The sequence below is a fragment of the Ruegeria sp. HKCCA4633 genome, from assembly GCF_013034605.1.
Lineage (GTDB): Bacteria > Pseudomonadota > Alphaproteobacteria > Rhodobacterales > Rhodobacteraceae > Ruegeria.
In genome coordinates this window covers 1,251,175-1,308,845 of the sequence record NZ_WQGJ01000001.1, presented here as the reverse complement: position 1 = coordinate 1,308,845, position 57,671 = coordinate 1,251,175, and the positions used below count along the sequence as shown (strand labels likewise).

The 57,671-nt window shown below is 57.3% G+C and carries 49 protein-coding genes, 1 tRNA gene and 2 pseudogenes (1 of these 52 running past the window's edge); 23 read left to right on the top strand and 29 right to left on the bottom strand.

Annotation, left to right across the window (positions count from 1 at the left end):
* Both GOV85_RS06325 and dld read left to right on the top strand, forming a co-directional pair.
* Nucleotides 1–1,138, top strand: the 3' portion of a protein-coding gene (locus GOV85_RS06325; RefSeq protein ID WP_171176028.1) for an alpha-hydroxy acid oxidase. 14 nt of this gene lie to the left of the window's left edge; the window shows 1,138 of its 1,152 coding nt (coding positions 15–1,152); its start codon lies off the left edge, out of view; its stop codon occupies nt 1,136–1,138.
* A gap of 19 nt (nt 1,139–1,157) precedes the next feature.
* The gene (gene dld, locus GOV85_RS06320) at nt 1,158–2,837 is read left to right on the top strand and encodes a D-lactate dehydrogenase (RefSeq protein ID WP_171176027.1); all 1,680 of its coding nucleotides are present in this window, start codon (nt 1,158–1,160) and stop codon (nt 2,835–2,837) included.
* Between the two features lie 7 nt (nt 2,838–2,844).
* Here the strand turns inward: dld and GOV85_RS06315 are convergent, their stop codons facing one another.
* Nucleotides 2,845–4,548, bottom strand: coding sequence for a SulP family inorganic anion transporter (locus GOV85_RS06315; protein ID WP_171176025.1), 1,704 nt, complete (start codon nt 4,546–4,548; stop codon nt 2,845–2,847).
* Nucleotides 4,549–4,875: 327 nt separating this feature from the next.
* A complete protein-coding gene (gph, locus tag GOV85_RS06310; RefSeq protein WP_171176023.1) occupies nt 4,876–5,547 on the bottom strand; it encodes a phosphoglycolate phosphatase in 672 nt (223 codons plus the stop codon).
* Nucleotides 5,548–5,753: 206 nt separating this feature from the next.
* Between gph and hemP the strand changes: the two genes are divergently transcribed.
* Nucleotides 5,754–5,921, top strand: coding sequence for a hemin uptake protein HemP (gene hemP, locus GOV85_RS06305; protein ID WP_171176275.1), 168 nt, complete (start codon nt 5,754–5,756; stop codon nt 5,919–5,921).
* Nucleotides 5,918–6,394, top strand: coding sequence for a hypothetical protein (locus tag GOV85_RS06300; RefSeq protein WP_171176014.1), 477 nt, complete (start codon nt 5,918–5,920; stop codon nt 6,392–6,394). Before hemP ends, GOV85_RS06300 begins: the two co-directional genes overlap by 4 nt.
* Nucleotides 6,395–6,444: 50 nt before the next feature.
* On the opposite strand, the gene GOV85_RS06295 is transcribed toward GOV85_RS06300, so the two are convergent.
* The 8 genes from GOV85_RS06295 to GOV85_RS06260 form a co-directional block, all read right to left on the bottom strand.
* Entirely contained in the window at nt 6,445–9,510 is a 3,066-nt protein-coding gene (locus tag GOV85_RS06295; RefSeq protein ID WP_171176012.1) for an aminotransferase class III-fold pyridoxal phosphate-dependent enzyme, read from the bottom strand.
* A gap of 108 nt (nt 9,511–9,618) precedes the next feature.
* Complete coding sequence (locus GOV85_RS06290; protein WP_171176010.1) at nt 9,619–10,491, bottom strand: NAD(P)-dependent oxidoreductase; 873 nt, start codon at nt 10,489–10,491, stop codon at nt 9,619–9,621.
* 90 nt (nt 10,492–10,581) lie between these two features.
* Nucleotides 10,582–10,971, bottom strand: a complete 390-nt coding sequence (cueR, locus tag GOV85_RS06285) for a Cu(I)-responsive transcriptional regulator (protein ID WP_171176008.1) — start codon at nt 10,969–10,971, stop codon at nt 10,582–10,584.
* Nucleotides 10,968–13,436, bottom strand: coding sequence for a heavy metal translocating P-type ATPase (locus GOV85_RS06280; RefSeq protein ID WP_171176006.1), 2,469 nt, complete (start codon nt 13,434–13,436; stop codon nt 10,968–10,970). Before GOV85_RS06280 ends, cueR begins: the two co-directional genes overlap by 4 nt.
* Before the next feature lie 78 nt (nt 13,437–13,514).
* Nucleotides 13,515–14,279 (bottom strand): SDR family oxidoreductase, encoded by a 765-nt coding sequence (locus GOV85_RS06275; RefSeq protein ID WP_171176004.1) that lies wholly within the window; start codon nt 14,277–14,279, stop codon nt 13,515–13,517.
* Complete coding sequence (locus GOV85_RS06270) at nt 14,276–15,208, bottom strand: SDR family oxidoreductase (protein WP_171176002.1); 933 nt, start codon at nt 15,206–15,208, stop codon at nt 14,276–14,278. The genes GOV85_RS06275 and GOV85_RS06270 overlap by 4 nt, the downstream gene beginning before the upstream one ends.
* On the bottom strand, nt 15,205–16,107 hold the full coding sequence (locus GOV85_RS06265) for a bile acid:sodium symporter family protein (RefSeq protein WP_171176000.1): 903 nt from the start codon (nt 16,105–16,107) through the stop codon (nt 15,205–15,207). Before GOV85_RS06265 ends, GOV85_RS06270 begins: the two co-directional genes overlap by 4 nt.
* Complete coding sequence (locus GOV85_RS06260) at nt 16,104–17,420, bottom strand: NAD(P)/FAD-dependent oxidoreductase (RefSeq protein WP_171175998.1); 1,317 nt, start codon at nt 17,418–17,420, stop codon at nt 16,104–16,106. Before GOV85_RS06260 ends, GOV85_RS06265 begins: the two co-directional genes overlap by 4 nt.
* A 65-nt stretch (nt 17,421–17,485) precedes the next feature.
* On the opposite strand from GOV85_RS06260, the gene GOV85_RS06255 reads away from it, so the two are divergent.
* Nucleotides 17,486–18,148 carry a TetR/AcrR family transcriptional regulator gene (locus tag GOV85_RS06255; protein ID WP_171175996.1) on the top strand — a complete coding sequence of 221 codons (663 nt, stop codon included), beginning with the start codon at nt 17,486–17,488 and terminating at the stop codon, nt 18,146–18,148.
* A gap of 7 nt (nt 18,149–18,155) precedes the next feature.
* On the opposite strand, the gene GOV85_RS06250 is transcribed toward GOV85_RS06255, so the two are convergent.
* From GOV85_RS06250 to GOV85_RS06240, 3 genes are read right to left on the bottom strand one after another with little or no spacing between them, the layout of a single operon-like run.
* The gene (locus tag GOV85_RS06250) at nt 18,156–18,314 is read right to left on the bottom strand and encodes a hypothetical protein (protein ID WP_171175994.1); all 159 of its coding nucleotides are present in this window, start codon (nt 18,312–18,314) and stop codon (nt 18,156–18,158) included.
* Nucleotides 18,315–18,363: 49 nt separating this feature from the next.
* Entirely contained in the window at nt 18,364–18,984 is a 621-nt protein-coding gene (locus GOV85_RS06245; RefSeq protein WP_171175992.1) for a pyridoxamine 5'-phosphate oxidase family protein, read from the bottom strand.
* Nucleotides 18,985–18,995: 11 nt separating this feature from the next.
* On the bottom strand, nt 18,996–19,460 hold the full coding sequence (locus tag GOV85_RS06240; RefSeq protein ID WP_171175990.1) for a nuclear transport factor 2 family protein: 465 nt from the start codon (nt 19,458–19,460) through the stop codon (nt 18,996–18,998).
* 305 nt (nt 19,461–19,765) lie between these two features.
* Here GOV85_RS06240 and GOV85_RS06235 point away from each other — a divergent pair, with 305 nt between their 5' ends.
* The 3 genes from GOV85_RS06235 (at nt 19,766) to GOV85_RS06225 (ending at nt 23,088) form a co-directional block, all read left to right on the top strand.
* On the top strand, nt 19,766–20,329 hold the full coding sequence (locus GOV85_RS06235) for a TetR/AcrR family transcriptional regulator (protein ID WP_171175988.1): 564 nt from the start codon (nt 19,766–19,768) through the stop codon (nt 20,327–20,329).
* A 142-nt stretch (nt 20,330–20,471) separates the two neighbouring features.
* Nucleotides 20,472–21,629, top strand: coding sequence for an acyl-CoA dehydrogenase family protein (locus GOV85_RS06230; RefSeq protein WP_171175986.1), 1,158 nt, complete (start codon nt 20,472–20,474; stop codon nt 21,627–21,629).
* A gap of 187 nt (nt 21,630–21,816) precedes the next feature.
* Entirely contained in the window at nt 21,817–23,088 is a 1,272-nt protein-coding gene (locus tag GOV85_RS06225) for an FAD-binding oxidoreductase (RefSeq protein ID WP_171175984.1), read from the top strand.
* Between the two features lie 2 nt (nt 23,089–23,090).
* On the opposite strand, the gene GOV85_RS06220 is transcribed toward GOV85_RS06225, so the two are convergent.
* On the bottom strand, nt 23,091–23,792 hold the full coding sequence (locus tag GOV85_RS06220; RefSeq protein WP_171175982.1) for an SDR family oxidoreductase: 702 nt from the start codon (nt 23,790–23,792) through the stop codon (nt 23,091–23,093).
* 104 nt (nt 23,793–23,896) lie between these two features.
* On the opposite strand from GOV85_RS06220, the gene GOV85_RS06215 reads away from it, so the two are divergent.
* Entirely contained in the window at nt 23,897–24,748 is an 852-nt protein-coding gene (locus GOV85_RS06215) for a LysR substrate-binding domain-containing protein (protein WP_171175980.1), read from the top strand.
* Here GOV85_RS06215 and GOV85_RS06210 read toward each other — a convergent pair.
* Nucleotides 24,739–25,641: a LysR family transcriptional regulator gene (locus GOV85_RS06210; RefSeq protein ID WP_171175978.1), complete on the bottom strand. Its 903-nt coding sequence runs from the start codon at nt 25,639–25,641 to the stop codon at nt 24,739–24,741. The two genes, GOV85_RS06215 and GOV85_RS06210, sit on opposite strands and share 10 nt — an antisense overlap.
* Before the next feature lie 75 nt (nt 25,642–25,716).
* Here GOV85_RS06210 and GOV85_RS06205 point away from each other — a divergent pair, with 75 nt between their 5' ends.
* The 5 genes from GOV85_RS06205 to GOV85_RS06185 all read left to right on the top strand — a co-directional run bounded on the left by GOV85_RS06205 (nt 25,717) and on the right by GOV85_RS06185 (nt 32,890).
* Nucleotides 25,717–28,929: a reductive dehalogenase gene (locus tag GOV85_RS06205; protein ID WP_171175976.1), complete on the top strand. Its 3,213-nt coding sequence runs from the start codon at nt 25,717–25,719 to the stop codon at nt 28,927–28,929.
* 125 nt (nt 28,930–29,054) lie between these two features.
* Complete coding sequence (locus GOV85_RS06200; protein WP_171175974.1) at nt 29,055–29,921, top strand: xanthine dehydrogenase family protein subunit M; 867 nt, start codon at nt 29,055–29,057, stop codon at nt 29,919–29,921.
* Nucleotides 29,918–30,397: a (2Fe-2S)-binding protein gene (locus GOV85_RS06195; RefSeq protein WP_171175972.1), complete on the top strand. Its 480-nt coding sequence runs from the start codon at nt 29,918–29,920 to the stop codon at nt 30,395–30,397. The genes GOV85_RS06200 and GOV85_RS06195 overlap by 4 nt, the downstream gene beginning before the upstream one ends.
* On the top strand, nt 30,397–32,652 hold the full coding sequence (locus tag GOV85_RS06190) for a xanthine dehydrogenase family protein molybdopterin-binding subunit (RefSeq protein WP_171175970.1): 2,256 nt from the start codon (nt 30,397–30,399) through the stop codon (nt 32,650–32,652). Before GOV85_RS06195 ends, GOV85_RS06190 begins: the two co-directional genes overlap by 1 nt.
* Entirely contained in the window at nt 32,645–32,890 is a 246-nt protein-coding gene (locus GOV85_RS06185; protein ID WP_171175968.1) for a MoaD/ThiS family protein, read from the top strand. The genes GOV85_RS06190 and GOV85_RS06185 overlap by 8 nt, the downstream gene beginning before the upstream one ends.
* Here the strand turns inward: GOV85_RS06185 and GOV85_RS06180 are convergent.
* Nucleotides 32,887–33,591 (bottom strand): DUF374 domain-containing protein, encoded by a 705-nt coding sequence (locus tag GOV85_RS06180; protein WP_171175965.1) that lies wholly within the window; start codon nt 33,589–33,591, stop codon nt 32,887–32,889. The two genes, GOV85_RS06185 and GOV85_RS06180, sit on opposite strands and share 4 nt — an antisense overlap.
* Before the next feature lie 142 nt (nt 33,592–33,733).
* Between GOV85_RS06180 and GOV85_RS06175 the strand changes: the two genes are divergently transcribed.
* Nucleotides 33,734–33,809, top strand: a tRNA-Trp gene (locus tag GOV85_RS06175).
* 511 nt (nt 33,810–34,320) lie between these two features.
* On the opposite strand, the gene GOV85_RS06170 is transcribed toward GOV85_RS06175, so the two are convergent.
* The gene (locus GOV85_RS06170) at nt 34,321–35,247 is read right to left on the bottom strand and encodes an alpha/beta hydrolase (RefSeq protein WP_171175963.1); all 927 of its coding nucleotides are present in this window, start codon (nt 35,245–35,247) and stop codon (nt 34,321–34,323) included.
* A gap of 195 nt (nt 35,248–35,442) precedes the next feature.
* Here GOV85_RS06170 and lptF point away from each other — a divergent pair, with 195 nt between their 5' ends.
* A complete protein-coding gene (gene lptF, locus GOV85_RS06165; protein ID WP_171175962.1) occupies nt 35,443–36,582 on the top strand; it encodes an LPS export ABC transporter permease LptF in 1,140 nt (379 codons plus the stop codon).
* Here lptF and GOV85_RS06160 read toward each other — a convergent pair.
* Nucleotides 36,579–37,412 carry a LysR family transcriptional regulator gene (locus GOV85_RS06160; RefSeq protein ID WP_171175960.1) on the bottom strand — a complete coding sequence of 278 codons (834 nt, stop codon included), beginning with the start codon at nt 37,410–37,412 and terminating at the stop codon, nt 36,579–36,581. The two genes, lptF and GOV85_RS06160, sit on opposite strands and share 4 nt — an antisense overlap.
* A gap of 101 nt (nt 37,413–37,513) precedes the next feature.
* Between GOV85_RS06160 and GOV85_RS06155 the strand changes: the two genes are divergently transcribed.
* Nucleotides 37,514–38,104: an HD domain-containing protein gene (locus tag GOV85_RS06155; RefSeq protein ID WP_050604869.1), complete on the top strand. Its 591-nt coding sequence runs from the start codon at nt 37,514–37,516 to the stop codon at nt 38,102–38,104.
* On the opposite strand, the gene speB is transcribed toward GOV85_RS06155, so the two are convergent.
* From speB to GOV85_RS06110, 10 genes and pseudogenes are all read right to left on the bottom strand, one after another.
* Nucleotides 38,101–38,943: an agmatinase gene (gene speB, locus GOV85_RS06150; RefSeq protein ID WP_171175957.1), complete on the bottom strand. Its 843-nt coding sequence runs from the start codon at nt 38,941–38,943 to the stop codon at nt 38,101–38,103. The genes GOV85_RS06155 and speB overlap by 4 nt on opposite strands.
* Nucleotides 38,940–40,109 carry a carboxynorspermidine decarboxylase gene (gene nspC, locus GOV85_RS06145; RefSeq protein WP_171175955.1) on the bottom strand — a complete coding sequence of 390 codons (1,170 nt, stop codon included), beginning with the start codon at nt 40,107–40,109 and terminating at the stop codon, nt 38,940–38,942. Before nspC ends, speB begins: the two co-directional genes overlap by 4 nt.
* Before the next feature lie 100 nt (nt 40,110–40,209).
* A complete protein-coding gene (locus tag GOV85_RS06140; protein WP_171175953.1) occupies nt 40,210–41,421 on the bottom strand; it encodes a saccharopine dehydrogenase family protein in 1,212 nt (403 codons plus the stop codon).
* 15 nt (nt 41,422–41,436) lie between these two features.
* Nucleotides 41,437–43,326 carry a biosynthetic arginine decarboxylase gene (gene speA / locus GOV85_RS06135; protein WP_171175951.1) on the bottom strand — a complete coding sequence of 630 codons (1,890 nt, stop codon included), beginning with the start codon at nt 43,324–43,326 and terminating at the stop codon, nt 41,437–41,439.
* A 101-nt stretch (nt 43,327–43,427) separates the two neighbouring features.
* Nucleotides 43,428–44,513: a DUF1513 domain-containing protein gene (locus tag GOV85_RS06130; protein ID WP_171175949.1), complete on the bottom strand. Its 1,086-nt coding sequence runs from the start codon at nt 44,511–44,513 to the stop codon at nt 43,428–43,430.
* Between the two features lie 3 nt (nt 44,514–44,516).
* Nucleotides 44,517–45,527, bottom strand: coding sequence for an imelysin family protein (locus tag GOV85_RS06125; protein ID WP_171175947.1), 1,011 nt, complete (start codon nt 45,525–45,527; stop codon nt 44,517–44,519).
* Nucleotides 45,528–45,529: 2 nt separating this feature from the next.
* Nucleotides 45,530–47,023 (bottom strand): di-heme oxidoredictase family protein, encoded by a 1,494-nt coding sequence (locus GOV85_RS06120; protein WP_171176273.1) that lies wholly within the window; start codon nt 47,021–47,023, stop codon nt 45,530–45,532.
* Nucleotides 47,024–47,036: 13 nt separating this feature from the next.
* Nucleotides 47,037–47,522: pseudogene (gene bfr / locus GOV85_RS06115) on the bottom strand (bacterioferritin).
* Nucleotides 47,470–47,763 (bottom strand): annotated as a pseudogene (locus tag GOV85_RS21510) (bacterioferritin-associated ferredoxin). Before GOV85_RS21510 ends, bfr begins: the two co-directional pseudogenes overlap by 53 nt.
* 77 nt (nt 47,764–47,840) lie before the next feature.
* On the bottom strand, nt 47,841–49,112 hold the full coding sequence (locus GOV85_RS06110) for an imelysin family protein (protein ID WP_171175945.1): 1,272 nt from the start codon (nt 49,110–49,112) through the stop codon (nt 47,841–47,843).
* 256 nt (nt 49,113–49,368) lie between these two features.
* On the opposite strand from GOV85_RS06110, the gene GOV85_RS06105 reads away from it, so the two are divergent.
* The 5 genes from GOV85_RS06105 to GOV85_RS06085 all read left to right on the top strand — a co-directional run bounded on the left by GOV85_RS06105 (nt 49,369) and on the right by GOV85_RS06085 (nt 55,278).
* Complete coding sequence (locus tag GOV85_RS06105; RefSeq protein ID WP_171175943.1) at nt 49,369–49,896, top strand: DUF2796 domain-containing protein; 528 nt, start codon at nt 49,369–49,371, stop codon at nt 49,894–49,896.
* Between the two features lie 491 nt (nt 49,897–50,387).
* On the top strand, nt 50,388–51,095 hold the full coding sequence (locus tag GOV85_RS06100) for a hypothetical protein (RefSeq protein ID WP_171175941.1): 708 nt from the start codon (nt 50,388–50,390) through the stop codon (nt 51,093–51,095).
* Between the two features lie 282 nt (nt 51,096–51,377).
* The gene (locus tag GOV85_RS06095; RefSeq protein ID WP_171175938.1) at nt 51,378–53,300 is read left to right on the top strand and encodes a DUF3604 domain-containing protein; all 1,923 of its coding nucleotides are present in this window, start codon (nt 51,378–51,380) and stop codon (nt 53,298–53,300) included.
* A gap of 161 nt (nt 53,301–53,461) precedes the next feature.
* Nucleotides 53,462–54,292, top strand: a complete 831-nt coding sequence (locus tag GOV85_RS06090; RefSeq protein WP_171175936.1) for a peptidyl-prolyl cis-trans isomerase — start codon at nt 53,462–53,464, stop codon at nt 54,290–54,292.
* Complete coding sequence (locus GOV85_RS06085; protein WP_171175933.1) at nt 54,289–55,278, top strand: HupE/UreJ family protein; 990 nt, start codon at nt 54,289–54,291, stop codon at nt 55,276–55,278. The genes GOV85_RS06090 and GOV85_RS06085 overlap by 4 nt, the downstream gene beginning before the upstream one ends.
* 372 nt (nt 55,279–55,650) lie before the next feature.
* Here the strand turns inward: GOV85_RS06085 and GOV85_RS06080 are convergent, their stop codons facing one another.
* Entirely contained in the window at nt 55,651–56,304 is a 654-nt protein-coding gene (locus GOV85_RS06080; RefSeq protein WP_170353340.1) for a GntR family transcriptional regulator, read from the bottom strand.
* A 208-nt stretch (nt 56,305–56,512) separates the two neighbouring features.
* Between GOV85_RS06080 and GOV85_RS06075 the strand changes: the two genes are divergently transcribed.
* The gene (locus GOV85_RS06075) at nt 56,513–57,595 is read left to right on the top strand and encodes a Gfo/Idh/MocA family protein (RefSeq protein WP_170568791.1); all 1,083 of its coding nucleotides are present in this window, start codon (nt 56,513–56,515) and stop codon (nt 57,593–57,595) included.
* The last annotated feature ends 76 nt before the right edge of the window (nt 57,596–57,671 follow it).

Genomic DNA, 57,671 nt, shown 5'->3' with positions numbered 1-57,671 from the left:
ATGTCATAACTTCCACGACTTCCGGCGGCTGGCCAAGCAGCGGCTGCCGGGGCCCATCTTCAACTATATCGACGGTGGCGCAGATGATGAGGTGACGTATCGGGAAAACACCAACGCATTTGATCGCTGCGATCTGCTGCCTTCGGTCCTGCGTGGGGTGTCCGATGTGGACATGTCGGTCACCGTGATGGGGCAAAAGCTGGATATGCCCGTCTATTGCTCACCCACCGCCTTGCAGCGCCTGTTCCACCATCAAGGCGAGCGCGCGGTTGCGGCGGCGGCTGAGAAATACGGGACGATGTTCGGCGTATCCTCGCTGGGGACTGTGTCGCTGGAGGAGCTTCGGCAAAAACACAAGAACCCGCAGGTCTATCAGTTCTATTTCCACAAGGATCGCGGCCTGAACGCCGCCATGATGCAGCGCGCCAAAGAGGCCGGTGTCGAGGTCATGATGCTGACCGTCGACAGCATCACCGGCGGCAACCGTGAGCGTGATCTGCGCACCGGCTTCTCGATCCCATTCCGTCTGACGCTGGGCGGCATGATCCAGTTTGCAATCAAGCCGATGTGGGGGATCAACTATGTCACGCACGAGAAATTCCGCCTGCCGCAGCTGGAAGAACATGTCGATATGGGTGGAGGTGCCAGCTCGATCGGCGGCTACTTTACCGACATGCTCGATCCGTCGATGAACTGGGATGACGTGGCACAGATGGTGCGAGACTGGGACGGTCAGTTCTGTCTCAAAGGCATCATGACCGTTGAGGATGCCAAACGCGCAGATGAAATCGGCTGCACCGGGATCATCTTGTCGAACCACGGGGGCCGCCAATTGGACGGCTCACGCACGCCCTTCGACCAACTGGCCGAGATAGTCGATGCAGTTGGTGACAAGCTGGACGTGATGATGGACAGCGGCATTCAGCGCGGCACGCATGTGCTCAAAGCGTTGTCAATTGGGGCCAAAGCCGTGGGTGTTGGTCGTCACTACCTGTACCCGTTGGCTGCCGCAGGGCAGGCGGGGGTCGAGCGCGCACTTGGCCTGATGCGGGCCGAGATTGAGCGCGACATGAAACTGATGGGCGTCACCAGCGTTGACCAGTTGAGCCGCGAGAATATCCGTTTCCGCAGCGCTTGAACCCAAGATGGGGGCCGAGATGACCAATGAAGAATTGATCAAGCACTTCCGCTCCGTCGTCGGATCGCGCCACGTCCTGACAGGCGAGCGCGCGACCGAGCGGTTTCGGCGTGGGTTCCGCTCGGGCGAGGGGGAGGCGCTGTGTGTCATTCAGCCTGGTACGCTGTCGGAACAGTGGAAGGTTCTGCAAGCTTGTGTTGCATCGGACAAGATCGTCATCATGCAGGCCGCCAACACCGGCCTGACAGAAGGATCGACACCGTCGGGCAGCTATGACCGCGATGTCGTTCTGATCAACACCCGCCGGATGGATACACTGGTCCCGTTGAACAATGGCGAGCAAATCGTCAGCTTTCCCGGTGCCACCCTGTTTGCTTTGGAAAAACTTCTGGCCCCGCTGGGGCGCGAGCCGCATTCGGTGATCGGTTCCTCGTGCATCGGTGCATCGATTGTGGGTGGGGTCTGCAATAACTCGGGCGGGTCTTTGGTCGAGCGTGGGCCCGTTTACACCGAACTGTCCGTGTACGCCCGGATATCCGAGCAGGGCGAGCTGGAACTGGTCAACCATCTGGGCATTGATCTGGGCGACACGCCCGAGGAAATTCTGGCAAGCCTTGACGCCGGCACTTTCGACCGCAACCCGGGGGCCACGAACAAACGGGCGTCAGCAAGTGACTACGCACAGATCGTGCGGGATGTGGACGCAGAAACGCCTGCACGTTTCAACGCAGACAAGGCCAAACTGTTCGAATCCGCTGGTTCTGCCGGAAAACTGGCGGTTTTTGCTGTTCGCCTTGATACCTTCCGGAAAAACGACGCGGAAAAAGTGTTCTATATTGGAACGAACAGCCCCGATGATCTGGCCGCTTTGCGCCGCCATATCCTGTCTAGGTTCAAGTCACTGCCTGTTTCGGCCGAATATATGCAGCGTGAAGTGTTCGACATCACCGCCAAATACGGCAAGGACACAGTTGTGATGATCGACAAACTGGGGACGGATCGCTTGCCGTTCTTCTTCGCGATGAAAGGCGCGGTTGATGCGCGGCTTCGGCGTATACCGCTCCTCGGCAATTTTACTGATCGTTTCATGCAAATGGCCGTAGCGCTTTGGCCGCGTGTTCTGCCCAAGCGGATGGTCGAGTTCCGCGACAAGTACGAACATCACCTGATCCTGAAGATGAAAGATGACGGGATCGCAGAGGCTGCTGCGTGGTTGCCGGATTTTCTGAAAGACCGTGAAGCTGGCTTCTTTGAATGCGATATGCGCGAGGCCAAGATTGCCGGCCTGCATCGTTTCGCAGCCGCCGGAGCCGCCGTGCGTTACATGGCGCTGCATAACTCGGATGTAGAAGATATTATTGCACTGGATGTCGCGCTGCGCCGCAACGATTACGACTGGCTGGAAAAACTTCCACCTGAGATCGAGGATAAGCTGGTGCACAAACTCTACTACGGCCACTTCATGTGCCACGTCATGCATCAGGATTACATCGTCAAAAAGGGCGCGGACCCCAAGGTGTTGAAGGCAGCGATGCTCAAACTGTTTGACGAACGGGGGGCAGAATACCCGGCTGAACACAACGTGGGTCACTTGTACAAGGCCAAGCCGGACCTGGCAGCGCATTACAAGTGCTGCGACCCGACCAATTCGTTCAACCCTGGTATCGGTAAGATGTCGAAGGCGAAATACTACAACTAAGCGGGCTTCACGACGCGGCCGAACGTTTGTCGAAGGCATCCAACAAACGGTTGCCCGTGTCAAAGAACGCGTCTTCGCCGATCAGATCGGTCACGCCATAGCGATCAAGCTCTGCTTTTACATCTGGTTCAACCAGCGTGAACACGAGGCGAATGCCGTTTTCATGCAGAAACTCGACCAAGCTGCGCAGGGCATACCCGGCGGTAAAATCGATCTCATCTATGGCCGATGCGTCGATGCAGAACCATTCAGGTTTCGCGTCCGAGCCTTGCACAATGGCCGTGGCTTCATTCGTAAAACGCTGTGTGTTTGCGTAATACATGCCGTGCGAGAACCGATAGATCACAAGGCCGGGTTCAAATTGATTGGGTGGTGTCAGGGCTTTTGAATGCCAGCCACCGTTTTCGGTTTTGACGATCGCGGCGTTCTTTGGGCGATACCCCCGGCGGGTGTGATCGATCAGAGAAAAGACCACGGCAAAGACAATGCCTTGTTCGACGCCCACAAGCACGACCACGGCGGCCGTTGCGGCGGCCACCCAGAACTCTGAGCGGGCTTGTTTGTAGATCGTGGTAAGACCACGCAGATCAATCAGCTTCAAACCAATCAGGAAGACAATGGCCGACAAGGCGGCACTTGGCAGATAAGCAAGCGGTTTGGTGAGAAACAGGATCACCACAAGGACAATGGCCACAGTAGTCAATTGGGCCACCTGACTGCGCCCACCGGCGCTGGCGACCATTTCGGTTTTGGTGGGGCTACCGTTGACCACAAATGTGCCGGAAAATGCCGCGCCGAAATTTGCAAGGCCCAACCCGATCAGGTCTGTGTTCTCGCTGAACTTCTCATCGTACCGGGCAGCGTAGGCTCGTGAGGTCGCTGCGCTCTGTGCCAGAATAACCACGAAGATGGACAGTGCCGTGGGCAGGAGTTGTTTGAACAAAGTCCAACTCCAATCCACATTCGGTATCGAGAGTGACGGCAAGCCGCTTGGAACTGTCCCCAGAACAGCAATGCCGATTGTTTCGAAGGAAAAGGCCCAGCTGCAATAGATCACTCCTACGATTGCGATCAGGGGGCCGGGTATTCTTCGCGACAGCTTTGTGGAGGCGACAACAACGCCAAGCACGGCGGCAGAGACAAACACAGTTGGCCAGCTGATATGAGCCACGTTCAGGTATACGTCGTTCAGCCGCGCAAGCGTACCGTGTCCGCTGGCTTCGATCCCCAATAAACCGGGTATTTCGCCAGTGGCAACCTGAACGCCAACGCCGGTCAGAAAACCGACCAAAACGGTGCGCGACAGGAAGTCGGCCAGAAATCCAAGCCCGATGATCCGCGCAGCGATCAAAAGCACGGCCGCCATCAGCGCCAACAGGGACGCCAAAGCGAGGTATTCCGACGAACCCGAGACCGCCATGCCCGCCAGCGCCGAGGCTGTTATGGCCGCCGTTGCCGAATCGGCCCCGACCACAAGATGTCGCGACGACCCGAACAGGGCGAACAGCGCCATGGGAATCAGAATCGTATAGAGCCCCGTAATGACCGGCGTACCCGCGATTTTGGTATAGCCCATGACTTCGGGGATCGCGAGGCAGGCAAAGGTAAGCCCGGCAAGCATCTCGGTCGGAAGACGCGACCGGTCAAAAGGCAGCACGCCCTGCAGCACCGGTGACGGTGATGATTTGGGATTTCTGCCCGGGTTTTCCATGGGTTACCTTTTTACCCGATTTGTTCTGCGTGTGATCTTGGTTGCCAACAGAGCGTCGGGGCAAAATTTAAGCAAGGCATGATGGGCAAATCGAAAGGCTCCTGCTGGTTTTTTTAACAGGTTTTCAGGGAAAATAGCGCGACTACGGGAAACCCCCAATTTTGCGCGGCAGCGATCAGGGGTAAACATGACCTACCGTACTTACCACACAAACACACGGCAATTACTTTCCCCGATGAGGGGCTGGTCACACCCCCTCGGCCGGCCCCTCTTAACTTTTTGGGAATGTGAAACAGATCTTGCCGCCCGCAGATTTGGTGGGCGAGTTCAGGACACGTGTTCGTTTTGGGCCAGCGTCGCCACATGAATGGGAAGGTCTGCAGCAGCCTCATAGGCGATGTCATGTGGAATGTTCTGCACGCGGGACTTTCGGTATCCTTCCGTGAACAGCAGAAACGGGATTTTCGCTCTGACGGCGGTTTCCGAGTCTACCTCGCTGTCTCCAACAAATACGCGGGGACCTTTTGCCTCAAGGGCATCGAAGCTTGCAAAAAGATGCTTGGGGTCCGGCTTTCTGGTCGGCAGACTGTCGCCACCAATCACCACATCGAAGAACCGCGACAGGTTCAGCGCTTCTAACACGTGGCGGGCAGGGGCTTCGGGCTTGTTTGTGCAGATGCCCAGAGCGCAACCCATCTGTCGTAACGCATCCAGCGATTCGGGGATGCCGGGGTAAGGAATGGTCGTTTCGCTGGCCGCTGCGTTGTAGTGCTTCAGGGTCAGTTGTGTCAGTTCCGCATGACGGTCCAGCGGCAGTTCGCAATGGTGGATCATGCGTTCGACTAGCTTGGGCAGGCCATTGCCAACGAATCCCTTGATGATGTCGATCGACAGCGGGTCATGCCCAACGTCATTCAATGTTCGATTGGCCGCTGCGGCCAGATCGCCAAGGCTGTCCACCAGCGTTCCATCGAGATCAAAAATAACTGTTGCGGTCATGCCCAGCGCGTCCTTTTCGTCTGACCGCAGACGTAACCCGCCCTCTTCAGGGGTGCAATCGCTTGTGTTAAAACGACACTTGACAATCCTTACTAAAATAATCAGATTAAGCTGCAGGAACAGAAAGCCAGCCCAGTCGGGGTCAGCCAGACTATATGAAACGCAACAGGTATGGCGCTAAGCCGACACGCTCTGGAGATGTCCTGATGAACATACAGAACCCGACCCCCACCCAAGGTTATCCTGTCTCGATGCTTCCCGCGCACAAGGCCGAGGAGCTGACAAAGGGCGGAAATCTTGCCCATATCGAACTTGGCGATCAGCTTTACACTTTGCGGATCACCCGCGCAGGCAAACTGATCCTGACGAAATGAGCATGCAATCCACACGCGGTGGCGCCACGGTTGGCCACCTTGCGGATCTTGGTCCGGTTGAAGCAGGTGCGGTGATGTATCTGCGGATGTGGAGCGAGGGTGAGGGCGGTCGAACCGACGCAGCCAGTGATTTCCAGATCGCCTTGGGCGCAGATTGCGGAGAGGCCGCGATGCAGACGCTGGAAAGTGTGTGTTCCCTTTGTGCCGCCTATGGACGCCGCCCCCTAATCCGCCATGGGCTGAAATGCGCGTGCCTGGGCGCTGATGAGAATTGCTTCGCCCAGATGATCGCCGCAGCATCCGAGGGTGCGCGTGAAGATGCGATGATGTTGGCGTCTCTGATCGTGCGCCCGGATTTTGCGCCTGCGCTCGCATCGTTGTCAGAAGAGTTGGGTCTTGCCCTCAAGCGCATCACGGCTCGGTTCAGGATTCCGACAACCGGACACCATACCCCCTCGGCCGTTCTCCACTGATCCCCGGTTCAGGGCGGCTTAACCCCGGCATTGCGCCGGGGTTATCTTGTTCAGCAGCATCCACATCCTGCGTGGTGATGATCATGATCGCAAACCGGCGCAGGGGTGTAGTCGCCCACCTCAGACAGCACGTCCCGCAAGGCCCACAGGATCATGTCCACATCCTCGGCCTCAATGGTCAGCGGCGGGCGGATTTTCAGGATGTTGTCTTTGGGACCTTCGCTGCCGATCAGAATGCGATGATCGCGCATCCGGTTTTTGACATAGCTGCAAATCTCGGTTCCTTCTGACCCGTCAGTGTTGATCAGCTCAACACCCAGAAACAACCCCATGCCCCGCACGTCGCCAACACAGCCAAAGTCGTTTTCGATCTGACGCAGCCCGGTCATCAGACGGTCTCCCATCAGGCGGGCATTGTCTTGCAGACCTTCGTCGTCAACGATGTCCAGCACCTCCTTGCCGATCCGGCAGGACAGGGTCGAGCCGCCGAAGGTGGAAAAGAATTCAATCCCATTGTTGAAGCTGTCCGCAATTTCCCTGGTCGTCACCAACACGCCCAGAGGGTGCCCGTTGCCGATCGGTTTGCCCATGACAACAATGTCAGGCAGCGCGCCCTGGTGTTCAAAGCCAAAGTAGTACTCGCCCAGACGACCAAGACCTGTCTGCACCTCATCTGCGATGCAGACACCACCGGCGGCACGGATTTTCTCATAAACCGCAGGCAGATAGCCCTTGGGAGGAATGATCTGTCCTCCGACCGAAGGGAAGGTTTCCGCAATAAACCCTGCTACGCCTTGCCCGCGCGCGTTCAAGGCTGTGATTGCCGGGTCTAAAAGATCGGCAAATTTCTGGGCCCGATCCGCATCGTCTCGCTTGAACGAACCGCGGTAGTCATCCGCGACTTCGACCAGCTCAACCCAGTCGGCTTTGCCGATGCCACCAGGCTTGTTGAACTTATAAGCCGAGATCGCCACAGCCGCGTTTGTATTCCCGTGATAGCCGTGATCCGGCGTCACGATCCCTTTCACTCCGGTATGGGCACGGGCCAGTCGCAGAGCCAGCTCATTGGCCTCGGTCCCGGAATTGACGAAGAAGCAGACCTCGAAATGATCTGGCAGTTTGGACAGGATCTTGTCGGCAAAAGCGGTTTGGGCCGGATGCAGATAACGGGTGTTCGAATTCATCCGCCTCAACTGATCCGCTGCCACGGCATGAATACGCGGATGCGCATGGCCGACATGAGGAACGTTGTTATAGGCGTCCAGATAGGGGCGGCCCCATTCGTCGAACAGGTGGTGTTTCCACCCACGCACCAGCATGACCGGATCGTCATAGGTCAGAGACAGGTTACCGCCAAAATGATCGCGTCGCCCTTGCTGGATCGCCTGCTTGTCAGTGGGTTGGTAAAACACCTTGTCATCCGGCAGGTTCAGCAAGGCGGCGGGGTTCGGACAGACCGCGTGCCACAGCTCCATCTCGTCAGGATCGCCAACACCGGGCCAGTCCGCCTCCATACCATCGGTGGTCAGGGCCAGTTGGAAATGCACATGAGGGGCCCATCCGCCATTCTGGCTGGCATCGCCCAGCCGGGCAAACGCCGCCCCCTGTGCTACCGGATCGCCGGGTTTCAGCCTGTCACAGCATTCTGGATCCAGATGACCATAGAGCGTATAGAACGGATCACCTTCGGGCGTTTCGTGATGCAGGATGATCACCCCGCCATAGTCGAGGTGGCTGTCGCGTTTCTCGACGACCTCAACCCGCCCGCTCATGGGCGCGTGCAGCACCGTCCCGGCAGGCGCAAACACATCCACGGCCAAATGCACTGTCCGCCGGTCCGAGGCTTTCCACGGGCCCTTGCGGAACCCCGGTTCGGCATAGATCAGGCGGGGCTCGTTGTAATAGCCCAGCCACAGATCTTGCCCATATTCCTCGCCGACCCGCGCGGCTTCGGCCAAAGGCATGTGGAACGGGTTCTGAGGCCAGACACAGTTCTCAACCGACAGCGAGCCCATGGGCGCATCGCTCAGATCCTGACCGAACATATCGGCAAACTGGCCACGATGATCCTTCAGATAGGCTTGGATGCGCTCAGCTCCGTCGACAACAGGCAGGCCGCACGCCGCCCGCAAGCGCGCCTTCATCAACCCACCATTGACCGAGGCATTCTCAAGGAACCGCCATGCGGGTGCCTGCGAGATGGTTACATAAGGGTCATCCGGGTTCTCGGCTGCCATCAGGGTCGAGTTGACGACCGACACGGCAAGCCGCATCCGCAGCAGCGGCCAGATCAAGTCTACTTCGTCGACGCTCAGCCGGTTGGCCGCGTGATAACCTTTCACCAACGCAGACAGCGCCCGTTCTGGTTTGGGATGGTCCAACACTATGTAAGCCCCGGCAATCGCCAGATCGCAGACTCGCGGCGCCGCGCACATGTCACCCAGATCGATCAGGCCCGAGATCCGCCGCCGTTCACTCAATTCCCCTTCGACCAGAATGTTATAGTCATTGGCATCATTGTGGATGGCTTGTTTTGGCAGATCCGCAAGGGTGCCGGAGATCGCAGCAAACCCGCCGCAGATTTCCTTTAGCAAGGCTTGTCGCGAAGGACCAGAAATCGCGTCCAGCTTACCCGCAATCCAATCCGCCTGCATCAAGTCCCATTTGAAATCGGCCCGATGCAGCCCCTCATGCTGGAACCCTTCCAGGGCCCGATCGGTTGCTCCCAGCACGCGCCCAAGTTTCAGGATCAATTCTTCGGATTTTGGTGCCGCCTTTGCGTAGCATCGCCCGGGCAGGCATTCCAGCAACCATGCCAGCCTAGGCTGAGCCTCAGAGTCTGTAATCTCGGGTAACACATCGCCGTTCAAATCGGGGAACACTTTGGGAAAAGGCAAACCCGGTGCTTCCGATGCAATATGGGCCAGTGCCTGTATCTGCAGGTCCACCAAACCGGCTTCGCAACCTGCTCGCATGACCTTCAGAACATAGTCCTGCCCATTGGTGGCCTGCACCAGAAAGTTTAGGTCGTATTCGCCATCCAACCGCTTCAAACGCGCGTCCAGCCCCCAGTGCTGCCGCAATGCATCCGCCCAGAACTTCACCAATTCGCTCATGTCGCTCTCCGCCCCGGTGCACCCGGGATCCTCTTCATCTGGCTAAAAATACCTTCGGGGGTGAATTGGCCCAACGGGCCAAGAGGGGGCAGACAGCCCCCTGAACCCTCAGTCCAACGCGCGCAAGCGCTTGAACAGAGACGACGTATCCCACCGCCCACCGCCGAGTTTCTGAACGTCCTTGTAAAACTGGTCGACCAATGCGGTCACGGGCAGTGATGCACCATTGACGTTGGCTTCATCCATACAAATACCCAAATCCTTGCGCATCCAATCCACGGCAAACCCGTGTTCGAAATGATCGTCCAACATCGTCTCGTGACGGTTCACCATTTGCCAGCTTCCAGCCGCGCCCTGGCTGATTACCTCTACCACGGATCGCCCGTCCAACCCTGCTTTCTCGGCAAAATGCAGCGCCTCGCTGAGAGCCTGAACCAAACCGGCAATCGCGATCTGGTTACACATCTTGGTCAATTGGCCCGCGCCGCTGTCGCCAATTCGGCGGCAAATCTTGGAATAGACCTCCATCAGCGGTTCGGCCGCATCGTAAGCGGCCTGATCACCACCGCACATGATGGACAGAACACCGTTTTCAGCCCCGGCCTGACCGCCCGAGATCGGGGCGTCGACAAAGGCGACCCCCTGCGCGGCACCGGCCTTGCAAAGCTCACGCGTGACATCTGCCGAGACCGTTGTGTGATCGACGAAGATGGCTCCGTCGGACATGCCGTGAAACGCACCGTCCTCGCCTGAGCAGACCATGCGCAGATCGTTATCATTGCCCACGCAGGCCATGACAAATTCCGCGCCCAGGACGGCGTCTTTCGGAGTAGCCGCCATGGCCCCGCCATACTGGGCCACCCAGGCTTCGGCCTTGGCTGTGGTGCGGTTGTAGACGGTAACGTCATGACCTGCGGCTTTCAGATGTCCGGCCATGGGATAGCCCATGACACCAAGGCCAAGGAACGCGACTTTTGCCATTTTGTGATCCTCTCCACTGTTCGACCATGGTCTCAGGCCGAAATCTTTGGCGAAGACAAAGCAAAGCTGCGCCCAAAGGGCAACCCCGTGTCAGCCTTTCCCTCCCAGATCTTTCAGGATCGGGCAATCAGGGCGGTCATCTCCGGCGCACGCATCGATGAGATGGCTCAGCGTATCGCGCATCGCGTTCAGGTCCCCGATCTTGGCTTTGATCTGAGCCAGATGATCCCGTGCGACCCGCTTCACATCGGCGCTTGCGCGGGTTTCATCCTCATACAACGCCAACAGGGTACGGCAATCTTCGATGGTGAACCCAAGCGCACGGGCGCGGCCCAGAAAGTTCAGCTTGTGCACGTCCTGATCGCGAAAACGGCGATACCCGTTGTCGTCGCGCAGAGGCTTGATCAGGTCGATCTCCTCATAATAGCGGATCGTCTTGGCGGGCAGACCTGTACGGGCAGACACGTCTCCGATATTCATGGGTGCACCTCGTTGGCGGCCAAGGTCGGGGTTTCCGGCACGCTGGCGCGAACGCGACGCAGACGCAAAGCATTTGAGACCACAAAAACACTCGACAAAGCCATCGCGCCTGCTGCCAAAGCAGGCGACAACAGATGACCGCCAAACGGATACAGTGCGCCAGCCGCCACCGGGATCAGCAGGACATTGTAACCAAACGCCCATCCGAGGTTCTGGCGAATGTTTCGCATTGTGCGACGGCTGATCTCGGTCGCGTTTGCAACGCCACGCAAATCACCCGACATCAGCACAACGTCCGCCGTTTCGATCGCCACATCCGTACCTGTCCCAATGGCGATGCCGATATCCGCAGATGCAAGCGCCGGAGCATCGTTGATCCCATCGCCAACAAAAGCCAGCGTTCCGAAACTACCCCGCAAAGCCGTGATCGCATCTACTTTACCGTCCGGCAACACCTCGGCAGTGACGTGATCGATCCCCAACCGATCAGCCAACGCCTGTGCCGTCCGCGTGCTGTCTCCGGTGACCATGGCCACAGTCAGCCCCATCTGGTGCAACCTCTGCAGCGCTTCTTCGGTGCCGGACTTAATCGGGTCGGACACAGAAATCGTCGCAGCGGCCTGCCCATCTAAGGCAACGAATAGCGGCGTTGCCCCTTCAGAGGCGCGCTCTTCGGCCTCGTCCGCCAAGCGGCCAAGTTCAATCCCCCGGTTTTTCATCAGCCTGTACGACCCGACCAAAACTTCCTGACCTTCAACGAGGCCCTGTACGCCCAGCCCGGTAATTGATTGGACATTCGACGCCTCGGGTAGAGCAGAGGGGCCCGCCCGGGTGATAGCCGATGCAATTGGATGCTCTGACTGTGCTTCGAGGGACGCAGCGAGTCGCACAACCTCATCCCTGTCAAACCCGTTCGCCGTCATCACGCTATCCAACTCGGGACGGCCGAGCGTCAGTGTCCCGGTTTTGTCCAGCGCGATAATGCGTGCTTGTTGAAGCTGCTGCAATGCATCGCCTTTGCGGAACAATACCCCCAGTTCTGCTGCGCGCCCCGTGCCCACCATGATAGAAGTAGGCGTCGCCAGCCCCATCGCACAGGGGCAGGCAATGATCAGCACCGAAACACCTGCCACAAGCGCGAGCGGCAAGGCGGGGCTGGGACCGAAAATCAGCCAGATTAGGACGGTGATTACAGCAACGAGAATGACGGCGGGGACGAAGCGATAGGTGATCTGGTCGACCAGCCCTTGAATGGGCAATTTGGCCCCCTGTGCCTGCTGCACCATGCGGATGACCTGAGCCAGAACCGTGTCGTCCCCAACGCGCGCGGCGCGTACCCGCAAGGCTCCGGTCCCGTTCACCGTGCCGCCAACAACAGCGGCCCCTTGCGATTTTCCGACCGGCACAGGCTCGCCAGTGATCATGCTTTCGTCGACGTAAGATGTGCCCTCAAGCACTTCGGCATCTACTGGCAGGCGCTCGCCCGGACGAACGCGCAAAATGTCTCCGACAACTATTTCAGCAATCGGACGGTCCTCTGTTCGGCCATCCACTTCGACCCTTGCGGTTTTGGGCTGCAAGCCTACCAGCTTCCTGATTGCGGCCCCGGTTCTGCCTTTGGCGCGCGCCTCCATAAGCCGACCCAGAAGGATCAGAACAACGATGACTGCTGCAGCTTCGAAATAGACATTGGCGGTGCCTTGCGGCAGCACATTTGGGGTGAATGTGGCCACCACGGAATAGAGATAGGCCGCCCCGGTCCCCAACGCGACAAGCGCGTTCATATCAGGCGTGCCGTGTAGCAGGGATGGGATGCCCTTGCGGTAAAACACTCGTCCCGGACCGATCAACAGGGCCGAGGTCAGAGCAAACTGGATAAGCTGACTGGTCTGCACACCGACGGTGGCGTGTACCCAATGATGGAACGCGGGGATCATGTGCCCACCCATCTCAAGAACAAACACGGGCAGCGCGAGGACAGCGGCAAGCATCGTGGTGCGGCTCAGATTGCGAATTTCGTCATCTTCGCGGCTTTCAGGTTCCTGGGTGTTTTGAAAGCGCGCCGGGTATCCGATTCCGGTGACTACCTGTGCTAACTGCTCTGGCGTGGTTGTCCCCGCCGCGTATGTCACTTTGGCGGTTTGAGTTGCGAGATTTACCTGAGCGTCTATTACACCCGGGTTGGCTACTAGCGCGCGTTCGATCTTGGCCACGCACGAGGCGCAATTCATCCCGTCGACACTCAGATCTACGCAATTGGTTTCAGCAGGATACCCTGCCGCATCCAGCGCCGTAGTCAGAGCCGTAACCGGCCCGTCAAACGCCACTTGCGCTGATTTGGTTGCAAAGTTGACCGAAGCCGCATCGACACCTGGCACATCGCGCAGGGTCGCTTCGACACGGCCCACACAGGACGCGCAGCCCATGCCGGTGATTTTGAGCTCTTTGAGTGTTTCATGTGCCATGCGACTCGTTCCGCAGCTTACCTTGCCCTTCAAATGGGGGTTCCAGTCACGGGAAGGTCAAGGGGTCATGGCAAAAATCTATTCTGCTGGCCCGCGTATATTGCGCTCCATCATGCGTTGATACAGGCGCGGTGAGAGGCTGTTCAGCCACCAAGACAAACGCGCCACACGTCCAACCGGAATCATCGGCTGCGATTTGTCTAATCCTCGCAGGATTGCTTTGGCGGCGGCCTCAGGGCTCATCTCATCCATACCATCCTTTGCCGATCCGGGTCTTGCCGTTCCATCGGCCTGCTCTTGTGCGTTGCCCGGGTTGGTGGCCACGAAAGACGGTGCCGCGATCTGAACCCGAACACCATGAGGTGCTTCTTCGGAGCGGAGCGATTTGAAAAACCCCTCAAGCGCGTGTTTCGATGCAGCATAGGCCGTCCGGTGATAGAGCGGTGCAAACCCTGCCACGGACGAGATCGCCAGATGTGTCCCTTTGGACGCCCGGATCGGCTGTAAAAATGACCGGGCCATTTCGACGGCTGCGAAATAGTTGATGTCGAATACCATTCGGTGGCTGGCGGCGTCGGACTGATCAAACCCCCGAATTTGCGTGACCCCGGCGTTGTAGATGACCAGATCAGTACTTTCGCTGGATTCGATCACCCTTTGGGTTGCGTCAGCAAGCTGCTCGGGGTCTGTCAGATCGCAAGCGATTGGCAACTGGTTTGGCCTGGTGTCCAAGCCTGAGACGTCAAGGTCCAGCAACACGACCCGCCAACCGCGGGCTTGCAGGGCATGGCTCAGGGCTTGCCCCAAACCACCTGCTCCACCTGATATGACAGCTGTCTTCATAGCCCGGCCTGCTTTTGCCAGAACGCGAACACCTCGGCGCTGGTTTTTTCGGGTGTATAGCCGAATTCTGATTTGAGGGCGGAATTGTCCAAAACAGGTCGATATTGCAGAAACCGTACCTGTTCCGGCCCATAGCGAGACAAGCCAAGCGGGCGTGCCACGGATAAAGCCGCCTTCAGTGCCCAAGCAGGAAGACGCAGAACTGATTTCCCCATGGCATCGGCCAGATCGGTGACACCCATCGCTCCGTCCCCGGCGACGTTATAAACGCCGGGTGGCCCGTCTGTCGCTGCGCGCCGCAGGATACGGGCCAGATCGTGCGTCCAGATAAACACAAAAGGGCTTTCGCTGCCGGTCACAGCCAGCAGGCGCGGCTTGTGAAACAGGGCGGTGATCTGGTTTTCAGTGCCAGCCCCCAGCACCGTCCCCACGCGCAGAACGACCTGTTCAAGATCAGGGGCAGCGCTTCGGGCTTCCGCCAACAATTCCTCGACCTGTCTCTTGTGGTCGGAATAAGGGAATTCTGGATTGCCCCGCAACGGGTCACGCTCGCGCAGCGGAATGCGGTTGTCCGCATGATACCCATACGCAGCCCCGGATGATGTGACCACCAGTCTGCGTACGCCGTTGGCAATCGCTGCATTCACCACCTTGCGCGTTCCTTCGACGTCAACAGCGTATGCTGCGGCGCGTCCCATCTTGGGCGTGGGCGTCACGATTGAGGCCAGATGCACGATGACATCCGGCTTCACCTTGGTGATCACGCGGGCAGGGGCGTCGCTTGTCACGTCCATGGGCAGGAAGGCGACGTATTCCGGCAAAGACTCCGGGCGTCTGAGGTCGGTGGCAAAGACCTCATGCCCCTCAAGCTCCGGCAACAGTGCTTGCCCGACCATACCGGCTGCGCCTGTGATCAGAATACGGGTCATCGCGCGGCCTCGGTTCGGGCCATGACCGACGCAAGCGCAATGCCCGATATCGCGTGCCAGATGCCCCAGAACGCGGCCACAACCGCCATGCCGCCCAGCCCGTGGAAAAAAGCGAAGATCAAGACCAGTCCAAGCCCTGAATTCTGAATGCCGGTCTCTATGGTGATTGCGCGACGATCAAAGGGGGATAGCCGGGTCAGAGTGGCCACGACCCAACCGCCCCCCAGCGCCAGGGCGTTGTGAAGGATCACAAGCCCGGCAACCGCCCCGGCAAAGCTGAGGAAGAATCCCCAGTTGGCGGCCAGGGCAAGCAGGATGAAGGCCGCGAAGATACCCATCGACAGGTATTGCAACGGCGCCCGCAGACGGGCGGTCAGGGCTGGTCGAAGCTGATTCAACGCAATACCCAGAACCAGGGGCAGGATCAGCATCAAGCCGACGAGAATGGCGATTTGCACCGGATCGATCTGGGTCTGCTGCAGGATCGCTCGGGTTGGTGGATACAGCCCGCCCCAAAGCGCGATGTTGAAAGGCGTCATGAAGATTGCGCCAATAGTGGCAAACGCTGTCATCGACACAGACAGAGCTGCATTGCCGCCCGCGCGATGCGTGATGAAGTTCGAGATGTTGCCTCCGGGACAAGCCGCAACAAGGATTAGCCCTAACGCGATGGATGCACGTGGCTCTGTGATCCACACCAGCGCAAAGGTCAGTGCGGGCAGGACCACGAACTGAGACAACAGCCCGACAATCACCGGTTTCGGCGCGCGTCTCAGGCGATCAAAATCCCGCGGCGTCAGGTCGATCGCGATCGAGAACATCACAATCGCCAGAATGGCGTTCAGCAACGTCAGCGACGCCGGGCTGAAATTCAGCGTGACTTCGTCAATACCACTCATGCGGCCGCTTTCCGCAGCCGGTCGATCCAGCCAGTGACGGCCTTTCTATATGTGGCCTTGTCCACGTAATAAGCCATGCGGGGCAGATCGATATAGTTCATGCCTCCGGTGGCGCGCGTGTAGTCTTTTTGTTTTTCGGTTTTCAGATCGGCCGCCGCCGGGCAACCGCATTGAAGACCCTTGATATAGCGCGCCACCATCTCGGCCTGTTCGTGCCTCCCCTGCCAGCCAAGACCCGTGGCCTCGACCATGCCCAGCACAAACAGATCGTCGCGTTCGGGGTGTATGGTGTTCAGGAAAAGATGCGGGGCATCGCCCTGCCAGTTCAGCAGGTCCTTATCGATGAAAGGATAGTGCAGCTTGTATCCGGTTGCGGCGAGGATCATGTCGTAGTCTTCGCTGGTGCCGTCCTTGAAGTGAACGGTGTGACCCTCAAGCCGGTCGATATCGGGGCGAATGCGCAGATCGCCGTGGCCTGCGTGATACAGGACCAGTGAATTTACCACCGGATGGCTTTCGTAAAGCTGATAATCGGGTTTGGGAAAGCCGTATTTCTGCGGATTTCCGACGAACCAGCTGAGGATCAGACTGTCGACCTTTCGCTTTAACCACATGGGCAGGCGGATCTTGCCACCCATCGTGTCAGCAGGTTTGCCAAAGACATATTTCGGGACGAAATAGTATCCGCGCCGCATCGACAGGTCGCAGCGTTTTGCATGATGGATCGCGTCCACTGCAATGTCGCAACCGGAGTTGCCTGCACCCACAACCAATACGCGCTTGCCGTCGAATTGACTGGGATACCGGTATTGAGAGGCATGGATCAATTCGCCGTCGAAGGTTCCGGGGAATTCTGGCATGTTCGGTTCCGACAGGGTGCCGTTTGCTATCATAACCCCTGCGAAGTCGGCCTGATGGTCACCTTCGGCATCCCTCCAAGACACGCGCCAACCGTCTCCCGAGTTGCCCAGCGGCGTGATCTGGGTGACTTCGGCATTGAACCTATAGTTCTCACGCAACCCGAAATGATCTGCAAAAGCACGGAAATAGTCGCGCATCGCCCAGTGAGAAGGGTACTCGGCCACAGCCTCATCCATCGGGAAGTCTTCGAACTCGGTCATGCGCTTGGACGAGATCAGATGCGCTGTCTCATACATGGTTGATCTGGGGGCATCGATGTCCCACAGACCGCCCACATCCGAATGCAGCTCGAACCCTTGAAATGCGATGCCTTGTTCTTTCAGCACCTTGGCCGCGGCCAATCCCATCGGTCCCGCCCCGATCAGGGCGAATGCGTCGCGCGTTTCTTCCATGAACCCTCCCAAAGTTCGTGAGGCTTAACTTGAACGAACGACCAAAATAAGGCAAGGTGAAAATCATGAGTCTAAAAAACATAGAAAAACCAAGGCAAAGAGCACCGTCCAAGCGGTCTTTGGAGACGCGGGCGCGGATCATGGATGCAGCGGAATTGGTCTTTGCCGAACGGGGATTCGAAGGCGCCTCGATCCGCGATATTGCCGCTTTGGCGGGTGTGCAGATCGGCCTGGTGCACCATCACGGCGGTGGAAAAGATGAGCTTTTCTATCGCACCGTCGCCCGCCGCGCGGATGAGTTGGCGCAGTTGCGGGTCGAGACGCTGAACAAAGCCAGGGCCGAGGGGTCGCTGACATTGCACAGCATTCTGGACAGCTTTATCCGCCCTTATGTAGAGCTGGCTGAAACAGGTGGTCCGGGCTGGATGGCCTATGGCCGGCTAGTAGCGCATGTGTCCGTCGATCCAAGGTGGAGCGACATTGCGGCTGAGTGTTTCGATCCGACGGCCCAGCATTTTATCGCAGAGATTGCTGCGCTTTATCCTGATGTTGATCCGGCAGTGTTGGCCAGTGGTCAGGTGTATACGGTTTCAGCCATGTTGGCGCATCTCAACAGCGGCTGGCGCGTTAGGGCGCTGTCGCAAGGTGGTGATCAGCCTGACATAGAGCCCTTGGTCGAGTTTTGCGCCGCAGGTATTGCAGCAATGGTCAAAGCCAGTCGAGGCTGATCGCCTTTCACTCCTGCTGCAGGTGATCAAATAGCATTGTGCTGAACACGGAAGGAGACGTGCGCACAGCGCTGGGTGAGGCGAAAAACCCAAGCATCAGGATCAGCAATATCAGGGCTGCCGCTGCAAGACACGCCGCCGAGAGTTGAAAGACTGAACGAACCATTGCGCAAATTCCTTTCCTGAATATCGAATTTCTTTGACAGTCCGGCGGGTTAGTCTGACTTGGCCAGTTGTTGCTTCAGCCGTTCATTCTCTGCCTGCAACTGGGCCAGCTGTTGTCCAAGCGTGTTCAGATGGGGGCGCAGCTCGGCTTCGGTGAAGCGAGGGGTGATGTGACGCGGGCAGTTCCAGTCCAGCGCCTCGACGCGGATGATCACGGCCCGTTCCGCCGGGGTCTCGGCCTCTTCGGGATACAAACTGGCTGCGGCCGCTTCGCCTTCGGTAAACTCGACACGCCCCAGGACCTTCAGGCGGCGTTGGTTGGCGTAATCCATCAGGATCATCGCGATACGATCATTCCCATCTAGGTTCCCGCGCGAGATATATTGCTTGTTGCCGGAAAAATCCGCATAGCCGATGGTCTGCGGCCCCAGCACTTTCAAAAACCCCACAGGACCACCGCGATACTGCACATAGGGCCAGCCGGTTTCGGACACAGTGGATTGATAGAACCCATCCCGTGTCTGAATGAACTCTTTTTCGGGCTCGCCGATCAAGTGGCCCTGCTGTGGTCCACTTTCGATGAACTTGGCATAGGTTTTTGCCGATCCCATCCGCTCTTGATGGGCGCGGACGGCAGGGGTGAAGGCACGTTGGGAAAAGGCACGGGGCATGGTAAGTCCTTTCAAAGACCTAAATCTGACAGTCCGGGATGATCTTCGGGGCGTTCGCCTTGCGGCCAGTGAAACAGACGGTCCTCTTCGGTGATCGGCAAATCGTTCAATGAGGCGTGGCGATGCGACATGCGCCCGTCTTCGGCAAATTCCCAGTTCTCGTTACCATAAGAGCGGAACCACTGGCCGCTGTCGTCTCGCCATTCATAAGCATAGCGCACTGCAATGCGATTTCCGGAAAAGGCCCAGAGTTCCTTGATCAGGCGATAGTCCAGTTCCTTCCGCCATTTGCGCGTCAGGAAGGCGTGGATGTCGGCATGGCCAGTCAAAAACTCGGCCCGGTTTCGCCAATGACTGTCCTCGGTGTAGGCGGGCGTCACCCGGTCGGGGTCGCGACTGTTCCAGGCGTTTTCCGCCATCCGCACTTTCTGAGTCGCGGTTTCAAGCGTGAAAGGGGGCAGAGGGGGGCGAGACATAAGGCAAGAGCTTTCAGGCAAGTGATGCGGCCAGAAGGGCCATGGTCAGAAGGAACGGAACGTACTGAGATGGAAAAATGCTGGCACGACGTTTCATCGGTCAAATCCTCTGGTGTACTGATCGGTTAACTTTCGACCTCAAAGTGTACCGATCTGTTAACTTTTGCAAGGACAATCTTCAAAAAATTTCAATTTGAGACTGTTGAAGTCAATAAAGTTCCATAAAATCAGGGACTTGATTTGATGTTATTGTACTTTGCGTTTTGGGCTAATATGTACAGAACGGTACACTATGGAGCCGAATCATGCGCCCAAACAAACGGGACGAACTGGTGAGCAAGGCCCTGAAGGTCTTTTACCGCGATGGGTTTCACGCGACTGGCATGGACAAGCTGGTGGTGGAAACGGGCGTGTCCAAAACATCGATGTACAAGCACTTCCGCACCAAGGAAGAACTGATCCTTGCGGCACTACGTCTGCGGGACGAAAACTTTCGCGATTGGTTCTTGAAACGCATCGATGAGATGGCAGAGACTCCGGTCGAGCAAATCCTTGTCAGTTTTGACGCTTTGAAAGAATGGTTCGAAGAAGATGAGTTCCGGGGGTGCATGTTCATCAAGGCAGGCGCTGAATTCCAGGACCCGGATCACCCGATCCATGTACAGGCTGCCGAGCACAAGCAATTCCTGCTGGACCATTTCACTTCGGTTGCTGAACAGGCCGGTGCTCAGGATCCGCATAAACTGGCCTGCCAGATTGTACTTTTGCAAGAGGGAGCAATTGTCTCTGCCGTTCTGCTTCAACACTGTGATCCTGCGCGGGACGCCAAGGATGCGGCGAAAAAACTGCTGGCCTCGGCACTGAACTAAACCTGCTCAGCTAAACTGTTTCTGCTTGGATTGTCGGGCAATGAACGTTGCGTTGTTCCACTTCAGGACGCGGCGTCACACGCATTGGCGTGAATCGGACAGAGCGCTAGGCTTTAACAAAAGACTTTCTGGAGAGCGTTCGATGCCACTTTTCACTTCAACCGCAGCTTGGGTCACCGATGAACACCGCATGTTTGCCGACATGGCGGGCCGGTTCATGGATGACGAACTGACGCCGAATATCGAAACCTGGGTCGAAAACGGTGTGGTGGATCGCGACTTTTGGCGTAAGGCGGGTGAAACCGGACTTATGGCGGGAGCAATCCCCGAAGAGTATGGTGGTGTCGGCGGCGGCATGGGGTTCGATGCAATCACCGCCTACGAACAGGGCGCGCGTGGCGATGCCGGTTGGGGCTATGGCATTCAGTCGATTGTGACGCATTACCTCACCGCCTATGGCAACGAAGATCAAAAACAGAAATGGCTGCCTAAACTTGCCTCGGGCGAGATGGTTGGCGCGTTGGCGATGACGGAACCTAGCACCGGGTCAGACGTGCAGGCGGTGCGGACGACGGCTGAAAAAGACGGAAACTCTTATCGTTTGAACGGCTCGAAAATCTTCATCACGAATGGGCAGTCAGCTGACCTGATTATTGTGGCGACCAAGACAGACAAATCCGAAGGCGCGCGTGGTGTGTCTTTGATCGTGGTTGAAACCGAAGGGGCCGATGGCTTCCGCCGGGGGCGCAACCTTAAAAAACTGGGAATGAAGGGCAACGACACGGCCGAGTTGTTCTTTGAAGATGTCAAAGTGCCAATGACGAACCTGCTGGGAGCTGAGGAAGGGCAGGGCTTCTACCAGCTTATGAAACAACTGCCGTGGGAACGGTTGAACATCGCGATCATGGCGCTGGGCGCGATTGATTTCGCCATCGCTGAAACGGTCAAATACGTTCAGGAACGCAAGGCTTTTGGGCAACGGGTGATGGACTTCCAAAACACCCGGTTCAAGCTGGCCGAATGCAAGACCAAAGCCGAGGTTCTGCGCAGCTTCATCAACGACTGTATCGGAAAGCTGGAAGCTGGAGAGCTGGACGCGGCCACCGCCTCGATGGCCAAATATTGGGGATCTGAGGTGCAGAACGAGATCATGCATGAATGTCTGCAACTGTTCGGCGGTTATGGGTTCATGATGGAATATCCGATTGCACGACTTTATGCGGATGCGCGCGTGCAGATGATCTACGGCGGCACCAATGAGGTGATGAAAGAGTTGATCGCACGCTCGATCGACGTTTGACGGTTTCCAAGGGGCTCACCTCCGTCGTCATCATTCCAGCCGGAATACCTTCTCCGGTTGGGCCTGCCAGGCCCGGGAAAAGCCCGCGACTGCGGGGTCTTTTTCGTCGCAGGCGCGCTTTGACGTGCCCGCTTGCCAAGGGGGGAAAACGATATGATGATCCGGGCCAAAGACTCAGAGGCCCGACGTGAACGATCCCGAAAATGCTCTGTGGCGCAGCACCTGTGCCGAGACTGTTTCAGCACCTCGCCTGACCGCTGATACTTCTGTTGATTTGGCGGTCATTGGCGGTGGATACACCGGATGTTCAGCGGCTTTGGAAGCCGCCCAGGCCGGTGCTTCGGTCTGTCTGCTTGAGGCGCAGGAGATCGGCTTTGGCGGATCGGGCCGTAATGTCGGTTTGGCCAATGCAGGGCTTTGGTTGCTGCCGGACGAAATCCGCGCGCATATCGGACAGGTGGCCGGAGATCGCCTGATCGATCTGCTGGCGCGGGCCCCGTCTGATGTGTTTGCATTGATCGAAAAACACAGCATCGCATGTGAGCCTGTGCGTAACGGAACCTTGCATTGCGCGCATTCCGCAGCTGGTTTGAAAAACCTGCAAACGCGCCACGCGCAGTTGAGCGCAGCAGGTGCACCGGTGGAATTGCTTTCGATGGATCAGGCGCGGGAAAGAACCGGTAGCGATGCCTTCCATGGGGCGTTGTTCGATCCTCGCGCCGGAACCATACAGCCGCTGGCTTATGTGGCCGGATTGGCGCGAGCGGCGGCGCAGACCGGGGCGCAGATACACGGGCAAAGCCCGGTGCAGACCATGCGCCATGAAAACGGCCAATGGGTGTTGACCACACCGGGCGGGGTGGTGCGAGCCAAGTCCGTCATTCAGGCGACCAACGCCTATCACCTTGGCTTGCCAGATACCGCGCCCGCCTATGTGCCGGTTTATTATTTTCAATACGCGACCGCTCCGCTATCGCATAACTTGCGCGCCAGCATTCTGCCGCAAGAAGAAGGGTGCTGGGATACCGGTTTGATCATGACGTCGTTTCGCCTGGATCAGGCGGGGCGCATGATTATTGGCGGCATGGGCGACCTTGGCAATGCAGGTCAGAGCGCACACACCGCCTGGGTCCGGCGTAAACTGGCAGAGCTTTACCCGCAATTGGCCGACCAGCCGTTTGAGCAGGGTTGGCACGGGCGGATCGCCATGACCTCGGACCATATCCCGAAGATCACGCAGATCGGTCCGAACGCTTTGGCCGCCCACGGGTATTCCGGTCGCGGCATCGGACCCGGCACGGTGTTTGGTCGCATGATGGCCGAGAGCCTTCTTGCCGAAGACCCGTCACGTTTACCTGTGCCCGCCGTGCCTGAGCATCGCGAAAGCTGGACACGCGTGCGCCGCGCCTTTTTTGAATCCGGCGCAGCGTTGACACATCTGATAAAGGCACGGTTCTGAGGTCAGACAGACCGGGTGATGCCGCCATCCACCCGGATATTCTGCCCGGTGATGTAGCCGCCCCCTTCGGATGCCAGCAGGGCCACGACCGAAGCGATCTCGTCGTAGCTGCGTCCATAGCGACCAATTGGAATGCGACTGCGGAACTCCTCTTTCTCGGGCAGGCTGTCAATGAAGCCCGGAAGAACGTTGTTCATGCGGATGTTCTCATAGGCATATTTGTCCGAGAACAGCTTGGTGAAAGCGGCCAGACCAGCCCGGAACACACCAGATGTCGGAAATACCGGATCAGGTTCGAATGCGGCAAAGGTCGAGATATTGATGATCGACCCACCACCTTGCGCCTGCATGATCGGCGTCACCAGTCGCGTCGGACGGACCGCGTTCAGGAAATAGACATCCATGCCTGTGTGCCAATCGTTGTCCGTCAGCTCAAGGATCGGCGCGCGGGGGCCGTGACCTGCAGAATTGACCAGAACGTCGATGCGACCCCAATGGGCCATCGCCGCATCGACAAGCTTTTGCAAATCTTCAGTGGACTGGTTCGAGCCGGTCACACCGACGCCGCCCAACTCATGCGCCAGGGTTTCGCCTTTGCCCGAGGCGGACAGAATTCCCACCTTGTATCCGTCTGCAGCCAGTCTGCGTGCGGAATCCGCACCCATGCCGCTACCGCCGGCTGTGATAAGAGCTACTTTTTCCATCTGAAATCTCCTTTTTTCATTTGATTCCAAGATGGCGATCAAGGCCCGGTTTGACCAATCAGTTATGCTGGCTCTATGCTGTAGAAAATCTACAGGATCATGCCATGGCCGCCCTTCCCCCTCTGAACGCCTTGCGGGCTTTTGAAGCTTCTGCGCGGCATCTGAACTTTCGACTGGCCGCCGAAGAACTGGGCGTGACGCAAGGCGCCGTTGCGCAGCAGGTACGGGGGCTCGAGGCGCGATTGGGCGAGGTTCTGTTCGACCGTCTGCCACGTGGCTTGCGGTTGACGGAAGCCGGGCGCCGGTTTCATTCACCTTTACGCCGGGCTTTCAGGTTGATCGAAGAAGCCGTTGAAGATTTGTCTCCTGACCGCCGGGTCACATTGTCCGTCACGCCCAGCTTTGCATCAAAATGGCTGGTACCGCGATTGTCGGGGTTCACAGACCTGCATCCGGATATCTCGGTTCAAGTGGATGCACGCGAGCGCCTGGCAGATTTCAAATCGGATGGCGTGGATCTGGCGGTCAGGCAGGGCAGGGCGCCGTTTGGATCTGACCTGGTTGCCGAGCCATTGTTCTCAACCGAATTCGTCCCAGTGTGTAGCCCCGCCATTGCCGGACAAGTCACCCATCCCTCTGACCTGCTGGGCCAAGTGCTGCTCAATGACACCCATGGGCTGTGGCCCTTGTTTCTTGAGAGGGTGGGCGTAAACGGCAAGCCCCGAATGATGAGTTTCAGCCAGACCAGTCTTGCGATTGATGCCGCGCTCTCAGGGCAGGGGGTCGCGCTGGCCAATGCGCCGCTGGTCGCGCCCGAGGTTGCCTCGGGCCGTCTTGTCCGGCCGCTTGAGGATGTTTTGATCGAAGATCTTGGATTTTACATCGTCGCGCCGCGCCAGCCGCGCCAGCCGCAACTGGTTGAGATCATGCGCAGCTGGCTGTTGTCTCAGGTCTGAAGCGTGGTTGCGATTGCCTCGATCCGGGCACGCAACCAGCGGTGGGCAGGGTCATTTGCGGATCGCTGATGCCAGACCATGTAGATGGACACAGGCGGGCACTCGAAAGGCAGCGGGGCACAATCCAGAGTGGCGAGTGGCCCCTGTTTCATCAGCGCAGTATCGGTCGAGATCAGATTGCTGCCCCGCACAAACGCGGGGATTGCATTGAAATGCGGCAAGGTCACAACAGAGGGTCTGATCTGGCTTTGATCCACGCCACGCATGACCGCACGGGCGCTTCGGCCATCAGCAAAGCGCACCTCGACATGATCGCTGTTGCAATAGGCTTGCCAGGTGTCCGGCGGATTGCGTTGCGCGGCGTCGTAGAACACCATCAGAGGGCTGTTAATCAGCCGTTTCTGAAAGATGTCCGGCCCGTCGGGTGGAAGCGGAGTAAGCATCAACTGGCATCGGTCACTGCGCAGCAAGTCAGGTTCTGGTACTCCTGAGGGAATAAATTCCAATTGCAGACGCGCACCCTCGGCTCGGAATTCGCGCAGCAACCGTGGAAAGATCAACTCGCGCGGCATGTCATTGGTTGCGATGCGAATTTCCATCCGTTCAGACAACGGATCGAACGGCCGCTCGTCGGTCAGCGCGCGCATCCCGTCCAGCACGCTCTGCACCGGGTCTTTCAGGGACAAGGCACGCTCGGTTGGGGTCAGGCCCTGACCCGAACGGACAAACAGCGGATCACCCAACACCTGCCGCAGCTTGGCCAAGGTGTGGCTGATCGCGGATTGTGTGACGCCCAGTCGGTCCGCAGCTTTCGAGACCGAGCTTTCCTCGAGTATGGTCAGAAATGTGCGCAGGACTTTGCCGTCGAGGTCAGTGAAATCGATTTTGCTCATATCATTTATGATTAAGCATGAATGGTTTTGCTGTCCATGGCGGGTTAGGGGACGGGCAGCAACAGGAGGCGCATAATGGGAATCCGCTTTTTCTCGGATAAGAACCGGCCCGTTCATATGGGCCGCTATCCGCTGGAGCGTTTGGCCCGACAGGATGATATGCCAGACCTGTCGCTTGTGCCTTCGATGGCTGAACTGAGCTTTCATCGACCGGAACATCCCGACAGCATCGTCAACGCGATGGGCGAGTTTCAGGCGATGATGGACGCCATCCGCGACGGGTTGGTAAACCCGGTTGCGTCAGAGATACCTTCAGACCCGCAGGAACGTGCCGACCATCTGAAAGCGTTTGGGTATTTCAACGATGCGTCAATGATGGGCTGCGGGCCTTTGCCGTCGGCTGCTTTGCTGGCGCAGCCGCGCCGCAACCCGGATATCGACCGGCTTGCCCATGCATTGCGCACGCGACAAACCAAGACATTGGCTTCGGGCATCGACGTCATCATGGCCGATCTGAAAGACAGTATGGAAGCTGCGCCCGGGCCGATTGACAGCCACAAGCATAGCATCGTGTTTCTGTACGAACACAACCGAAACCCGGATCCGTCCGAACCCGGCGCAGACTGGATCACAGATGCGCAGGATCATCGCGCCTGTCTGCTGGCCACCGAGAATGCCGTGGTCATCGCCAACTATATCCGTCTGCTGGGTTTTGACGCGCGCGCGCATAGCGTGATGTCCTCTGAGGTTGATTTGGGCAAGTTGGCCGTGGCCGCCGGGCTGGTCACAGTCGAATACGGTGAATTGATTGCGCCGTGGCTGGGCACGCGATTTGGTCTGGCTGCCGTCACGACTGAGATGCCGATTGCCCATGACCGACCGCTCCGACCCATGGCGCAACAGCCGTGGTTCCGGACGCAAGGGCCAGCATGGTGGTTGGGAACGGGCTTTGCCAAGAATGCCCTGAACCGTGATCCGTATTCCAAACGACGGTACGTGGACGGGGCGCATCCATTCGAGAAACTCAAACGGGTCGAGACACCAACCACGTATATCGACGAAGAAAACGTCGCCCGCGTTCCCAAACGCGCTGACATGTTTGCCCGTGCGCAATTCGGGGATATGGGCAAATCGCTGCAGGATGCGGCAAAGGGCGGTTACTATGTCCGCAAGGCCGCGCCCAGCTTTGCCCAACGGCGTGCCTTGGGGGCCTTCGTGCTGTTGCAGGATGGCGAAAGCGCTGAGGCTATAAAACCAACTGACGCCCAAAGGAATGCGGCAAATGTAAAAGCGGCGACCTATTTCCTCGGAGTCGATGCGGTGGGCCTTAGCCGCTGCCCAGAATGGGCGTGGTATTCTCATGATGCGACGGGTGAAGAAATCGTACCGCCCCATGATCAGGCGATCAGCATGATCATCGATCAGGGCTATGAAACGATGGAAGGCGCCAGCGGTGACGACTGGATCAGCGTTGCCCAATCCATGCGCGCCTATCTGCGCTTTTCGCTGCTGGGCGGCGTGATTGCGCAACAAATCCGCAACCTCGGCTACAAGGCCAAGGCGCATACGGTGATGGATGGTGAGGTGCTGCAACCGCCGCTTCTGTTGCTGTCCGGTCTGGGTGAGGTCAGTCGGATCGGAGAAGTGATCCTGAACCCATATCTGGGCCCTCGTTTGAAATCCGGGGCTGTGACCACCGATATGCCGATGGAGCATGACAAGCCGGTTGACTTCGGCTTGCAGAGCTTTTGCGAGTCTTGCAACAAATGCGCGCGCGAATGTCCGTCGGGTGCGATCACGGCCGGGCCGAAGCTGATGTTCAACGGCTATGAAATCTGGAAATCCGACAGCCAGAAATGTGCGACCTATCGTGTGACAACACCGGGAGGGGCGATGTGTGGGCGGTGCATGAAAACCTGCCCGTGGAACCTTGAAGGCATCTTCAAGGAACGGCCGTTCCGCTGGGCCGCGATGAACATCCCCTCTGCCGCGCCTGCATTGGCCAAGCTGGACGATGCGGTCGGCAATGGCGGTCTGAACGACATCAAGAAATGGTGGTGGGATATCGAGCTGCAGCCGGACGGTTCCTATCGCCCCACAACGCACCCGTTGAACCGGCGTGACCTGCAAACGGATCTGGACCTGAAATACGAAGATCAGACGCTGGCTGTCTATCCCGCTTATCTGGCCCCGCACCCGTGGCCCTATCCCTTTGCCATGGATCGAGAGGCCGGGATTGCGGCCTATGAGGCCATGGTGACAACCGATGAATACAAGTCGCGCAAGGCCAGCGGGGATATGTCGGTCATCCACCGCTATCAGATCAGCGGTGATGCACCGGTGATGCGGGTTGCCGTGACCAAGGTCGATAAGATGACTGCTGATGTAACGAAGTATGAATTCTCAACGCTGGACGGTGCGCCCCTGCCGGGATGGACAGCGGGCGCACATCTGGACGTATTGGTCGCACCGGAATATCTGCGGCAATATTCGATGTCCGGCGATCCGTCAGACAGGTCGACCTATCAGATCGGCGTGCTGCGCGAGGATGAGGGGCGCGGTGGTTCGGCGTTGCTGCACCGTATCTTCTCTGAGGGGCGCAAGGTTTTCATTTCAAAACCCATTAACCATTTCGAACTGGACGAAACAGCAACCAAGAGTTTCCTGATGGGTGGCGGTATCGGCATCACCCCGATGATCGCCTTTGCCCATCGTCTACACGCGCTAGGACACGACTTCGAGTTGCACTATTCAGCCAGCACCCGGAGCGGGGCAGGGTACCTAGAGGATCTGGCCGCGATGCCGTGGGCAGACCAAGTGCACTACCATTTCTCAGATGAAGGTACCCGCGCCGATTTGGATGCGGTCCTGTCTGGGTACAAGGAGGGTTGGCATGTCTACACCTGCGGGCCAGATCGCTACATGGATGGGGTAATGCAAGCGGCAGAACAGCAAGGCTTCCCCGAAGAGGCCCGGCATCTAGAATACTTTTCGGTTCCCGAACAACCCGAATATGAGAACCATCCGTTTGAGCTCAGACTGGCACGATCCGGGAAGACGCTGACCGTACCAGCAGACAAGGATGCGGCGCAGGTTTTGAACGAGGCGGGTTTTCATGTGGATGTGAAATGCGCAGACGGCATCTGCGGCGTCTGTAAATGCGATGTTATCTCGGGTGAGGTCGAACACCGAGATTTCGTTTTATCAAAGAAACAGCGCGAAGGGGCCATGATCCTGTGCCAAAGCCGCGCAGCAGAAGCCGATGGGGTGATCGAAATCGATCTGTGAACCCTAACCTTACGTGACATTTGGAGCGCTAATTTTAGTCGCTCGGCCCATAGACGCCGGGCGAGGGGTGAATTAACGTCGCCCGGAACCCAGATATCCCTGATCAACAGGTACGAGGTAGCTTCATGGATTATCACAGCCCCGCCAGCTTTGCCGAAGCCTCGGCTCTGGCCGCGAATGCGACGGGTATCACTCGGTTTCTGGCGGGTGGCACCGATGTTTTGGTGCAGTTGCGCTCGGAACTGGTGACACCCGATACGCTGATCGACATCAAGAAAATCAACGGTGTACACGACATCACCCGCAATGCCGATGGCAGTTGGACGCTGGGTGTGGCCACTACAGGCGCCGAGATGAGCGAGCATCCTGATCTGGGCAAGGACTGGCCTGGTGTGGTCGAGGCGATGGACCTGATCGGATCCACCCAGGTGCAGGGGCGTGCAACTTTGACCGGCAACTTGTGCAACGGGTCTCCGGCGGCTGATTCCGTGCCAGCGATGGTTGCAGCGGGTGTAACTGTCACGGTCACTGGTCCGGATGGCACCCGTGAGATTGCAGTCGAGGATATCCCAACCGGCCCCGGCAAGATCTCACTGGCGAAGGGTGAAGTTGTTTCCGCCGTCAACATTCCCGCGCGCGGTGAGAATGCAGGCGACGCATATCTGCGGTTTATCCCGCGTACGGAAATGGACATTGCCGTGGTTGGTGTAGGTGTCAGCTTGCGTCTGGACGGGGATACCATCACCGAGGCTCGGGTGTCGCTGGGGGCGATCGCTCCCACGGTTCTGCTGGTCGAGGATTGCGCGAAAGCCCTTGTCGGCAGCAAGCTGGACGATGCCGCGCTGGATGCGCTGGCCGCTGCGGCCTCGGCCGCTTGCAACCCAATCGATGACAAACGCGGCACCATGGCATTCCGCACCGAGGTCGCTGGCGTTCTGGCCAAGCGCGCTGCGAAAATTGCCTATGCCCGTGCAAAGGGAGAAAACGCATGAGCAAGCTCCACGTATCCACCACCGTGAACGGGGACGCCGTTGAATACCTCTGCGACCCGCGCGAAACCTTGCTGGATTGTCTGCGCGACAAGCTGAACCTGACCGGCGCGAAAGAGGGCTGCGGTACCGGGGATTGCGGTGCGTGTTCCGTCACCGTTGATGGCCGTCTGGTCTGTTCCTGCCTGATGCTGGGCGTCGAGGCCGAGGGTAAGCAAATCGAAACCGTCGAAGGCATTGCAGAGGGCGACGTTCTGCATCCGCTGCAAAAGAAGATGATCGAATACGCTGCTTTGCAGTGTGGTATCTGTACTCCGGGTATTCTGGTGGCGGCCAAGTCGCTGCTGGAGAAAAACCCGAACCCCACCGAAGAGGAAACCCGGTACTGGCTGGCAGGCAATCTCTGCCGCTGCACCGGGTACGACAAGATCATTCGCGCCGTGATGGATACGGCGGCTGAGATGCGGGAGGCGTCGTAATGGCTCTGGACGATCGGAAATCAGACTTCACATTTGTGGGCACCCGCCCCAATCGTCCTGACGGTCTGGACAAGGTGACAGGCCGCGCCAAATTCGGCGCGGATATTTCGGCACCCGGAATGTTGCACGGTGCTGTTCTGCGCTCTCCTCACGCCCATGCACGGATTGTGAAGATCGATGCGTCAAGGGCCGAGGCGCATAATGATGTCAAAGCCGTTGTAACCCGAGCGGATTTTGCCGACGTGCCGTTCAAGCCGGGGCTGGAAGGCGAGTTCTGGAATGTTCTGGAAAACGTCATGGCGGGTGAGAAAGCTCTGTATGACGGTCACGCGGTGGCGGCCGTGGCGGCGACGTCTGCGCTGGCGGCCCGTGATGCGCTTAAGTTGATCGAGGTCGAATACGAAGTGCTGCCCCATGTCACCGACGTGGACAAGGCAATGGCTTCGGACGCACCTATCATCCGCGAAGGCGCGGCAGACTATTCCGTACCCGAAGGGATGCACCCCAACGTGGTCCGCTACCATGAAAGCGGTCACGGCGATGTCGAGGCCGGATTTGCCGAAGCCGATCTGGTGATCGAAGACAGCTTTGTGACCGAGGCGACCCACCAGGGTTATATCGAACCGCACGCCTGTCTGGGCATGCTGGGCAATGACGGTAAAGGCGAGCTGTGGTGCACAACGCAAGGCCACTGGATTGCGCAGAAAACCTGTGCAGCTTTGCTGGGCATCGAAACCTCGCAATTGCGGGTGACTGCGTCCGAGATCGGCGGCGGGTTCGGCGGTAAGACCACCGTTTTCATCGAGCCTGTTGCGCTGGCGCTGAGCCGCAAAGCCAATCGTCCGGTCAAGATCGTCATGACGCGTTCAGAAGTATTCCGTGCAACCGGCCCAACCTCTTCTGCATCGATGGATGTAAAGATCGGGATGAAGACGGACGGTACAATTTCGGCAGCACAAGGCGTGTTCCGCCTGCAAGGTGGGGCGTTCCCCGGCGCACCGGGCGACATGACCGCTATGTGTGCCTTTGCGCCCTACAATCTGACCAACGTTAAGCAAATTGGCTATGACGTGATGTCGAACCGGCCCAAGCAGGCGGCCTACAGGGCACCGGGCGCGCCGATGGGGGCGTTTGCGGTTGAATCGGTCATCGATGAGCTGTGCAACAAGCTGGGTCTCGACCCCGTCGACGTGCGCCTGAAAAACGCCGCCCATGAGGGTACCAAGGCCAGCTATGGCCCGACCTATGAACGCATCGGTCTGGTCGAAACGCTTGAGGCTGCCAAGGCGCATCCGCATTACGCAGCACCGCTGAAACCGGGGCAGGGGCGGGGGATTTCCTGCGGGTTCTGGTTCAACCATGGTGGTGAGACCAGCGTATCTTTGGCCTTGTCCGAAGATGGCTCGGCCCAGCTGATGGTCGGAACGCCTGACATTGGCGGGTCGCGCGCGTCGATGGCGCTGATGGCGGCCGAGGTTCTGGGCATTGCCTATGAGAACATCCGTGTCACCGTCGCCGACACCGCGACACTGGGTTACAACGACGTGAGCCACGGCTCGCGCGTGACCTATGCCTCGGGTCTGGCCACGATCAAAGCCGCAAAACATGCGGTCGAGAAACTATGCGAACGCGCGGCGGCCAAGTGGGGCATCCCGGTTGATGCGGTGAAATGGGAAGACGGATGCGCGGTGCCTTCGGGCCCCAATGCAGGCGATTTCGATCCGATGCCGCTGGCCGACATCACTGCGGATATGGGTTCAACCGGCGGCCCGATCTCGGGCCACTTTGAAGCCACCCCGGAAGGTGCGGGCGTGTCTTTTGGCACTCATATTGTCGATGCCGAAGTCGATCCTGAAACCGGCAAGACCTCGATCACCCGTTACACGGTCATTCAGGACGCCGGTAAAGCGATCCACCCGACCTATGTTGAGGGTCAATTCCAGGGTGGAGCCGCACAAGGCATCGGTTGGGCTCTGAACGAGGAGTACATCTATGGCGAGGACGGGCGCTTGCAGAACTCGATCTTCCTCGACTATCGCATTCCCGTTGCCAGCGACCTGCCGATGATTGACACGGTGATTGTCGAAGTACCCAACCCCGGCCACCCGTTTGGGGTTCGTGGTGTCGGCGAAACGGGCATTGTCCCGCCGCTGGCGGCCATCGCCAATGCGGTGTCCAACGCCGCTGGCGTTCGGATGAAGCAACTGCCAATGTCCCCGCCGCGCATTCTGGCCGCGCTAAAGGACAATGGTTGAGGTCCACCTTTGGTCTAGCCTCCGGTCATTGACCGGGGGCCAACAGGTGGTGGAGGTCGAGGCCAAAACCACCGGCGAACTTTTACGTGCGTTGGTTCAGGCCCACCCGCAATTGCAAGCCCCCATCGATGCGGGGGTCTCTATCGCGATTGACGGGCGCGTCATTGCCACCGGGCTCACTGAACCAATCCCTGAGGGCAGCGAAGTCTATCTGATGCAACGCCTCAGGGGCGGTTAGGCATCAGGCGACCAAGGCTCGCGCCCGACCATCCGGTCGGCTTCGGCTGTGATGTCGTTCATGTGCTGCTCAAGGCTCAGGCGCAGGGCCTCAAACTCTTCTTCGCTGGCTTTGCGAGGCACCGTTTCGGTCCATTCGCGGCACAAAAACACTCCTTCATTGCGCCAGGGGCGTGGCATCAGCAAGCGGTCCCATGTACCGGCCTCGCGCCCGTGTTTCGCAGAAAAGGTGATGCCAAATACCCGTTTGCCCGATGTACGCGCCCAGACCAGAGGCACAGTTGAAAGCACCCGTTCTGGTCCGCGTGGCCCATCCGCAGCAATGCCGATGGAAATGCCCTGCTTCATCTTACCAAGCACTTCACGCGACAGGGCCACGTGTCGCTTGTGGCTGGACATGGCGATTGTGTCCATGCCGAACTGTTCCTGCACCCGGCCCACCATGCTGCCGGCGCGGGCTGCGGACGTGATCGAACAGATCCTGCCCTTGTCCAGCGGAAAGAAATACGGGGACTGCGCCAGCCGCTGGTGCCACAGCACAACGATGACCGGCTCTCCCTGTTCAGCCAGTTGGTCCAGTTCTTCATACCCGATGCGTTGCCAGCGCGTGTTGCGGTTGACCCATCGAATATAGCTGGCGATCCGACGTGCCACCCAGTTCAGCACAACTTCGCTGTCTGCGATCTTCTTGCGGAGGTTCACTCGGGCTTCCTTTAGTTGACCGGACCTTGTCTTAGCGCACTGCACATTTTGCGCAACTTGTTTGTCGGATAAGATAGTGGAGCGGAATTTGAAAAAGCCTCTTGAGTCCGCTGCGCGGCTGGCATATCTGGGTGCTCACCACAGGGGTATAGCTCAGTTGGTAGAGCGACGGTCTCCAAAACCGTAGGTCGCGGGTTCGAACCCTGCTGCCCCTGCCATTAAAAACCACAGCAAGAACTTGGTTTGGTAATGTGCAGAGCACGCCCAATGGTTCGCACGTTTTTTAGGTGTAAACACTGCTGACAACCTGAAGCGCGCCGGGACGCGTCTTGCGATGTGGTTCAAGTCATTCTGAATTTTCAGGAAGAGAGATTGGCTTCGGTTTCTGTGCCCAAATTTGCCGATAATCCTGAAACAGTTCGGAATTCTTTGGGTGAAGAGTTGCCAAGGAGCAAGCGGCCCAAGTGGCGATGCCGTATTCGGCGTCGCTTTTTTTGGTATTTGAGCGTGCAGTGCAGCGGCTTCCAGTGTTGACGACTTGTGCGTTGGCGCCAAATCCCCGCGTCAGTCGAAACCGTTTCAATAAAGGCGTGGCGCGTGAATTGGCCACTTTTTCATGGTCCGTTATGCAGCTGCCACATGAACGTGTGGCCAACGGGGCGTCCACGGACTGTTAACCATTAGCGAAAACAGTTTGCTTCGACGGATAAAAGCTAGGCGACCGAGGGGTCAGACCAGCAGTGCTTGGTCTCCGATGTTTGTCTTCCGCCGAGTAGGCATCGTTTTTGCAGGATGCCCGCCGATCGTCAGCGCAAGGTCCTGATAAAACCCGTCGCTGTCGAACCACCAGCGATGGGATTTCATCATTTTGCGCTGCGCCTTTGGTACGTCGCGCTTGTATTGCTCGTTGCAATAAATGTCCCAATGACCTTTCGAGGTCAGCTTTGGCATTCCAACGCGACCCACGCGTTGCCGCCCGCCATGCACAAGTCCGCCAGACAGGGCCAAAACCTTGTCCCTGCTGCTGTAATAGTTGGTGAATCGCTTGCTACGCTTTTTGAGAACCAGATCTCCCCAAGCGCCTTTTTCAAGCCACTCTGCGTCGACATCGCCAGACGCAAACATGATCTGACCCGCGGACCAAATCTTGTTTCCCGGTCCAGCCGAATCCCCGAAATCCGAGAAACCGCGCAGAACGACCAAAGCCCCCATGGAATGTGCAATCAGGTGAACCCTTGGGCGAGAAGGCATCCCCAACAGCGGTAAAATTCCATCCCCCACGAGGTGTGGGGCAACTGCCTTGGCGTCGGAGCGGTCTGAGTCATACGCATGAATCGACCCATCACTTGGCCAGTCAAAGGCCACAACGGCCCCCTGATACCCGTTGGCCCTTACCCCGTTTTCAATCTTTTCAAGCCGGTCCAGCATACTCTTCTGGCTGGTGTTGAAACCATGGACATAGATCAGGACGTCCGAATCTCCGCCCTCTTGGCGGACAAGATCAAGCCATTTGGCCTTTTTGACGATGCCGCCTTTGCGAATTTTACCGCTCGGGCTTTTTTGCGTGATGTGAACGTATCTGGTTTTTGCAGCGGGCTTGAAAGTGAATTTCTTTTTTTGCGCGTTATAGGTGCGGCGGGAAAAAAACAGGGCCATGTGTCAAACTCCATTCCAAGTAATCCAAGAAATGTGCCACGAAGCGCCCTTTTCACAAAGCTCAATGTTCTGATCAATGCTTTGGACTTCTTCAGCCAAAGCGCAAACAGGGTTCCTCTGGCCAACCAATCCCTGTTTCCTCTGACCGCCGAATGCCCTAGTGTCCGGTGCAAACGAACACACGCACGAGGACCCATGTCGCGCTTTGATGGATATTTCCTGCGGCAATTGCTGATTCTGTTTGGCTTTTTCACCCTTGTGCTAGTCGGCGTGTTCTGGATCACCCGGTCGGTCAGCCTGTTTGACCGCGTGATCAGCGGTGGTCAGTCCGCGATGGTTTTTCTGGAATTCACTGCCCTGACCCTGCCAACTTTGATCCGCACGGTCATGCCCATGGCCGTGTTTGCTGCTGCTGTTTACGCCACCAATCGTCTGAGCCGGGAAAGTGAGTTGACGGTAATGCTGGCCACGGGCTCCAGCCCTCGCAGGTTAGCCCGTGCCGTCGTTCTGTTTGGGGCGATTACCGGCCTGATGATGGCGGCAATCAGTGTTTTTCTGCGCCCCGCTTCGGTCGAGCAATTGGAGATTCGGCAAGCAGAGGTCGCTGGCGATGTGACGGCGCAGTTGCTGAACGAAGGCGAGTTCCTGCACCCGGCCGAAGATGTTACTGTATATATCGGCCAGATCGATCTGGACGGGACACTGCGTGAGGTATTTGTCTCGGACCGGCGCGATCCTGAAAACGCGGTCAGCTACTCCAGTGCCACTGCCTATCTGGTCAACAATGACATCGGCATTCACCTTGTTATGGTTGACGGCGTGGCGCTGCGCCTGACCAAAGAAGGCAGACGGTTATCTTCGACCCTGTTTCAGGACGCGTCATACGACATCTCCGAATTGACCAGTACAAGCCCGATGGCCAAACGTAGTCTTGAGGCTATCCCAACCGTTGAGCTGATTCAGAACCGCAGTGAGATTTCTGCCGCCGAAGGGTATAGCGAGGGCAAGCTGGTCGAAGAATTGCATCAGCGGTTTTCCTGGATCGCCATTTGTGTCGCTGTTGCCCTGGCAGGGTATTCGACACTTATGCTGGGCAGCTTTTCGCGGTTTGGACTCTGGCCCCAAATTCTGGGTGCGTTCACGATTCTGGTGCTGCTCGAAGGTGTGCGCGGGTTTGTATCTCCTGTCGTTATCGACGACCCCAAGCTTTGGATCCTACTTTATCTTCCGGCTATCATGGGGGTGCTGATTTCCGGTGTCTCCCTGTTGATCGCGGGGCGTCCGATCCTGCGCAAGCGAATGCGTTCGGACAAGACGTTGGTCACGCCCGCCTAGGCGCGCAGGTCGGTGAGGCAACTCAGAAGCTCGTCAAGTTCCGGCTGGTCACTGCGTGTGACCAAGTACACTGGCAACCGCAATGGAACGCTTTCTGCAACACGTTCCAGATCGCCAGATTTCAAATGATCTGAAATGACGTAATCGGGGAAATAGCCGCGTCCGCCGCGTTTTAGGACATAACGCAGCGCCATTATGCAATTGCCCAGAAACAGGGTCTGACCAGACGCCTGTCGCGCGGCGGATCTGACATGGTCCTGATAGACTTCGCCCAGCTCAAGATTGACGAAAACCAGATCCTCTTCGGCGGTGTGCTTCTGTGGCGTCTGCACCAATGACAAAGCCTCAGGTTCCAATTCGCACCAAGTCACCCGCCGGTCCGCAGGCTTTTCATGCGTGATGGCTGCATCCAGCACATGAGTTGCCACTGCCTCGATCATGTTCAGATCGTGGTCGTAGTTGAGCGTCAGTAGAAGCTTGTCAAAGCGCTGTTCAAAGCGTACGGCAAGGTCCACCAGCAATGGGTCCCATATGCTGAGTTGCCCACCCAGGCGCAGCGCAGGGCGGCTTTGGGTCTGATCAGGTAATTCGCGCGAGGCAAACGCCCATAGCGACAGCATCTGCTCAGCATAAGGCTTGAATTGCTGCCCGAATCCAGTCAGCGCCGTGCCACCGGCACCACGTGTGAAAAGCGGTCTGCCGGTTTCCTCCTCGATCAGGCGAATGCGGGCACTAACGGCTGTCTGGGTCACGTTCAGCTTTCGGGCCGCCGCGTGGAACCCACCCGTTTCAGCAACACATAGAAAAGTCTCAAGAGCTTTGGTTTGCATATTGAAAGTATTTTTTCATCGAAGTGATAAAATCAATTCATTTTTTTGAGTAGGAGACTCGCTGTATTCTGCGGGGCAGGAAACACGCCGGAGAAACAACCATGCTGGATAAAAGCCACAAGCCGACCTGGACTAGTTTTGAAGAAGCGACCAAGGCCGACTGGGACGCCGTATTGGAATATGAGGAAGCGTATAATGCAGCTTTGCCGGACCGAATCCTCGACGCCATTCGGTCATTGGACGAGGAATGGACACCCTATCCCGTGAACCGCTATCAACACAGCCTGCAGGCCGCGACGCGCGCGTATGAAGACGGGGCAGATGAAGAGTTGGTGGTCGCGGCCCTGATCCATGACACTGGCGATATTCTGTCACCCTACAACCATGGTGAGCTGTCAGCGGCGATGATGAAGCCCTATGTCAGCGAGAAAACCTATTGGATTCTCAAACATCACTGTGTGTTTCAGGGCTATTATTACAACCACCACTTGGGCGGTGATCGCAACGCGCGCGACAAGTACCGCGACAGCCCCTATTGGGAGGACTGCCGCTATTTCTGTCACGAATACGATCAGAAAGCGTTCGACCCGGATTATCCGACCAAACCGTTGGAGTTTTTCGAGCCCATGCTGCGCCGTGTCCTGAACAAAGGCGAGGGGCATATGGAGTTGAACGAAACCTCTGACGCTTAGCAGGCCGCCATCAGGCGATAAACGATCTGCGCGGCAGTGAAGTCCCAGGCGGCATTGCCGTCCGGGGCCAGTTCGACCACGTCGAAACCTACGCATGTGCGGCCCTTCAGTGCGTGTTCGACCAGACGCAAGGCCTGATAGTAGCCCAAACCTCCTGGCACGGGCGTTCCTGTTGCGGGCATCTGGGAGGGGTCCAGGCCGTCGACATCAAAACTGACATAGACCAGCTCGGGGAAATCTTCGGGCAGGTCGACTGCGTGGATGTTTCCGGTGACCAGTTCCTCTGCGTCCAAATGAAAAACACGGTTTTTCAGACGGCTTTTGGCTTCTTCGGTGGAAAAGGCGCGGACGCCGAATTGGGCCAAACGGATGCCTTCCTCGGCCAGCAGATGCATGACCGAGGCGTGGCTGTGTTTTTCGCCCTGATAGGCGTTGCGTAGGTCAGCATGAGCGTCGATTTGAACGATACCGATGGGTTGGTTCAGCGCGCGCGCCACGCCCATCACTGCGCCGTAGCTGAGGGAATGCTCGCCTCCCAATGTTACGGGCACTTTGCCTGCTCGGACGGCAGCTTCGGTGCGTTGGGCGAGGCGTTCCATGATGTTGGGCAGGGCAGCGTCGCAATCCAGCGGCTCTTCGGTGAAGATACCTTCGACACAGGGTTCCGCGTGGCCGGTGATACGTTCCAGTTCGTTGCTGGCTTCGATAATCGCCTCGGGGCCTTTGGCTGTGCCTGACCCGTAAGACACGGTGCGTTCCAGCGGGACCGGGATCACGCGAAAACGGGCGTCCTCGGTACGCTCGGCTTCGGTCAGTTCACTATCGAGGAAAATGCTCATGAGAGGCGGTCCTTAAAGTCGTTATAGCCGAACTTTTTGATGATTTTCAGTTCGTCCGTTTCGCTGTTCCACAAGGCGATGGTTGGCAGGGGAACGCCGTTGAAGGTGTTGGTTTTGACCATTGAATAATGGGCCTGATCAAGAAAGGCGAACCGCTGACCGATCTGCAATGGCTTGTCCCAAGTGTAGTCGCCGATCACGTCGCCGGCCAGACAGGAGGGACCACCCAAGCGGTAGGTATGGCCCGCCTCGGCCTCGTCCATCAGGGCGGGGCGATAGGGGGCTTCGATCACGTCGGGCATGTGACATGTGGCTGAGATATCAGTAATTGCGAGGTTCATGCCGTTTTTCGGCAGGTCGAGGATTTCCCCAACCAGAATTCCCGCATCCAACGCGACGGCTTCACCGGGCTCGAGGTAGACCTCGACGCCATGGGACTCGCGGATGGCTTTGATGAAGGCAACCAGCCCTTCGCGGTCGTAATCGTCACGGGTGATATGATGGCCACCGCCGAAGTTCAGCCATTTGAGTTGGCCCATAAAGGGGGCGATTTTGGGTTGAACGGCCTCCCAGGTACGTTGAAGCGGTTCGAACCCTTGTTCGCAGAGCGTGTGCATATGCAGGCCATCGACACCGGCCAAAGCCTCGGTGGTCAATTGACTCACTGGGGTTCCAAGCCGCGAACAGGGGGCGCAGGGATCGTATTTTGGAATTTCGCCTTCGGAATGTTCCGGGTTGATGCGCAGACCGACTTGCACCTTGGCAGCCTGAGCCCTGGCAAGAAACCGGTCCTTTTGTGCCGGAGAGTTAAAGATGATGTGGTTCGAAAGCGATAGGATTTCATCTATGTCGGCGTCTTTGTATCCCGCGCAGAAGGTGGCAACCTCTCCACCATATTCCTCGCGACCCAGGCGGGCCTCATAGATGCCGGACGCGCAGGTGCCGCCGAGATGCTGACGCACCAAAGGTGCCAACGAGAACATCGAAAACGCCTTCAGCGCGCTTAGGACATGTGCGCCGGATTGCGTGCCAATGTCGGAAAGGATGGTCAGGTTGCGTTCGACGGCTTTTTCGTCGACCACAAAGCAGGGCGTGGGGACGAGGGTGAGGTCGAAATTGCGCAAGGCACCTGCGTCTCCGGCCTGCGTGGTCATCATGTCGGGCATGTCCGGCGTCTCTGGGTTGTGGAGAGGCCGGGGGCTCTGCCCCCGGACCCCCGCCGTATTTGTGAACAAGAAGAAGGGGAGCGATATCCCCACTGGTTAGTCAGAATTCGACCGGGCGGTCGAGTTCGTGGACCTGCCATGGCAGACCGTGTTCGTTCAGCATATCCATGAAGTCATCAGGGTCGAGTTGTTCCATGTTCCACACGCCCGGCTCACGCCAGTTGCCTTTTAGTACCTGGGCGGCACCGATCATGGCGGGAACGCCAGTGGTGTAGCTGACGGCTTGTGATCCTACCTCGGCATAGCATTCTTCGTGGTCGCAGATGTTGTAGATGTAGAAGGTCTTTTCGCCCGAGCCGTCCTTGGCCTGACCCGTGGCGATATCGCCGATGCAGGCCTTGCCTTTGGTTTCCGCGCCCAGATCGCCGGGATCGGGCAGCAGGGTTTTCAGGAACTGGATCGGAATGATTTCCTTGCCGTCATGCATCACCGGGTCGATGCGGGTCATGCCTACGTTTTCCAGCACTTTTGCGTGGGTGATGTAGGCGTCGCCGAAGGTCATCCAGAAGCGGGCACGCTCGATCTCGGGGAAGTGGGTCGAAAGCGATTCCAGTTCCTCGTGATACATCAGATACATGTTCTTGGGGCCGATGGCAGGAAAGTCGAACTCGACCTTGTGGGTCATGGCGGGGGAGTGTTTCCACTCGCCACCTTCCCAGTGGCGCACCTCGGCCAGAACCTCGCGGAGGTTGATTTCTGGGTTGAAGTTGGTGGCGAATTCCTGATCGTTCGAGCCGCCATTGGCGTCCAGCACGTCGATCTGGCGGATCGTGTCCAGTTTGTGTTTTTTCAGCCATTTGGCAAACACGCTGGTCACGCCTGGATCGAAGCCCGAACCGAGGATGGCGGTCAGGCCGGCCTCTTTGAACCGTTCCTGATAGGCCCATTGCCAATGGTATTCGAACTTGGCCTCATCCTCGGGCTCGTAATTTGCGGTGTCGAGGTAGTGAATACCGGCCTCAAGGCAGGCGTCCATCAGCACCAGATCCTGATAGGGCAGGGCGAGGTTCACCAGGATTTCCACGCCGGTGTCCTTGATCAGCTTGACTGTGTCTTCGACCTTGTAGGCGTCCAGTTCGGCGGTTGCGATTTCAACACCCACGCGCTCTTTCACCGCTTTGGCGATGGCGTCGCATTTTGACTTGGTCCTGCTGGCCAGGGTGATTTCGGTAAAGATGTCCGAGTTCATCGCCATCTTGTGCACGGCTGCGTGGGATACGCCGCCTGCACCGACAACCAGTGTTTTTCCCATTGGGTCGTCTCCTTATTATTCGTAATAGGTGTAGCCGTTGATCGAGCCGCGATAGGCGCTCATCAGGGTTTTGCGGTCCTTGGCTTTCAGAGTACCGGTCGAGATCGCCTCGTCCACCATTTTGCGGAAGGCGGCGACACAATCCTGCGGGTCGAACTCGACATAAGACAAGACTTCGGAAATCGTGTCGCCTTCTTGTTCGTGCAACAAGTCAAAGCCGCCATCGGCGCGCAGGTCGATGGTGACGACGTTGGTGTCGCCGAACAGGTTGTGCAGATCGCCCAGCGTTTCCTGATAGGCGCCGACGAAGAAGACACCCATCAAGTATTCCTGATCTTCGGGCAGAGAATGCACCGGCAGGCTGGGCGAGACGCCGTCGGCCAGGATGAAGCGGTCGATCTTGCCATCGCTGTCGCAGGTAATGTCGGACAGCACCGCGCGGCGGTCGGGTGTCCGGTTAAGACTCTGCAGCGGCACGATTGGATGGAGCTGGTCGATGGCCCAGACGTCGGGCAGGGATTGGAACAGCGAAAAATTGCAGTGGTAGATATCGGCCACTTTCTCAAGCTGATCATCCACATCCGTTTCCAGATCGTCGCTGGCAGCAAGCGCCTTGAGACGCGCCATCAGGGACAGGTAGATGCGTTCGGCGCGGGCCATCTGCCGCAAGTCGACATAGCCACGGCGGAACAGGGCGCGCAACTCGTTGCGATAGAAGGTGGCGTCGTTCCAGCATTCCTGCAGGCGATCTTTGCTGAGATATCCACGCACTGCAGCAAGGTCCGAGACCATGTGGTGATCATCGGGCTCAACCTCGGGGCCGTTTGGCGCATCATACAATGTGCTTTCCAGCACGTTGAACACCAGCATTGAGGACGTCGCCACCACTGCGCGCCCGCTTTCGGTGACCAACGTGGGGTGGTCGATTTCGGCCTCATCCATTGCATAGGCCACGGTTTCAACGACGTTGGCGCAGTATTCTTCGACCGTGTAGTTGATCGAGTTTTCGGCGGCCTTCTTCTCGCCGGTATAGTCCACTCCCATGCCGCCGCCGAGGTCGAGATGGGTCAGCGGCACGCCTTCACGGGTCAACTCGGTGTAGTACCGGCAGGCTTCGCCCACAGCACGGCGCACATCGTTGACGTCCTGAACTTGGCTGCCCAGATGCGAGTGTTGCAGCTTTAGGCAATGCAACAGCCCTGCGTCGCGCAGCTTGTCCACCGTAGCGACCAGTTGATCCGTGTTCATGCCAAAGGCCGAGCGGTCGCCCGAGCTTTCTTCCCATTTGCCGCTGATCTGGTTGGTCAGTTTGACCCGGACACCGATCAGAGGTTCGATGCCCAGTTCGTTGTAGACCTTGATCACCGTGTCGGCCTCTTTCGGGCTTTCCAAAACGATGACTGTGTTGAAACCAATCTTACGAGACAGGATCGCCAGCTGGATGAACTCGGCATCTTTGACACCGTTGCAGACGATCAGCGCCTCAGACGCCAGTCGATGCGCAAGGGCTACCACCAGTTCAGGCTTGGACCCGGCCTCGAGGCCATAGTTGTACTTCTTACCGAACTCGACGATCCGGTCGACGACCTGTGCCTGCTGGTTCACCTTGATCGGGAAAACGCCGCGATAGGATCCCTTGTACCCAACACGCGCGATGGCCTCGCGGAAGCTATCGTTCAGATGCGCGATTTCATGTTCCAAATAAGAGGTCACGCGCAGAACCATGGGGGCTTTGATGCCACGGTCATCTAAATCGCTGATAATACCCAGCAGGCTGATCGCTGCTGTCTCTGGCGACATGGGGTTGCGCAGACCGATCTCGCCCTGATCCGTCACCTCGATGAGGCCTTTGCCCCATTTCTCAATCCCGTAGATGGAATGCGGTGCATCGGGCGTCTGTTTCAATCAAGTTGATCCTTAACGTAAGGGTGCCAGTTTCGCGCCCGCCAATACGGCAGCAGTTTGATTCTTCCAAGTGTAAACTAAGTGACGAAGAAAACCGAGTTTTACTCAGGGTGGCGGATCGGTATCAGGTGATTGTCCCACTGACAGTGTGCGTGGGCGCGGATCATAGGGGACAAACCGGTCAAAGTACCAAACAAGCCAGTTCCGGTGGTAAAGACCAACCCGTCTGACCCTGCACCCAAGCCGCAGACATCCTCTAATGCATGGGCATTCGCAAAGGTCCCGTTGGTGACGTCAAACTGATGTAGTACATTGCCGCGCGGGCAAGTGATGGCAATGGCCGTACCGTCCGCCGAAAACGCGACACTCCCCGCATAGCCTTGGAGCATGCTTTGATCCTTGTCGGGGGCCGACAGCAGGCGCGGGGCTTCGCCGAGACGGTGCAGGCCCAGCAGCGGCGGGTGTTCAGACGTGCTGCCCTGCCACTGCATCGCAAAGCCCACCAGCCCGTCTTGTCGAACGGCCAGATGCCGGATCGAGTTCTTGTGTAGATATCGGGGCAAGGAAATCTGCTCAAGAAAAGTGCCGGAAAGGCTCAGATAGGTCAGATTGGGGTCCATCACCGGCAGGTTCAGTTTGGTGCGCCCGGTTTCGGGATGTGTCTGGATCCCGCCATTGGCAATCACCAGCGTTTGCCTATCGGGCATCAAGCGCATGTCATGCGGTCCGACGCCACCCGAGGGAAACTCTGCTATCCGTACAAAGCTGTCCGCGTTCCAGACACTTATGACTCCTATTCCGGCCTCATAGTTGTTCTCGGTCGCGAAGAAAGTTGTACCATCGGGTGAAAAGGTGCCATGGCCATAGAAATGGCGGCCCTCAGGAGCGGTGAGTTGCGCAATCTGCGCGCCGGTGGCGCAGTCGACCACCACGGCAAATGTTCCGGGGCGACGGGCAAAAGCTACGGCCTGTGCTTTGAACGGATGCGCTGCGGCGGCATGCCCACGCGCAGGCAAGGGCACCGAGAACAGGGTTTCGCCCTGCTCATTCAGACCCGCCAGCCTATGTGAACCATCGGGAAACAGCCCTGCAGCCAGAAAGTCGGGCGCCCCAACCGAAGCCCAGCCGCGGATCGGCGAGAGAGTGGCTGCGGTCAGACCGGCCAGGAAGTGACGGCGTGACGGCATGGATCAATCTCCGTCCAGCGAATTGAAACCTGCGCTGATCCCCAGTGTCGGGCCAAGTTCGGTGGAGGCAATGGTGCGGATATCGCGAATGGATTGTTGCAGGGCCTCGATGCGGAACCGCGCTTGCGGGTCGGCAACACCCGCCAAGGCCGGATCATCAATAGACTGGGCGTTCTCGATTGCGCGTTCAAAGGCAGCGTCCAGATCGACTGCGATTTCGGGGTAATCGAAGGACAGTCGGGCGGCCAGATCGCGCAGGGCGATCAGCGAGAGCTCTATGTGGTGCAGGGACCGCTCGGACCGGCGTGCTTCTGCGCGGTTGGGGTGGGGGCGGTCGAATGTGCCCAATGGACGACCCAGCCGGGTTTCGGCGGTGAACTCAAGACCTGTAGACAGGGCTTTGAATAACTCCTGCATCGCCTCATCCTGCGTCCGATAGCGACTGTCCTCTCCGGGTCGGGTTAGGTTTGGGGCATAGCTCAGCCAGTCTTCGGCCATTGCTTGTGCGTTGGCACTGATATCCGCCGTGATAGCCTGAATCAGAGCACAGCGGTATTCTGCGTCGCCCTGATCAGCAAAGGCGGGGTCGTAAAGCATCTGTTCCAGCGCAAAGAAACCGCGCCCTGCGACGGACGTCTCGGCATAAGCTTCGGGGCTTTGGACCGCTTCATCCTTACTGGCGATATGTTGCGACAGCGCCTTGGAGGTGAAACCTTTCGTGTCGGGCCAAAAAGCCATTGCGAAAGCGCGGTCATCTACCTCGGTTGGGCCAAATCGCAGATGGCTGGCGGAAATCCAGCTGTCGAAGGCGTCACCATATGCGGCACGCAGCCCGGGTGAGGTCGGGGTGCAATCCACCAACGCGGCACTGACCAGAGCACCTGTTGTCTCTGGCAGCTTGTCGAACCGAGGCAGGATATGCGTTTCGGTCACATCCATCAGGATTGGGGCGCGATCTTGTGCCAGTGACACGACGGGCATTATCAACGCAGCGAGGAGAGGAAGGTAACGCATGTTTAAAGGCTCTCCAGGAAACGGATCAGGGCATCGCGGTCCGGTTTGGGCATCGACACCACGCTATCGCGTGCAGCTTGTGCTTCGCCGCCATGCCATAGGATCGCCTCTAACAGATTGCGCGCCCGCCCGTCATGCAGGAACTGAGTGTGGCCCGAGACGCGTTCAGTCAGGCCGACACCCCACAAGGGCGGTGTGCGCCATTCGCGGCCCGTTGCGCGGGCCTCGGGGCGATTGTCTGCCAGACCGTCGCCCATGTCATGCAGCAGCAGATCGGTATAGGGCCAGATCAGCTGAAAACTATGTTCGGGCCGGTCGTCCATGCGGTGGGTGACATGCGACGGCGTGTGGCAGGAAGCGCAACCGGTGGCGTGAAATACTTCCTTGCCGCGCAGCACTTCGGGGCTGTCTACATCCCGGCGACCGGGCACCCCCAGATTGCGACTGTAGAAGGCCACCAGGTCCATGCCCAACTGATCAATCTCGAACCCGCGCAAATCATTGTCGCCATGAGGTGCTTCAACGCAATTCACCTGCAATTCGGTGCAATCGCCTTGCGGGGCAGGATAAAGTGGGCTGGAGATTCCAATATCCCCGGCAAATGCCGCAGCCGATTGTTCCATGATTGTCGGCATTCCCGCTTTATGCCCGAACCGACCCATCATCGGTGCGCCATATTCCAAGGACCAGACGATGTTGGGACGACCCGAAATGCCATCCCCATCCGCATCTTCAGGATCAGCGTTGACCAATAGATCTTCGACTGGGATCCCCTCAAGCAGGCCAAGCCCGATCATCTGAGGGGCGACCCGTGGGCTTAGCATCGCCTCGGGGTGCAGGGGCCCGTAGCCAAGGTCGGCTGCCCGGTAGGTTGGGCGGCGCAGTGACGCGGTTTCACCCCCTGACAACGCGATCGGGATTTCCTCGTACGAGATATCCAGCCGGTACTCCGCCGGATGCCCTGCTAGTGCAAAATCCTGCATCTGTCCGCCATAGGTGGGCTCGGGAAGGGTGGCGACATAGTCTGCGATCTCGGCATAGCCATCTTCTGGCGCTCCGGGGATCGAGATCCGAAGGAACATGGAAATCGCCTTGTCTTCAAGCCCGTTCGGGGTATGCCCGCGTCCATCCTTGATATGGCAGCGTTGGCAGGATCGTGCGTTAAACAGCGGCCCCAACCCGTCAGAGGCCAGCGTGGAGGAAGGCGACGAGACCCATTTTTTTTTGAACAACCCATTGCCGACCTTGAAGTCCAGCTCTTGATCGAAGCTCAGATTGCCAGAGGGCTGTGAAAACGCATCTGCGTCATTGCGCACTCGTACAGTCGCGGCCCCGGCAGAGAGCTCTTCAAACGGCTGCGGTGCGCTGAAGTCCTGCGGTGGGGCTGTGACGCCGGCGATGCGGGCGCGTTCATCCGTGGTTCGAGGGGTGATGTTCAGATGCAGATCCTTCAGATCGGCAGACAGGGCAGGGGCAGCCGCAAAAGCGGCCACCATCAAGGCAAAAAGGCTACTCACCTTCGTCCATTTTTGACGCGTTGAGTTGTGCATAATTGGCTTCGCCGATCCTCTCGTACAGGTCGAGCTGCGTTTTGAGGAAGTCGATATGACCTTCTTCATCCGCTATCAATCCTTCGAAAAGCGACATTGAGACATAGTCGCCCACTTTGCGGCAATGATCGCGTGCTTCGGCATAAAGAGCACGCGCGTCCAACTCGGCAGCAAGGTCACATTCCAGTGTTTTCTTGGGCGTTTGTCCAATGCGCAACGGGTCCAGTTTCTGCAGGTTGGGGTGGCCTTCCAAAAAGATGATCCGCTCGATCGGTTTGTCCGCGTGCTGCATCTCTTCGATGCTTTCCTCGCGGCTTTTCTTGGCCATATGTCCAAGACCCCAATCCTCTTGCAGCCAATAATGCAGCTAATACTGGCTTACGGCGGTCAGCTCATTCCGCAGAGACTTGTTGAGGTATTCGATGACCTTTGGATCGCCTTTCATCTGCTTTCTCCTGTGTTACTCCGGCACGCAAAGCGCGGAGCTGCATCGGTAATTCCAGACTATCGTTTGACCGCATCGTGGCTAGGACAAGGGGCATGCACCCGCCTCAATCCGCCGACTTTCCAAGGGCATGATAGATTTTACCGGGGGTGATTACTGTCTACGGGTCCGCCGATCGCATCCAGTCAATGGTCGCGCGGATATCATGATCGGAGATGTTGGTGCAGTGGCAGACAATCATTGTCGTTGGCTCGGTTTTTTCAGGCGATCAGGTGGGGATATGGGCCGGGAAACAGATCTTCCCGGCCCGCTCGGGGGTTATTGGAAAACGGCGTTGGGGTTATCCAGGCTGTCGGACCCTTCAAACGCGATCCCGTCCAGTTCAAGTGCTGTCACGATGCGTTCTATGGTTTTGGTTTGATCGACCAGACCGTTGACGCCACCCATGATCAGGGCTTCGCCACCTTCGTTGCCGCGTTCCAGCATCTGATCATAGGCAAACCCCGCTTCGGCGGTCGACTTGATCTTGCCCAATGCTTGCATGGTTCTGGCCAGTTTCGCCTTCATCTCGGTATCCAGCGCCGGGTCGGTTGCGACAACCAGATCCGACAGGGACGCGCCCGAAACCGGGGTGCCGTCGATGCGTGTGTAGCTGCCCAGATAGACGTTCTGGACACCCAGGCCATCGTAGTAATGGCTGTTATGGGTGTTGTCCGAAAAGCAGTCATGCTCTTCTTCTGGATCGTTCAGCATAAGCCCCAGACGCATCCTTTCACCGGCCTGCTCACCGTAAGACAGTGACCCCATGCCTGTCAGGATCGCACTGATGCCTGCGGCTTCGTTCTCCATCAGGGCGGCGCGGGCTGCTCCGCCTTCCTTCCACTGATCTGCCATCCAGGCAAGATCAGTGACCAACAGATTGGTAGCAGCACTCAGATATTGGGCGCGACGGTCACAATTGCGGCCGGTGCAGTCATCGCCTTTCGCATAGTCGGTGGCCGGGCGGTTGCCTGCACCTGCGCCGTGGCCATTCATATCCTGCCCCCATAGCAGGAACTCGATCGCATGATAGCCTGTTGCCACGTTGGCTTCGATTCCATCGGCCTCGTGCAGCGTTTCGCTCAGCAGTTCGGGGGTAATTTCGCTCGCGTCAATGGGCATGCCCGACAACTCGAAGCTAGGGTTGGCGATGACGTTCAAAACGGCGAATTCGTTCTCGTCGGTGGCGCCGCCATAGGCCGCATCCACATAATCGATCAGACCTTCGTCCAGAGGCCACGCATTCACTTTGCCTTCCCAGTCATCAACGATGGCGTTGCCAAAGCGATAAACCTCGGTTTGCTGATAGGGTACGCGCGCCGCGATCCATGCCGCACGGGCTGTGTTCAGCGTGTCATCCGACGGATCGGCAATCAGGGCATCGACCGATAATTGCAAACTCTGCGCGGCAATGAGGCTGTCTTCAAATTTCGCTTCGGCAATATTGGCGTAGTTTTCAAGCACATCCGTTTTCACGGGCGCATCAGCGGCAAATGCAGCGGTCGCTGCACAAAGTGTCAGAGAGCTGGCTGCAGCAAACATTTTTGTCATGGAAGTGGTACTTTCTTATCTACTCGTGCGGGAATGCCCCGCTGATATTGCCTTTGAGTAACTGAGTGAAATAGTCAACAATGTCAACCTGAGTTTTATTGTCAGGTTTGGAATCTATGTTTAAGTGACGCTACACTCCCCATATCTGGTAGGGCCGGAGCGGGCGGTTGCGATTGCGCGGCGGGTGCTTCCCGTTAGAATTGACGCGGTGATTCTGTTTGTGGTGGTTTGGTTGATGAAGTGTGCAGTTTTGGCCATGTCCCTGCTCCCCGCAGCTCTTGCGGCGCAAGCGACGCAAGTTACAACGCCTGATCACCGTGATGCTGGTCGACTGGATGTTGTCTTGTCCCAGACCGGGTTTTCCCTGAAACTCAAGGTGCCAACCGTGGATGTCGTGGGGTTCGAAGCTCCGATCTCCAACGACGATGAGCGCGCGAAAGTTGCAATCGCGATGTCCGAGCTGTCCAAGCCGCTTGACCTGTTTGTTGTCCCGCTCGAAGCAGGATGCTTCACGACTTCTGCCAATGTGATCCTAATGCAACAGATTGTGGATCAGAACGATACGGGCCGCGCGTCCAGCGGATCGCCGACCGACGAAAGTCATGCGGAATTTCAGGCGGACTATGTCGTTCAATGTCAGGACATGAGCGCGCTGGACAGGTTCGATTTTGCTTATTTCGACCGTTTCAGCGGATCGGAAACGCTGACTGTCCGCATTAAAGCTGATGGGACGGAACAAACCCGTGAAGCTACGCGCGCCGCGCCCGAAGTGATTTTTCCGTAGAAATATCGATGGCTTCGGGCGACGCGATGACCAAAGACATCGACAGCATTCCGTCAAACCATCTTTTTTGGTAACTGTATTTACCGATGGCTGTTCAAAGCTGGATAATCAAGATTGTATGCCCGATGCTGCGAAAGCATCTTGCAATTCTGATATGCATTCTCGGGCTGGTTGCGCCTCGGGCTTCATATGCCTGTGTAGTTTGTACAGACCTGCCGGACGCATCCATCGCGGATCACATACTATCGGCGGAAGTCATTGTGCTGGCTGGCCCGACAACAGAAAATCCATTCAGATTTACAGCGCGCAAAATCCTTAAAGGAAGTCCCGAACGTCTTAGTGCTGTGCCGGAAATCCCTTTTTTGATTGATAGTGTTACGCGCAGAGCATTCCGTGCCGATCCGACGCGAACCGTTCTGCTCACGTATGGGCCGACTTACAGGGATAACGCTGGCCGCGGACTTTCAAGGGCGTGGCAGCGCATATTCATAATGAACCCGGACCGAACTGCGTTTTTTGAGAAACTTCAAACCACGGGTCGGCTGTGGGCCTATGGAGAAAGAGACAGCGCAGAGCGAGTTTTGTTCTTTGCTGAATACCTGTGGCACCCGGATCAAGCGCTGCATAACATGGCATTGGTCGAAATCGGCCTTGCGCCGTATGCACGCGTGCGTCCCTTGGGTGGCAGGTATTCGACAGAGCAGATTGTGAGCGAGTTGAATGACTTGAACCGCTTTGCCTACAGGTCGGCCGCAATTCGTTTGCTGGGGTTAAAAACTGATCCTCACGCGCGTTCAGTCATACGCTCCGGCTTCGCCAAGTCCTTGAAGTCCGGTGGTTTCAACGGCTACGAATGGGCCCTAGCTGGGATAGAGGCTGAAAATACATCTGCAATCAGAGCGATTGGCCTTGCGCTTCAGAATCCACAAAGGGCGTCAGAAGACAAGAAATTGCTGATCCGCGCGTTGACCGAGGCCGGTTCAACGCAGCCAAGGTTGAGACCAGAAGCCGTACGAACTCTGTCTGAGGCGTTAACCGGGAATAGTGACTTGGCCGTCCAAATTGCTGTTGGAACGCGGGGTTGGGGGCGAACGGTTTTACATCAACAGTTTGAGGCTTTGGCTGCTGAGGAAGAAACAGACCCTGCAACTCAGTTTATGATCAACTTCGTTTTGGGAACTGAATTGTCAACTGAGTAGGTTGGTTTTGGAATTGCCGATCAGTATCGGGAGGGAACTTTGTTTGTCCAATCCCTCTGCTGGCAGACCCAAGCCCGGAACGGACTGCCTGATTGCACTTCTGGGGCTTCTGACCAGCGTTGGATCTACGCCCTCCGACCTTGATGGCCGGCACCGAAAATGACCTTACGAACAAATCAATTAACACGGGTTGGCCAGGTATGTTATGAACAAAATCGAATATAAAAAGAGCTACTGAAAGCTCTGCGATTTCGCCATGAATTATTGCATTAGGGGGGCACTATGAATCGAATTTCCATCTGTATTCTATCGTTGCTTTTGGCACCAACAAACGGTCTGGCTGACGCCGTTCCGAGCGAACAGGCAGCTGAAGGCCTGTTTTCTGATCAACCGTATTCCCCTTATGCGCAGCGTACCTTTCCGGAACGTCCCCTCTGGGGCGACACACACTTGCACACCGGATTGTCCCTTGATGCCGGTGCCTTTGGAAACACCTTGTTGCCTGACGAAGCGTGGCGGTTCGCAAAAGGCGAGCAGGTCATTTCCTCGACAGGCCAAGCTGTACGGCTGGCCCGACCATTGGATTGGATGGTTCTGACTGACCACACGGACCTGATGGGGTTTGCCCCGGATCTACAAGCCGGCAAGCCCGGTGTTCTTGCTGACCCAAAAGGTCTGGAATGGTACGAAGGTTACAAAGCGGGCGGCGAAGAGGCGGGGAAAACTGCCTTTGATATCATCACCAACTTTTCGCAAATGACCTTGCCGGAAGTTCTTCTTGAGTCGTACAGCCCGGGCGCCGACGCTTTTGCCTTCACTTGGGAGCATATCGTTCTGGCGGCCGAGCGTCATAATGATCCGGGTAACTTTACGGCGTTCATCGGATTCGAGTGGACCTCGGTCCCCAAGGGATTCAACCTGCACCGAAACGTCATGCTGCGTGACGGGCCGATCCGGGCCTTGCAAATGGTGCCCCCGGTCACGCAACCCCCCTACGGCGATACAGACCCAAAGTCGCTTTATGCTTGGCTTGAAGAGTATCAGGAGAAAACAGGGGGACGCGCCGTTGCCTTTGCCCATAACGGTAACTTGTCGAACGGATGGATGTTCCCTACCGAAGACACGTATCACGGCGGCAAGGTTGACGAAGAATACGTTGCGGCCCGCGCAAAATGGGAACCCCACTATGAGGTCACTCAAATCAAAGGTGATGGTGAGGCGCACCCGTTCCTGAGCCCAGATGACGAATTTGCGGATTATGAAAACTGGGACGTTGGCAATCTCGATATTACCGAGTTGAAGACCGATGATATGCTAGCCGGAGAATACGCGCGCGAAGCCCTGAAGCGCGGTTTGATGCTGGAAGAAAAGTTCGGAGTGAACCCCTATAAGTTCGGCATGGGCGGGGCGACGGACAGTCATACGTCTTTGGCCACTGCCGAGGAAGACAACTTTTTTGGGAAGTCCGTCAGTGTCGAGCCTTCTGCATCTCGGATCAAACATCCTTTCATTGCAAATGATCTAGGCGAAATTCCCGGCGACCTTCTTGTGGCGTCCGGATACACGGCTGTTTGGGCGACCGAGAATACGCGTTCCGCGATCTTCGATGCGTTCAAGCGACGCGAGACTTACGCAACCACGGGACCGCGGATTGGCCTGCGGTTCTTTGGTGGTTGGGGCTTCAGCGATGCCGATGTTGAAACCCGCTTCCTTGCGAATGTGGGCTACACCAAAGGTGTGCCAATGGGTTCGGACCTGCGCCCGCGCGAGGGCGATGGTGCGCCCAGCTTCCTGATCGCCGCATTGCGCGACCCGGTTGGTGCCAATCTGGATCGCGTGCAGGTGATCAAAGGGTGGCTGGATTCCGAAGGCGCGCTGCAAGAGAAGGTTTATGACGTCGCCTGGTCGGATAACCGCGAAGCTGACGAAAACGGCAAAATCCCCGCCGTTGGAAACACCGTGGATGTAGACACCGCCAGTTGGACCAACACAATCGGAACCGCCGAACTTGTCACCGTTTGGTCAGACCCGGATTTCGATCCGAATGCGCGGGCATTTTATTACGTTCGCGCTCTGGAAATCCCAACCCCGCGTTGGATCCTGTATGACAAGCTGAGATATGGCATCGACCTGCCCGAAGATGCGGTTCTTACGCATCAAGAACGCGCTTATTCCTCGCCGATTTGGTATACGCCGTCCGAGTGAATTGCATGCTTCACGGATTTCGAAGCCGAGGTAGCCGTCGCTACCTCGGTGGTCGTTTGAAACTTCTGCAATGCTCATAGCATTCATTTTCTTGCAAAACCCGATCAGCTGATGCCAGCATCAGTACGTAGAACCAGAGCACGTTTTACGCAGGAGACTTCATGCGATTTTTGAAAGAACCCCTGTTCCACTTTTTCTTGATTGGGGTAGCAATTTTCATTTGGTTCCATATCGTTGCGCCGAACGACCAGACTGTCGAAAACCTTGAAACGATAACATTCGACCAAGACGATATCGCGCTTTTGTCTACTCAGTTTGAAGCGCGGTGGAAACGCCCGCCCGACAATGCTGAGCTGCAAGCCTTGGTCAACGCGTCAATTCGCGAAGAGGTACTTGTGCGGGAGGCACGAAAACTTGGCCTTGATCGTGGGGATAGCGTGATCAGGTCTCGTCTAAGTCAGAAGATGGATTTTCTTACAGAAGCGATCGCCACATCAGTGGTTCCAGAAGATGAGGATCTAGAGGCGTTTCTTGAAGAAAGTCCTGAACGCTATGCTACCCCCGACAAGGTGGCGTTCAATCAGGTCTTTTTGGGCGAACGGCCAAGTGATGCAGAACTTGAGGCGGCCCTGGTTGCGCTAGACGAGGGGCAAGACATGTCTGCATACGGGGCTTCGACACTCTTGCCGACCTCAATGCCCCTGACCGTGACCAGAGTGGTGGACTCGGTCTTTGGAGGTGGATTTTCCGACGCTCTGTTAGAGCTCGAAGCTGGCCAGTGGGTCGGTCCGATCCGGTCAGGTTACGGGGTTCACCTTGTTCAGGTGACCGCCATTGAGCCCAGCCAAACGCCGGCTTTGTCAGACATTCACGATGCGGTTTTACGGGATTGGCGTCGCGCCATGAGTGAAGATCTGGCGCAAGCGCAGTATGAAGCTCTTGCGGGTACGTACAAGATTGTGGTGCCCGACCTGTCAGGCGCGACCGAATGAGGGCTTTGATCTGCATAGTGCTTGCGCTTCTGTTCGCTTGGCCCGTAGGTAACGTGGCAGCGCATGCGCTTGATCCGGGATACCTGGACATGCGTCAAATCGGGCCAGGTACGTGGAGCGTTCATTGGCGGAAGCCAGATGTGAGTGGTCAGCCAATGGCGATTGATGCTGTTTTGCCGGATGGATGCGCTCCTGCACGTGGGCCTGACCCGGCTTTCGACGGGCGAGCATGGGTTTCATCCTGGGTTGCCGAGTGCGACGCAACGATCGCGGGCCAACCCATCGCCATCGAGGGCCTTGAGGCTCAGCAAAACGATGTTTTGGTCCGTTTGCACCCACTAGAATCCGAGCCCGCGACGCTTCGTTTCACGCCAGATGCCGCGGTTCAGGACATTCCATCTGAACAGACGACATCGTCAGTATTTGTCGCCTATTTCCAGTTGGGGTTCGAGCACATACTGGAAGGCTGGGACCATCTGCTTTTTGTCTTAGCGCTGTTCATTTTGGTTCGCGATCCGTGGAGGTTGGTCGGAGCTGTAACAGCATTCACGCTTGCGCATTCGATAACATTGGCGCTTGCAACCTTTGGCGTTCTGAACGTTCCCGGCCCACCAGTTGAGGCCGTCATCGCCTTGTCGATCGTTTTTCTGGCGATGGAGATTGTCAAAGGCGGTGAAGGACGGTTCCGGCTTTCAAGTCAAAAACCCTGGATCGTCTGTTTCGGATTCGGGCTTTTACACGGTCTTGGTTTTGCTGGGGCATTGGCCGATATTGGTCTGCCGCCAAACGACATCCCCGCAGCATTGCTTGCGTTCAATCTGGGCGTTGAAGCCGGTCAGCTGTTTTTCATCACAGCCTTGGCGCTTTCTTTGATGATCTGGCGTGTGATTGCGTTTCCGATCAGCCAAAGGGCAACAGTTGTCGCCGCCTATGGCATCGGTTCCGTGTCGATGTATTGGCTTATCGAGCGTATTAGCGGTTTCTAGCCTCACAAACTCAAAGCGGCGGCTTTCGAAATCTCGGCGGGCTTCCCAGTCACGGCTGCTAACTGACGAGCTCAGATTTGATCGTCGTCCAAAGACAGATTTGAAAGAGGTTTATTCTAGGCCAAGGTCCAGTTCGCCCACGAAGGGTTCATTCAAAAAAAATTTTCTGGATGATGGTAGCGGAGGTCCGTCTTGGACACAAACCCCACACATTAACACTCTGTAAAATATGCGTGCCGCGACCTTCAAGGGGTAAGCCGAAAGGTCAATTGTCGTAGCGGTGCCCTGACTGGCGAATTCGATCAAAAGAAATTCGCCTTCACCGGGGTGCTCTGCGTTGAAGGCTGTCGCTATTGCGGCAATGGGAACGTCTTACATAGCCTCCAAGGTATGCTGGAGGCCATTTCGAATGTGATCTTCCAACAGCCTCTTCGCCGTGTCGGCGTCTCTGGCCAGCGCGGCATCGAACATGCCCTTGTGCTCCTTGACCGCCTCTTCGCCGCGATAAGTCAGCACAAGCATCTGATACCGTAAGTACTTGTCGTAGATGATGGAGTGCAGAGACAGAAGGTTTTTGGAGTTGCAGGCCGCGATCATCGCTTGGTGAAACTCCCAATCATATCGTTTCCAGGTTTCTTTCTCGGACTCGTCGCCCTTGAGAAGCTGCTGTTCCATCAGGTGCAGTTTGTGGTGTGCGGCAACGAGGTTGCCTTCCCAATCCGTGTCGCCATTCGCAATGGACAATTCCAACGCGTGGCATTCCAACAGGACCCGCAGCTCTGAAATCTCGGTCAGGTCTTCTCGTGAAACTGGTGTGACCAGGAAACCCCGTTGCTCGGGAGCTTCGACAAATCCGTCGCTGGCGAGCCTGTTCAGCGTTTCACGAAGTGTCGAAAGGCTTGCCGAGTAGCGTTCCTTCAAGGCGTCCAGCTTCAGTTTGGAGCCGGGTTGCAGCTCCCCGAAGATGATGTCTCGCTTGATGCGCTGATAGGTGCTTGCACCTATCGTAGACGGCTGTTTCGCCATGCGTTTCACCCGATATTATCAGTTTCCTCGTTCAGTTAGCATTTTTCAGAGAAATCAGCAATCCAAACTGATGTATGGTAAAAATAAAAATATCATACATTATTGCGGAATCGCGAAAACCCCAATACGGTCGTGACCAAGTTGGGCAAAGCAGCTCGATCGCTATCATCGGTTTCGGGATTTTCCGGACCCTCCGGAAGGAAGCAAAGTGTCTAAGAACTTTCGCATTGCCATTGTCGGCATTGGTCTTGTTGGACGCCGCCACGCAGACGCTATCCGAGCGTTGCGCCATGTTGATCTCGTCGCGGTGGTCGACCCCAGCGATGAAGGTCGTGCTTACGCCGTTGAGCACGGGGTCGCATGTTACGCGACCCTTGAGGAAATGTTTGCAAATCAGACGCCGGACGGAGCTGTGCTTGCGACGCCCACGACGCTTCATGTCGAACAAGGCCTCACGTGTGTTCGACATGGTTGCCCCGTTCTCGTCGAAAAACCGATCGCCGTGGAAGCCGCAGCTGCGCTTGAGCTTGTTCAAGCGGCGGAGAAGGCCAATGTGCCACTGATGGTTGGACATCATCGTCGGCACAATCCTCTGATCCGGTCGGCTAAGGCAGCCATTGTCGATGGGAAGATTGGAGATGTGCGCGCTGTCCATGCGAATTGCTGGTTCTATAAGCCAGACGAGTATTTTGATGCTGCGCCCTGGCGAAAGAAACCCGGTGCAGGGCCCATCTCGGTCAATCTGGTCCACGATGTGGATCTGCTGCGGTATCTGGCCGGAGAAGTCGTGACCGTTCAGGCTCAGTCGGCTTCATCGCAGCGGGGTTACGAAAACGAAGATGTTGCCGGTGCTCTGTTGACGTTCGAAAGCGGGGCGATAGGGACCATAAGTGTATCCGACAGCATCGTCGCCCCGTGGAGCTGGGAGATGACGTCTCAGGAATATCCCATCTATCCTGCAACCACTGAGAGTAGCTACATGATAGGTGGCTCTCATGGTTCGTTGTCCGTTCCCGATCTTCGCCTGTGGAGTTACCAGAGTGAGCAAAGGGACTGGTGGACGCCAATCTCATCGACCGCGCTGAAGAAGGGGGCGTCTGACCCTCTGGTCAATCAGCTTAGGCACTTTGTTGAAGTAGCTCGACACGAAGCAGAACCGATTGTGTCTGGATGGGAAGGCTTCAGAACGCTTCAAGTTATTGAAGCTATTCAGAATTCCTGCAGAACAGGTGATACGGTCAGGATCAAAAACTTACAAAAAACACCAGTGGTAGGTATGACGGCAGTCTAAAATATCAGATATTTTGTAAAAAATCTTGCAAAATGTCCAAAATAGGTCAAAACTCTGAATCGCAAAAAAGAAGCAT

Excerpts from the sequence above, each read along its gene's own strand:
- GOV85_RS06105 (WP_171175943.1), top strand. The coding sequence starts at position 49,369 with ATGTCCCTGCTCCCCGCAGCTCTTGCGGCGCAAGCGACGCAAGTTACA.
- lptF (WP_171175962.1), top strand. The coding sequence starts at position 35,443 with ATGTCGCGCTTTGATGGATATTTCCTGCGGCAATTGCTGATTCTGTTT.
- GOV85_RS06125 (WP_171175947.1), bottom strand. The coding sequence starts at position 45,527 with ATGCGTTACCTTCCTCTCCTCGCTGCGTTGATAATGCCCGTCGTGTCA.
- GOV85_RS06235 (WP_171175988.1), top strand. The coding sequence starts at position 19,766 with ATGCGCCCAAACAAACGGGACGAACTGGTGAGCAAGGCCCTGAAGGTC.
- GOV85_RS06140 (WP_171175953.1), bottom strand. The coding sequence starts at position 41,421 with ATGGGAAAAACACTGGTTGTCGGTGCAGGCGGCGTATCCCACGCAGCC.
- cueR (WP_171176008.1), bottom strand. The coding sequence starts at position 10,971 with ATGAATATCGGAGACGTGTCTGCCCGTACAGGTCTGCCCGCCAAGACG.
- GOV85_RS06255 (WP_171175996.1), top strand. The coding sequence starts at position 17,486 with ATGAGTCTAAAAAACATAGAAAAACCAAGGCAAAGAGCACCGTCCAAG.
- GOV85_RS06300 (WP_171176014.1), top strand. The coding sequence starts at position 5,918 with ATGAGCATGCAATCCACACGCGGTGGCGCCACGGTTGGCCACCTTGCG.
- GOV85_RS06210 (WP_171175978.1), bottom strand. The coding sequence starts at position 25,641 with ATGAGCAAAATCGATTTCACTGACCTCGACGGCAAAGTCCTGCGCACA.
- GOV85_RS06290 (WP_171176010.1), bottom strand. The coding sequence starts at position 10,491 with ATGGCAAAAGTCGCGTTCCTTGGCCTTGGTGTCATGGGCTATCCCATG.
- GOV85_RS06275 (WP_171176004.1), bottom strand. The coding sequence starts at position 14,279 with ATGAAGACAGCTGTCATATCAGGTGGAGCAGGTGGTTTGGGGCAAGCC.
- GOV85_RS06170 (WP_171175963.1), bottom strand. The coding sequence starts at position 35,247 with ATGGCCCTGTTTTTTTCCCGCCGCACCTATAACGCGCAAAAAAAGAAA.
- GOV85_RS06110 (WP_171175945.1), bottom strand. The coding sequence starts at position 49,112 with ATGACAAAAATGTTTGCTGCAGCCAGCTCTCTGACACTTTGTGCAGCG.
- GOV85_RS06260 (WP_171175998.1), bottom strand. The coding sequence starts at position 17,420 with ATGGAAGAAACGCGCGACGCATTCGCCCTGATCGGGGCGGGACCGATG.
- GOV85_RS06270 (WP_171176002.1), bottom strand. The coding sequence starts at position 15,208 with ATGACCCGTATTCTGATCACAGGCGCAGCCGGTATGGTCGGGCAAGCA.
- GOV85_RS06080 (WP_170353340.1), bottom strand. The coding sequence starts at position 56,304 with ATGGCGAAACAGCCGTCTACGATAGGTGCAAGCACCTATCAGCGCATC.
- GOV85_RS06230 (WP_171175986.1), top strand. The coding sequence starts at position 20,472 with ATGCCACTTTTCACTTCAACCGCAGCTTGGGTCACCGATGAACACCGC.
- GOV85_RS06205 (WP_171175976.1), top strand. The coding sequence starts at position 25,717 with ATGGGAATCCGCTTTTTCTCGGATAAGAACCGGCCCGTTCATATGGGC.
- GOV85_RS06245 (WP_171175992.1), bottom strand. The coding sequence starts at position 18,984 with ATGCCCCGTGCCTTTTCCCAACGTGCCTTCACCCCTGCCGTCCGCGCC.
- GOV85_RS06155 (WP_050604869.1), top strand. The coding sequence starts at position 37,514 with ATGCTGGATAAAAGCCACAAGCCGACCTGGACTAGTTTTGAAGAAGCG.
- GOV85_RS06160 (WP_171175960.1), bottom strand. The coding sequence starts at position 37,412 with ATGCAAACCAAAGCTCTTGAGACTTTTCTATGTGTTGCTGAAACGGGT.
- hemP (WP_171176275.1), top strand. The coding sequence starts at position 5,754 with ATGAACATACAGAACCCGACCCCCACCCAAGGTTATCCTGTCTCGATG.
- nspC (WP_171175955.1), bottom strand. The coding sequence starts at position 40,109 with ATGCCCGACATGATGACCACGCAGGCCGGAGACGCAGGTGCCTTGCGC.
- GOV85_RS06195 (WP_171175972.1), top strand. The coding sequence starts at position 29,918 with ATGAGCAAGCTCCACGTATCCACCACCGTGAACGGGGACGCCGTTGAA.
- GOV85_RS06190 (WP_171175970.1), top strand. The coding sequence starts at position 30,397 with ATGGCTCTGGACGATCGGAAATCAGACTTCACATTTGTGGGCACCCGC.
- GOV85_RS06220 (WP_171175982.1), bottom strand. The coding sequence starts at position 23,792 with ATGGAAAAAGTAGCTCTTATCACAGCCGGCGGTAGCGGCATGGGTGCG.
- GOV85_RS06130 (WP_171175949.1), bottom strand. The coding sequence starts at position 44,513 with ATGCCGTCACGCCGTCACTTCCTGGCCGGTCTGACCGCAGCCACTCTC.
- GOV85_RS06085 (WP_171175933.1), top strand. The coding sequence starts at position 54,289 with ATGAGGGCTTTGATCTGCATAGTGCTTGCGCTTCTGTTCGCTTGGCCC.
- GOV85_RS06215 (WP_171175980.1), top strand. The coding sequence starts at position 23,897 with ATGGCCGCCCTTCCCCCTCTGAACGCCTTGCGGGCTTTTGAAGCTTCT.
- GOV85_RS06120 (WP_171176273.1), bottom strand. The coding sequence starts at position 47,023 with ATGGTGGCCGCTTTTGCGGCTGCCCCTGCCCTGTCTGCCGATCTGAAG.
- GOV85_RS06250 (WP_171175994.1), bottom strand. The coding sequence starts at position 18,314 with ATGGTTCGTTCAGTCTTTCAACTCTCGGCGGCGTGTCTTGCAGCGGCA.
- GOV85_RS06200 (WP_171175974.1), top strand. The coding sequence starts at position 29,055 with ATGGATTATCACAGCCCCGCCAGCTTTGCCGAAGCCTCGGCTCTGGCC.
- GOV85_RS06315 (WP_171176025.1), bottom strand. The coding sequence starts at position 4,548 with ATGGAAAACCCGGGCAGAAATCCCAAATCATCACCGTCACCGGTGCTG.
- GOV85_RS06280 (WP_171176006.1), bottom strand. The coding sequence starts at position 13,436 with ATGGCACATGAAACACTCAAAGAGCTCAAAATCACCGGCATGGGCTGC.
- GOV85_RS06240 (WP_171175990.1), bottom strand. The coding sequence starts at position 19,460 with ATGTCTCGCCCCCCTCTGCCCCCTTTCACGCTTGAAACCGCGACTCAG.
- speB (WP_171175957.1), bottom strand. The coding sequence starts at position 38,943 with ATGAGCATTTTCCTCGATAGTGAACTGACCGAAGCCGAGCGTACCGAG.
- dld (WP_171176027.1), top strand. The coding sequence starts at position 1,158 with ATGACCAATGAAGAATTGATCAAGCACTTCCGCTCCGTCGTCGGATCG.
- GOV85_RS06095 (WP_171175938.1), top strand. The coding sequence starts at position 51,378 with ATGAATCGAATTTCCATCTGTATTCTATCGTTGCTTTTGGCACCAACA.
- GOV85_RS06295 (WP_171176012.1), bottom strand. The coding sequence starts at position 9,510 with ATGAGCGAATTGGTGAAGTTCTGGGCGGATGCATTGCGGCAGCACTGG.
- GOV85_RS06100 (WP_171175941.1), top strand. The coding sequence starts at position 50,388 with ATGAACCCGGACCGAACTGCGTTTTTTGAGAAACTTCAAACCACGGGT.
- gph (WP_171176023.1), bottom strand. The coding sequence starts at position 5,547 with ATGACCGCAACAGTTATTTTTGATCTCGATGGAACGCTGGTGGACAGC.
- GOV85_RS06265 (WP_171176000.1), bottom strand. The coding sequence starts at position 16,107 with ATGAGTGGTATTGACGAAGTCACGCTGAATTTCAGCCCGGCGTCGCTG.
- GOV85_RS06185 (WP_171175968.1), top strand. The coding sequence starts at position 32,645 with ATGGTTGAGGTCCACCTTTGGTCTAGCCTCCGGTCATTGACCGGGGGC.
- GOV85_RS06090 (WP_171175936.1), top strand. The coding sequence starts at position 53,462 with ATGCGATTTTTGAAAGAACCCCTGTTCCACTTTTTCTTGATTGGGGTA.